Here is a 57,103-nt window from a genome sequence, read left to right on the forward strand (position 1 = left end):
CGAGGTCGGCTCGTCGGCGACGATCACTTCCGGCTGGGCGGCAAGGGCGCGCGCAATATTCACGCGCTGGCGCTGGCCGCCCGAAAGCTCGTGCGGATATTTCGGCGCGACGATATCCGGATCAAGCTTCACGCGTTCGAGCAGTTCACGGACGGTCGCATCGATCTGCTTGCCGCGTATGTCAGGCCGGTGGAGCTTCAGCGGCCGCAGCAGATGATGAGCGATCGTGTGGGCCGGGTTCAGCGAGGCGAATGGATCCTGGAAGATCATCTGTACGGAACGACGATAGCGGGCGATCTCGTCGGCCTTGGCGTTTTCGACGGGGCGGCCCTTGTAGAGGATCTGCCCTGACGTCGGCGTATATTCACGCATCGCCATGCGGGCGCAGGTGGTTTTGCCGCTGCCGGATTCGCCGACAATCGCCAGCGCGCGGCCGGCGTGCAGCGAAAAGGAGATTGCGCGTGCAGCATGAACGGCGGAATCACCGTGGCCGAAGGTCTTGGTGACCTTGTCGAGCGCGAGGATGGCATCGCTCATAGCAGCACGCCTCCGTGAAGCGAGGGGAAGGAGGCCCAGAGTTTCCGGGTGTATTCGTGCTGCGGCGTCTTGTAGATCGCCTCGGCTTCGTTCTGCTCGACAAGCTTGCCCTGGAGCATGATGCCGATGCGGTCGCAGAACTGCACCATCAGCCCGAGATCGTGGGTGATGAAGAGCACCGAGAAGCCGAACTGCTTTCGGAGTTCGTTGATGCGCTGCAGAATTTCGCGCTGCACGACCACATCAAGAGCTGTCGTCGGCTCGTCCATGACGACGAGCTTGGGATCGAGCGCCATGCAGATGGCGATGACGATGCGCTGGCGCATGCCGCCGGAGAATTGATGCGGATAGTTGCGCATGCGGTCGGGCGCGATATCGACGAGCCGCAGCATCTCGGCCGTGCGCTCGCGCGCCTCTGCCTTCGTCATGCCCTTGTGGGTACGCAGCACATCATAGAACTGGTCCTCGATGCGCAACACCGGGTTCAGCGAGTTCATGGCACTCTGGAAGACCATAGCGACTTCTCGCCAGCGGAAGGCGGCAAGCGCCTTCTGGTCCAGGTCCAGAACGTCACGGCCGGCAAGCATGATTCGGCTCTCCTTGCGGATCAGCGCGGGTGGCTTGTGCAGGCGGCTGATGGCAAAGGCGATCGTGCTCTTGCCGCAGCCAGATTCGCCGGCAAGGCCGAAGACTTCGCCAGGGGCGACGTCAAAACTGACGTTATCGACGGCGCGGAAATCCTTCTCTTCGCCGATATAGTCGATCGTGAGGTTTTTGACCGAAAGTAGCGGCTCGTTCACAGGCGGCCCTCCCCGGAGCGGATGAGCAGGGACCAGCGCTTCAGATGATTGCCGGTGCGCAGCCGCGGATTGGCGATCTCATCGACGGCGAAGTTCAGGAGCGACATGCCGATGCCAAGGAAGGCGAGCGCGAAGCAGGGTGTGAGGATATCCCACCAGGCACCGACCGAAAGCGCGGAGGCCTTCTGTGCGTTGTAGAGCATGGTGCCCCAGGAGACGACGCGCGGGTCGCCAAGACCGAGGAATTCAAGTGTCGCTTCGGTGATGATCGCGAAGATGACGCTGCCAATGAAATTGATGCCGACGATGGAAATCACGTTGGGGAAGATCTCGAACGTCATGATGCGCCATTGCGGCTCGCCCATCATCTCCGCCGATTTGACATAATCCTTCTGCTTGACGGAGAGGGTTTCGGCACGTGTCACACGTGCGCCCCAGGCCCAGGATGTGCCGCCCAGGATCAGGGCGATGACAAGTGGGCTCGCCTGGCCGATGAAGGCTGCGAGAACGAGCAGCAACGGCAGGTTGGGCACGACGAGCACCATATTGGTGAAGAAACTGATGACCTCGTCCGTCTTGCCGCCGCGATAGCCGGAGATGATGCCGAGCRCCGTGCCGACAGCGGTGATCAGCAGGCCGGCGCCGAAGCCGACGGCAAGTGAGGTGCGCGCGCCATAGATCATCCGGGCAAAAACGTCCTGGCCGATGCGCGTCGTACCGAGAATATGCTCGGCAGATGGCGCCTGGTGCGGACGACCGGTTCTGGCTGCGGGATCGTACTGCGTCAAAAGCGGTGCGGCGATTGCCACGATGACGATGAAGGCGATGATGGCGAGGCCGATCAGCGCCTTGCGATTGCGGAGCAGGCTTTTCATCTCACGCTCCCTTCAGTCGCGGATCGAGCAGCACATAGCTGACATCGACGATGAAATTGGCGATCAGCATGGTCGCGGTCATGATGAGAAGCTGTCCCTGGATGACGGGATAATCGCGGGCGAGGATCGCCTGATAGAGGATGTTGCCGAGGCCCGGATAATTATAGACGACCTCGGTCACCAGAGAGCCGCCGAGAATTGTGCCGATGGCAATCGCCAGGCTCGAGACGGTCGGCAGCAGCGCATTGCGGGCCGCATACCAGAGCATGACATGTCGGTCGGAGAGGCCCTTGGCGCGAGCCATGACGATATAGTCCTCGCCGAGCAGGTTGATCATGTTGTTGCGCATGGTCACGGTAAAACCGCCGACCAGCACAGTGCAGAGTGTGATCATCGGCAGGATGCCGTGATAGGCGACACTGCCGACATATTGGAAGCTGAAGGCCGGATCGAGCGAGGGATCGGCAGCATAGCCGTTCGGGAACCAGCCAAGCGTGAAGCCGAAGAAGAAGAGCACGATCAGCGAGGTGACGACGGCGGGCACCGATGTCGCGAAGATTGCGCCAATCGAGACGATGACGTCGAATTTGCTGCCGCGCCGCCAGGCTGCGACGATGCCGAGGAAGGTGCCAAGCGCGAAGCTGATGATCGTCGCCGTGCCCATCAGGCCGACAGTCCACACCAGCGCATGGCCGAGAACCGACGTGACCGGCAGCGGGAAATATTTGATCGAACGGCCGAGATCGCCGGTGAAGATGCTGCCGAGGTACGTCAGATATTGCTGCCAGAGCGGCCCGTCGACGAAGCCGAAAGTCAGCTTCAGCGCTTGCAGGCTTTCCGGCGGCAGTTCGGTGCCCGCGCTCGAAAACATGATGCGCACGGGATCGCCCGGCATCAGCCGGGGCAGGAAGAAGTTGATCGTCGCTGCCGCGATGAAGGCCGCCAGGTAAAAGGCAAGGCGGCGTAGCAGAAAGGCCATGGGGACTCCGTCAAAACGGGAGCGGCGCTTGCCGCGCCGCTCCCAGCTTTTCTAATGGCTTACTTGACCGGTTCGAGCGCCAGCAGGTTCAGAAGACGTGCCGGGTTGGTGCGCGAGATGGACGGATTGACGAAGGGGTTTTCCTTGGTCGACCAGCCAGTGAAGCGCTTGGTATTGTACTGATACCAGTTCGGGTTGTTGAACACGGGGATGACAGGCATGTTTTCGGCAACGATGCGCTGAGCCTTGTTCATCGCTTCTTTCTGCTTGTCGAGATCGGCCGTGTGGGTGAACTGGGTGACCAGGTCTTCCACTTCCGGGTTGAACCAGCGCTGTGCGGTGAAGCGGGTCTTGCCCTTGTCCGAAGCACTGAAGGCGCGCTTGTAGGGATAATAGGGCGAGGCCGAAGCCGGCAGGCTGTTGATCGCCGCATCGAACTTTCCGTCGATGAGATCGGAGGTCCAGACGGCTTCTTCCGGGGTCTCGATCTTGGCATCAAGGCCGACTGCCTGCATGCCTTCGATCGCGATATTGACCGTGTCGATCCAGTCCGTCCAGGAGTTCGGAACGATGATCGAGAAGGAGATCTTCGAACCGTCAGGATTGTCACGCAGGCCGTCGCCGTCCTTGTCGACATAGCCGGCTTCGTCGAGCAGCGCTTTGGCGGCATCGGCGTCATAGGCGGCGAACTTGCCGAAGTCGGCCTTGACGGACGGGTCCGCCCAGCTCTTGTAGAGCTCGCCCATCAGGCCCGGGTCTTCGTTCAATGTCGGATAGCCGTAGCCAGCCACATCGATCATCGTCTTGCGGTCAAGCGCCATGGAGACCGCACGGCGGAACTTCACGTCGTTGAAGGCCTTCTTGTTGGCCTCGTTGGACGTTTCGAGATTGAACAGGAAGGCGACCATGCTGCTCGGCGAATACCAGTAGTGATAATGCGCCGGATCCTTCGAGACATAGACATTGTCGATATCGGGAATGAAGGAGACGCCCCAGTCAAGCGTGCCGTCGGCGGTCGCCGTCAGGATCTGGTTATTGTCGGCAAGCTGCGGGAAGCGCATGCAATCGACCTTCAGATGCTCGGCATCCCAGTAGTTCGGGTTGCGGCACTGGTCATAGGTCTGGCCGGTGAAGCGCGGCACTTCGGTCAGCGGACCGCTGCCGACGGGATTTTCGTTGGCGTAGGTGACCGGATCGGCAACATCCTTCCAGACATGCTCGGGCACGATCGGCAGCTGCGACAGTTGTTCGGCGGCAAGCGAGCTTGGATTGGCGAGCGTGAAGCGGACTGTCTGGCCATCGACCGCCTGCACATCGGTGATGAAGGTCCAGATGCTGACGAAATCGAGGGCCGGGAACTTCTTCAGATAGTCATAGGTAAACTTGACGTCGGCCGAGGTTAGCGGCTGGCCGTCCGACCACTTCAGGTTTGGACGCAGCTTGAAATCGATGCTCTTCAGGTCGTCGGAGAGCTTGAAGCTTTCGGCCAGGCGATAGACCGGCTTGTTGCTGTCGAAGCGGTTGAAGATGACCAGTGGCTCATAGATGAAGTCAAGGGTCGACTGACGCGACGAAGTCTGGTTGAACGGGTTGAAGTTGCGCACCCAGGTGGTTGCCGGCTCGATATTGGCCGTGAGGACGGTCTGCGCGACGGCCGAGCCCGATAGCATCGTCAGGGCCGCAGCCGCTAAAAGATATTTCTTCATTACAAATTCCCCTTTTCTTATGAGGTGAAGAATACGCGCGCTGGTCAGGAGACCAGTGCGCTTGCAAACATCGATTCGACTTCCGCACGGGCAGCGCGATAGTCGATTTTGAGAGTGCCGAGGCGGGCCTTGCCGGCGGCGATACGCTTCTGAGCGGCTTCCGTCAGCGGGCGCGCGGCCTTGGCCGCAGCTTCGCTCTCCTTGACGTCGCCATGGCTGTGAAGCGCAATGTCGAAACCGGCATCGAGAACCTGAGCGACGCGCTCTGGCAGAGTGCCCTGCAGCGATTCCATGAAGATGCAGTCGGAGATCAGAACGCCGTCGTAACCCATGTCCTTGCGGATCACGTCATGCATGATCGGCGAGATGGAAGCCGGCAGCTCGGCATCGTAAGCGGAGTAGACGACATGGGCGACCATTGCCCAAGGCGTGTCCTTCAGCGCCGCGAAGGGCTTGAAGTCGGTGGCAACAAGTGTCTCGCGCGAGGCGTCGACAACAGGGCGTTCCTTGTGGGAATCGAGCGTGGCGCGGCCGTGGCCCGGAATATGCTTCATGACCGGCATGTTGCCGGTTTCGAGCAGGCCATCGACCACTTCGCGGCCCAGTGCAGCGATGAAATCCGGATCGGGGCCGAAGGAGCGGGCGCCGATCACCGCGCTCGTTGTTTCGAAAACGAGATCGAGAACCGGCGAGCAGCCGCTCGACAGGCCGAGTTCGGTCATCATCACACCCATGGCCTGGGTGGACAGACGCAGCGCCTTTTTGCCGAGCTCGAAGTCACGGCGCGCAAGCTCGGCGAACTGGCCGAAGCTGCGGAAAAGCGGCCAGGGGCCGGCATCCATGTGCTGCACACGACCGCCTTCCTGGTCGGTAAAGACGGGCGCATCGTCGCGGCCGACGGCCTCGCGGAAACGGTCGATCAGGATCTTTGCCTGCTCCGGATTGCGCAGGTTGCGACGGCCGACGAAGAGGCCGAGCGGATTGGTCTCGCGGAAGAGGGCGAATTCGTCGTCCGAAAGCGTCGGATTGGGAAGGCCGACGAAGAGAGCGAGCGGGGTCGAGGACACTATTTCAATACTCCGGTATCAGATGGTCATTTCGGCTGGCTTCGCAGCATGCCTTCGTAGATGCCCTTGTCGGGGGCGTGAATTTCGACCGCGCCGGCGGTCTTGACGTAGAAATCGACGGGGCCGGCATCGCCGATGAAGGCATAGGCGTGGCCCAGCGTCTTCATGGTCTGCAGGCAGGCGGAAAAGAGGGCGAGGCCAATGCCTTTGCCGCGTGCGGCCGGATCAACGCCAGTCGGGCCGAAGAAGCCGCGGGCGGTCGTGTCATAGCAGGCAAAGCCGAGCAGCTTGCCATCCTCGACGGCGATCAGGCAGGCAACAGGCCGGCGGGAAAAGGCGACACTCACTTCGCTTGCCCAGTTTTCGCTGAAATGTTCGCGCACCCAGGTAGCGACGACATGAAGTTCCGGCGGCAGGGCTGGACGGATCACAATGCCGATGGAGCCGGCCTTCTCTTTCAGTTCGGCGAGCTTCGTGGAATATAAGCTCACAAGCAGGTCCGGCACCCGAATTCCTCCAATTATTCCGTTATTACGGAATGTATCCCTTTTTAATGACATAACTTTCGATATCCGAGCGGCCATGTCAACAGGCTTTTTGGCAGGCAATCCTGGTTCAACTGGGGGTAGGCAAAACAAAACGGCCCGGTTTAACCGGGCCGTTGGACATTATCGGGTCTGTGATCCGGCTCAGAGCCCGGCGTCTTTCCACAGGGCATGGAAATGATGAACCGGTCCATGGCCAGAGCCGACCGCCAGCTCGCCCGCGGCAGCGACTGCTAGCGCAAGATATGTTTTCGCAGTCGAAACAGCCGCTTGCGGCGAAGCACCCTTTGCGAGCTCGGCGGCGAGTGCGCTGGAAAGTGTGCAGCCGGTCCCGTGTGTATTCTTCGTGGGGACGCGTTTCGCCTCGAACCAATGCCGGCCGGAGTCGGTTGCCAATATGTCGGGACTTTCATTGCTCTCGAGATGACCGCCCTTGACCAACACAGCGGCAGGGCCGAGCGCTCGCAGGCGCTTGGCTTGCGAGGCCATCTGCTCGCGGCTTTCGGCAACCTCTTCGTGCAGCAGCGCTGCGGCTTCCGGCAGGTTGGGGGTGAGCAGCGTCGCAAGCGGCAGCAGGTGCTTCGTCAGCGCATCGACAGCCTGCGGGTCGAGGAGTGCCGCTCCGCCCTTGGCGATCATGACAGGATCGACGACGATGGGAATGCCGCGATGAGGCGCCAGCGCCTCGGCAACGGCTTCGGCAATGCCGGCATTGGCGATCATGCCGATCTTGACCGCATCGACGCGCACATCGGCAAAGACCGCCTTGATCTGCTGGGCGACGAAGTGGGGCGGGACAAGATGCACGCCCGTCACCCCTTGCGTATTCTGCGCCGTCAGCGCCGTCAGCGCCGCCATGCCATAGACGCCGCGAGCAGAGAAAGCCTTGAGATCGGCCTGGATGCCGGCGCCACCGGATGGATCGGAGCCGGCGATAGACAGGACGTTGCGGATCATCGGCGGACCTTTCGGATTTCCTCGGCGATGCGGATCGTCGCGGCTCGCGGATCCTGCGTGCCGCAGATCGCCGAGACGACAGCAAGCCCATCGGCTCCGGCCGCGAAGACGGAAGCGACATGCTCGCTCTTCAAGCCGCCGATTGCAACCGTCGGAACGGGGGCGGTTTTCACCAGTCTCGCCAACCCGTCAAAGCCGATCGGCTGCTTGTGGTCTGCCTTGGTGGGTGTCGCAAAGATTGGGCCGATGCCGGCATAGTCGACGATAGCGGGATCGATGGCCGCTGCCAGCGCTTCGCTCTCGGCTGACAGACCAAGGATCATGTCCGGGCCGATCATCGCCCGGGCGACGGCTGGCCCCATATCATCCTGGCCGATATGCAGCCCGTCGGCGCCGATCGCGATGGCTGCCTCGACGTCGTCGTTGATGACGAGCAAAGCGCCGGTATCCTTCAGGATCTCCTTCAGCGCCAGACCGGTCTCGATCATCCTTGCCGTCCCGCCATGCTTGTCACGAAGCTGCACCATCGCGGCGCCGCCGGCAACGGCAAGCCGCGCCGTCTCGACCATGCCGATATCGGCGCAGAGATCGGGATCGAGGACCAGATAGAGGGAAAGATCGAAGCGTTTCATGCGGCGTTGATCCTGACTTTTGCATCGAGCTTTGCTCCATCGAGCGCGGCGAGCTGATCGAGGAACCGCCAGGAGAAGGAGCCGGGGCCGGCAGCATCCTTGGCTGCCTCTTCGCCGGCAACCGCGAAGGTAGAAAGTGCTGCGACAGCGGCTGCGAAAGGATCGGCGGGAATGGTGGCGGCAAAGGCGCCGGTGAGGCAGGTGAGCGAACAGCCGAGCGCAGTCACCTGCGGCATCAACGGCGAGCCGCCTTCAATGCGCAGCGCCTGCGCACCATCGGTCACGAAATCCACCACGCCGGTGACCGCGACGACCGCGCCGTGCCGTTCGGCAAGCAGCCGGGCGGACGCTTCTGCCTGCTCAACCGGGTCGCGGCTGTCGACGCCTTGGCCGCGGCTCTCGCCACCGGCAAGCGCGATGATTTCAGAAGCATTGCCGCGGATGATCGTCGGGCGAAGCGCCAGCAGATCGGCAACTGCCTTGCGGCGGAAGGATGTCGCATAATGGGCAACCGGATCAAGGACCCAAGGTTTGCCGCTCGCGTTTGCAGCCTTTGCCGCCGCATGCATGCCGTCGATCCACTGGGTGGAGAGCGTGCCGATATTGACGGTCAAAGCGCCGGCGATTGCGGCAAACTCGCCGGCTTCTTCGGCGGCGTGGACCATGGCAGGCGATGCACCCGCCGCAAGGACCACATTGGCGGCGATGTTCATGGCCACGTAATTGGTGATGCACTGCACGAGCGGTGGCTTCGCCCGCATCGCCGTCAACAGTGCTCCGGGTGTCTTGTTCTCCATAGTACCCCTTTCAGGCGGGGCAGGCGCGGGAACGATCATGCGATGAAGCAGATGGCGACCCGAGCGACTCCCTCCGCCGGCATTATCCGGTTCAGGTTCGAAGGGTGCTTCTCAGCCCGCTTTCGCAAACGGGCGCCCCTGTCTCTCAACAGCACTCTTTCTTGCAGAGAATGGCGTCGCTGTCATCGGCAAAATGACGATTTTGAGACTGAGGTTTTGCCAATGCGTACCACGGGCCGCCTGAGCGCCCGTGGTGCAATTTTCAGATGCCGGTTTAAGGTCCGGCTGCTCTACTTGATCAACGCAGCGGCGCTGGAAGCAGGGTCGTCGTAAAGTCCTGATACGAAACCGGACGCAGGAACCTGTAGATGGCGAGCGTCCCGACGGAGGTCGATCTGCCATCGGCCGTTGCCGGGTAGGGGCCGCCGTGCACCATGGCGGGCGATACTTCCACGCCGGTTCCGAAGCCGTTGACGAGCAGGCGTCCGGCAAGCATTTCCAGCTTTGGAACGAGGCGCTTGGCGTCCTGTTCGTCTTCGCTCGTAATGTGCAGGGCAACGGTCAGCTGGCCTTCGAGACCGTCGAGGACGCGCTCGAGTTCGGCGAGATCACGGCAGCGCACGATAAGGCCGGCTGCACCGAAGACCTCGTCCTGCAGCTCGTGATGTGCAAGGAATGCAGCAGCTGTCGTCTCGAAGAGAGCGGCCGTGCCTTCGAATTCGCTGCCGGGCTTGCCATTGGCAACGAGCCGGACTTCGGGGTGCTTTTCCAGTCGGGCAACGCCATCACAGAACGCCTTGGCGATGGAGCCTGTGAGCATCGTCTGGGCGCCGACATCGGGCAGAAGCTCCCGCGCCTTGGCAATGAACGTGTCTAGGCCTTCGCTGTCGACGGCGAGAATGAGGCCGGGATTGGTGCAGAACTGCCCGGCACCGAGGACAAGCGAGCTTACGAAAGCCGTTGCAATCTCCGCCGCGCGGGTTTTCAGCGCGTTGGGGAAGAAGATGACCGGGTTGATGCTGCTCATTTCGGCATAGACCGGGATCGGCTGCTTGCGCTCGGAAGAGATCTTCATCAGCGCAGTGCCTCCGCGGCGCGAGCCCGTGAAGCCGACGGCGCGGATTCTGGCATCGGCCACCAGTTTCTGACCGACTTCGAAGCCGGTATCGAAGAGGAGCGCAAACGTGCCGGCATGCAGACCAGCCTTGGCAACGGCTCGCTGAACGGCGCGGCCGACCAGTTCCGATGTGCCCGGGTGAGCGGAATGCGCCTTGACGACGACCGGGCATCCCGCTGCGAGCGCAGATGCCGTGTCACCGCCGGCGACGGAGAAGGCGAGCGGAAAGTTCGATGCGCCGAAAACCGCGACAGGTCCCAGAGGAACGTTGCGCAGGCGCAGGTCAGGCTTCGGAACCGGCTTGCGGGAGGGATCCGCGCCGTCGAAGCGAAGCTCCTGGAAGCGGCCTTCGCGCACCTCTTTCGCAAATAGCCGAAGCTGTCCCATCGTGCGGCCGCGCTCACCCTCGAGACGTCCGCGCGGAAGTCCGGTTTCCGCCATTGCCCGCACGATCAGCTCGTCGCCGATGGCCTCGATCTCGCTGGCGATGGTTTCAAGAAAGGCAGCCCGTGTTTCGAGATCGGTTTCCCGGTAGGAAGCGAAGGCCTCCCATGCAAGCCTGGTCGCCTCTTCGACGTCTTCGGCGGAGGCGCCACCGAAAGAGACGGGCAGCGCCGTCCCCGTGGCTGCTTCGACACCGTAGAGCTCGCCGCGCGTGCCGCGCTTCTCCGATCCCGCGACGAGCAGGCTTCCATTGATAGTCATGACGGATTTCCTTTCAAACAGATTCGAGCGACGTATATAGGCGTTCGTCTTCTCAATTTCACGACATCTTTCCCGATATCGCATCGAAGATGGAGATCTCCGGCAGAGACGTGGTCGCGTCTCGACAAGGGGTGGGCGCGAGCTTGCGGAAAAGCAATCGTATGCCGAAATGCCGCCCCTTTTTTACGCTCATTCTCGCTCGGGATTAATCGAGGGGGCTCCATGAAATACGCATCCGTTGCCTGTGCGGCACTTACCGCAGTACTGCTCTCCACAACCGCATTTGCCCAAACCGGGACGATCAAGTCGATCCGGCTGTCGTCAGGCGGAGTTGCCGAATATGTGCGCAGTCTTAATGTCGGAGAGGACGGCAATGCTGTCATCGACGTGCCGACAGATCAGATGGATGACTTTCTCAAGACCCTCGTCGTATCGGGGCCTGCGCCCGTAAAGGGCCTTTCGACCACCGGCCCAGACATGGTGGACGAAACATTCAAGGTGCTTCCGATCAAGCCGCAGGATCTGGATTCGGCGGCGGATGTGTTACGGTCTCTCAGAGGAGCGCCTGTCTCTGCGAACGGAGTGAAGGGCCGCATCGTCGGAGTGGAGCCTGCGAGCGAGAAGCAACGCGCACGGCTGACCGTGATGCTGGACAGCGGCGCCTTCGACGTTGCCGAGATCGGTGGCGCCATGGCCTACAAGCTCGACGATCCCAAAGACGCCGAGATGATTTCCCGAGCCGCGGAACTGTTGTCGAGTGACGGCGTGCAAGGAAGCCGGGCCGTCACCATCGCGCTCGAAGGCAAGGCGTCGGCGGCCGTAGATATCTCCTATGTCGTGGCCGCCCCGCTCTGGAAGCCGTCCTACAGGATCATTGTTGACGCCAACGGCAAAGCCCGGTTGCAAGCCTGGGCAGTCCTTGAGAATGCCTCCGGCGAGGATTGGCATGGGGTTTCCATTTCTCTGACGTCCGGCAAGCCCGTGACGCTTCGTCAGAGACTGTATGCCAGAGCATGGCCATCACGCTCGGAAGTGGATTTCGCCTATCTGGACCTTGGAGGCGCCAAACGTAGCAAGTTTGGAGGCGCGCTGGCGAACAAGCCGCTGGCCGAGGCTCCTGCTCCAGTTGAGGCGGCTCCAGCCGCTACCATCGGTGCGACTGCCGACGAGGGCGACGTGGTCGCAAACTTCGATCTTCCCGGCGTATACGACCTGAAGAACGGTGAGACGATTTCCGTGCCGATCTTGGATCGCGAGATAAAGGCAGAGTTCGTCGCTCTCTATCGCGATGGTGCGCAACATCCGGATGCAGCCCTCGTGCTCACCAACGACACGGGGACTTCGCTACCGCCGGCGGTGGCGGCAGTCTATGACGACAAAGGGCGTTATGTCGGCGACGCACGCATAGGCAATGTGAAGCCGGGCGGCGTGGAAAAGGCGACGTTTGCCGCCGATCAGAAGATCGAGCAGGAAGTGGCAAGCGCCATATCCAGTTCCTTTCGAACTGTCATCGTAAAGGACGGTTATCTCGAGGCCACACTGGAGCGACGGCTGCGAAAGACCTTCTCCGTCTGGGGCGCTGATGCCGACAGGACGTTTGTCGCGGAAGACCCGGGCATGGCAGGATGGGAACTGGTTAAGTCCGAAGGCGTGGAAGAGACACCGCAAGGTGCGCGGGCAACTGTGATCGTCCTTGCGGGCAAGAAGGTTTCGACGACCATCGAATGGCGCATGGCCGAGAGCGAGACGCAGGCGATTGCCGATATCGATGACACTGTGATCCTGCAATGGCTCGATGAAGGGCCGTCTCCGGAAATCGCCTCGAAACTTCAGGGCCTTGTGACAGCAAGGAAGGCACAAAAGGAAGCGGAGAGGGACTTGGCTACGGTCATGCAGGCAATTGAAGACGCAACGTCGGAATCCTCACGGATTTCAGGCCTGCTTTCCTCTGTCGGTGACACACCGCTCAAGCAGCAGTTCCTTCAGGACTTGACGGAACAGGAGAGGTCGATCAAGGCGTTGCGGGCGCAAAGGGACGAGGCGCGAGATCGGCTTGAAAAGCTTCGCAAGGAGCTCGGGGAAGCAATAGCTCGTCTCTAGATCGGCTTGGCACGAGTTGGGCGCCAATTCCTGCTGCCGCCGACGGCACTATCAGCGTCGGTGAGGCATCGCTTGCGGATCTCAGACCTCGACTTTGCCGTTTTCTTCACCGTCCCAATATTGGATCGAACGTGCCGCAACCTTGATCAAGGCAAGCCCAGGCGTCTGGGTGCCCTCGGGAAACCATCGCTCCAGTCCCTTGACCCAATGTCGCTCGAATTCCGAGACGTCCTCGATGAGTGAAGCGTTACCATCGATCGCGATGAATATGCCCGGTTTGCCGAGCAGATGCGGTGGCGCAGTGAAGGTCAGCTGCACCGCGTTGTCTTTCCGAATGTCGGATATCTTGCGGGTATCCGCATAGGAAAAGAACCAGGAATCTCCGTTATATTCGACGTCGCCATTGTTGCTCATCGGCCGCGTGCTGATCCGGTTCGAGGCTCCACGTGTCGAAAACATGCAGAAATCCAGCTTCTTCAGATGCTTCGACAGCTCTTCTTTTGTCATTGATGCCATGGTGGTTCTCCAATCCAGGTGAAAACAACCGGCGATGATCGAAGTTCCATGGAATATGCGGCCCGCTTGAACGCCCGATGCCATGGGTCCGTACGGCGCCTCTGGCGCCGATACACCGAGTGAAACAGCCGATTCTCGGGATCCAGGAAAACTAAGCTTGCTCACGGAGGCGAGGCCTTGGAGCCAGCATCGCGAAATACTCGCCTTACTTAATCGGGCTGCACAGGCCTGATCGTATCAACCGAGATTTCGCCTTCAATCACACCTCGTACGACATCCGTGCGATTTCGATCGATCTCGACGACCGTGTAAAGCTTGTCGTCGCGAAATGCGCTCGCATGCGTCGTGGTGACATCGTCAGCAGGTGCCGCATCGACTTCCATGAAGTCGAGCTCGCGCCCGGCCGCCACGATCCGGGCATCACCCGCCGTTCTCGCTGCGACCACCACGACGCCGTGGCCCGGCGAATTTTCCCATCTCGGATCATCTGCCGCCGCGATCGGTTCAAGTCGATAGATACCAAGAGGCTCGCCTGCCGGGAGGGTTGAACTTTCCGCCGCCGCGTCCGCGATCTGCGCCTTGCTTTCGACCGAACGCCCAAACGTGTTCGGATTTGTGGCGTTGTTGATCTCGTCGTTTCCTGTTCGTGACACGTTAGACATGTTGTCCTCCATCCGTTGCGAACATAACGATGGCGCGATCCGACTGTTCCGCGATTGACGAAAGGAACTTGTGCCGTCACGAGTTTCTCATTTCATGATCGACCGACAGGCGGACCAATTTGCAAAAACTGCCGGTTGCAGGTTTCACCAGGAGAGTGATTTTTTTCGGGGGCTCATCGGGCCTGCGTGGGCTCCGATGCGATGAGCTGTTCAGCCGGGCGAGTATGGGATGGCTGCGGATCCGCAATGCACAGCCATCCCATTTGAGCAAGCGCTCCCTCGTCGAACGCTTGCAGCCGGCCCCCGCCAGTCACCGAAATGTTAGCAACGCCTAAAGCGTCCCCGCTAGTGCGTGAATGCAACACTTCATGAAAGGTTTCCGGCGAAGTGACGGCGGACCACCGTCACCATTGATCGGCTAGTGGACTCTTTCGCCTCCGGCGGCTCAGAGCGCGGAAAAATGCGCCTTGATCAGTTCGTGATCGGAGATTGCTGCTCCGTCTGCGTCGACGGCAGCAACAGTTACGGCGTCGCTTGCCCAAAGGCCGCGGGTAAACAGCCAGTCGAGGCGAGCAAAAGGAGGCTGTGGCGTTCCGTCGGGGCGCGTGCGCTGCGTGAGCGCGAAATCGTTGGCAGTCTCCCAGTGATAGCCGGCCTCTGCGAGGAGACCGAAAAGCGGTTCGTGCGCTTCGGGTTCACGCGACCCCTCGGGAAGGATATTGGTGTTGAAATCACCCCCCACAACGACGGGCAAGCCATCGGCGAGCTTTTCAACGGCGGCGATCAGCCTCTTTGTCTGCATTGCCCGATCCGCAATGTCGGTCTTGCTTTCCAGATGCACGCTGACTGCAAGGATCGGCCCGAATGCGGTTTCGATTTTGGCCGCGATTGCCATGCGGCCGCCGATCCGACCCTGCCCGTCCTTTGCATCCGTCCACCATGTGCCGCAGTCATCGAGATGGATCAATGCCGCATCAAGCAACGGCAAACGGGAGAGCAGCGCATTGCCGTGGAAGCCGACGGCATTCGTCTCGCCCTTATGCCATTCGCGCTCACGGGAATCGCCGAGACCAAGCTCCACGAACTCCACGCCAAAAGCATAGGACATGCCGAGATCGCGGGCGAGGTCGGCAACAGTGTGCCGGTTGCCGGCGCGCGCCATGCCGAGATCAGCCTCCGTGAGCAACAGGATATCGGCGACGCTCTGGCGGACGAGTTCCACCGAAGGCGCATGATATTTCAGCCGTTCGGCGTTCCAAGCGGCGACGACGAGACCGTTTCCGATGCTGGCTTCGCTGGCAGTCCGTACGACTTCGATCGTCGAAAGCGCCGGCAGGGTCGCTGCAAGCCGGTCATGCTCGGCCTGTGTCAGTTCGGCAGAACGCGCCTCATCGAAGAACGTGGCTGGGGGTACGGCAAGCGCCTCTACGGCGGCCGCAACCAGGTTGCGGTCGCCGCTGGCGAGATCAAGAAAGCTCTTCATCTGCATCAGCTCAGGCGTTAACGGTCACGGCGTTGCTTCTTGCCGGCGCGACGAGCACTTTGCCGGTCTCAGCCGAGTAGAGATGGATCGAATCCTGATCGATCGCAATGCCGATGCGATCGCCGGTCTTCAGCGAGACCGAACCGGTCATGGCGACAGCAAAGGGCAGGCCATCGAAATCGGCATGGACAATCCGGCTGGCGCCCAGTTCTTCGATGAAGTCGGCGGTCGCAACGAGCGCACCCGGCGCATCCGGGGAGACGAGGCGAGCGGCTTCTGCACGCACGCCGAGAACGACGCGCTGGCCGGCAAGCTGCTTGCCGCGCTCAGCTGGAAGCGTCACGGTGCGGCCTTCGTCATAGATGAACACGCCGGTTTCGTTGACGCGGCCTTCCAGCAGGTTCATTGCCGGCGTGCCGACGAAGCCGGCGACGAAGCGGCTTGCGGGATAGTGATAGACCTCTTCCGGCGTGCCGACCTGTTCGACATTGCCGGCATTCATGACGATGATGCGGTCGGCAAGTGTCATGGCCTCGTTCTGGTCGTGTGTCACGAAGATCGAGGTTGCGCCGAGGCGGCGATGCAGGCGGCGGATTTCCGCACGCATGGCGATACGCAGCTTGGCATCGAGGTTCGACAGCGGCTCGTCGAAAAGAAAGACCTTCGGCTCGCGGATCATGGCGCGGCCCATGGCGACGCGCTGGCGCTGACCGCCTGAGAGAGCGGCCGGGCGGCGCTCGAGGAAGGGCTCGAGGCTGAGTGCCTTGGCAACGTCGGCGATCCGGCGGTCACGCTCGGCCTTCGGCACACCGGCGACCTTGAGTGCATAACCGATGTTTTCGGCAACGCTCATGTGCGGATAAAGCGCATAATTCTGGAAGACCATCGCGCAGCCGCGTTCACGTGGCTCGAGTTGGTTGACGACGCGCCCGTCGATGGCGATTTCGCCACCGGTAATTTCTTCCAGGCCGGCGACCATGCGCAGCAGCGTGGACTTGCCGCAGCCGGACGGGCCGAGGATGACGATGAATTCGCCCGACTGGATTTCGAGATCGACGCCATGAACGACGGCGTGCTTGCCATAGTTCTTTTTCACGCCACGGATGGAGATCGGTGCCAAGGTTCTGTTCCTTTCACTTCTCGGTGGAGATAAGGCCGCGCACGAACCAACGCTGCATCAGGATGACGAGGATCAGCGGCGGCGACATGATGATCAATGTTCCGGCCATCGCGACGTTCCAGTCGGGCAGGCCGAATTCGGAGGGAATGAGCGTCTTGAGCTGGGTCACGGCGATGCCGAACTTCGGGTCGGTCGTGATCAGCAGCGGCCAGAGATACTGGTTCCAGGCCCAGACGAACATGATGGTGAAGAGCGCGATCATGTTTGGGCGCGACAGCGGTAGCAACACGTCCCAGAAGAAGCGGACCGGACCGGAGCCGTCCATCTTCGATGCCTCGGCAAGCTCGTCCGGCACCGTCAGGTAGAACTGGCGGTAGAGGAAGGTGCCGGTTGCGGTGGCGACCATCGGCAGCACGAGGCCCGGATAGGAGTTCAGCAGACCCCATTCGAGCTTGATCTGGATGCCGGTGATCTGGGCGACCAGCCAGCTGATGCCGGTTACGTCGAGGATCGTCTGGAACGGCTGGAGCGCGTTGGCGGCGATCGAATAGGTCGGCACGATACGCACTTCGAGCGGCAGCATCAGCGTGATGAAGATGATCCAGAAGATCAGATGGCGGCCGGGGAAGCGGAAATACACGATCGAGAAAGCTGCCATCGCGGAAAGGATGACCTTGCCGGCGCCGACGGTGGCAGCAAAGATGACGCTGTGGAAAAGCTTGTTGCCGAGATCGGCGCGCACCCAAGCGGTCTGCACGTTCTCCCAGAAATGGCTGCTCGGAACCAGCGGCAGCGGCACCCGGTTGACGGTTTCCAGATCAAGCGTCGATGCGACGATGACGATCAGGAAGGGCAGAAGGGCGATCACCATGCCCAATGCCAGCAGCGTGTAGCAGATAAAATTGAAGATTGGCGTGCGTTCGATCATGTTCGCGACCTCACTTGTAATGCACGCGCCGCTCGATGAAGCGGAACTGGACGATGGTAAGGAGCATGACCAGACCCATCAGGATCATGGACTGAGCTGCGGCACCTGAATAATCGAGGCCCTTGAAGCCGTCGAAAAAGATCTTGTAGACCATGAGTTCGGTGGCACGCGCCGGACCACCCTGGGTCATCACGTCGACGATACCGAAGGAATCCTGGAAGCTTTCGGTGATGTTGATGACCAGAAGGAAGAACAGCGTCGGGGTGAGGAGCGGCAGCTGGATATCCCAGATCCGGCGCATCGGTCCGGAACCGTCCATGGCGGCAGCTTCGATCAGCGAGCGTGGAATGCCCTGAAGCGCCGATAGGAAGAATATGAAGTTGTAGCCGATATATTTCCAAGAAAAGGCGACGATGACGGCGATCATCGCATCCTTGCCGTCGAAGGCAGGGTTCCAGAGGCCGGGCCAGACGTGGTTGATGACCGACAGGAGGCCGGCTTCCGGTGCCAGGATGAAGCGGAAGGCAAGGCCGAGAGCGGGAGCGGCAATCGCATAGGGCCAGATGAAGACCGAGCGATAGATCTTGTGGCCGCGCAGTTCACGATCGGTCAGAAGCGCCAGTATGAGCGCCAGGCCCATGGCGATGGCGGTCGAGGCGAAGCCGAAGATCATGCTGCGGGTGATGGAGTCCCAATAGACCGGGTCCGAAAGCAGCTGCTTGAAATTGTCGAAACCGACCCAGGCATTGCCGCCGCCCCATGGCTGCTCGAGCGTGAACGCCCAATACAGCGCCTGCGCACTCGGCCAGTAGAAGAAGACGAAGATCAGCAACAGCATCGGAAATACGAAGAGAATGCCGGTCGTCGTCGAGGAGAAAGTGACGCGCTTTTCCATGAGTGGTCGTTTTCGCCCTGGTTGGGTTCTGGCGCGGACGGCGATCTTGCTGCCGCAGCCGGTAGGATTTACAAAGACGCACCCGGCGCGCCAGAAGCGGGCCGGGTGCGTCTCATATCAGTCGATTAGGGGAGCTGAACGCCCTTGTAGGTCTGCTGGAAGCGACGCAGCAGCTGGTTGCCGCGGTCGGCAGCAGAGTCGAGCGAGGCCTGTACGTCGGCATTGTTGACGAAGATTGCCTGCAGGCCGTTAGCGATTTCGGTACGGACCTGGAGCAGGCCACCGAGACGGATGCCCTTGGCAGCCGTGTCGCCAGCCGGCGAAGCGGTCAGGCTCTGAATGGCAAGTTCGCGACCGGCATAAGGAGCCTTGTCGTAGAAGCCCTGCTTCTTCAGGTACTCGAAGCCCGAGTTACGAACCGGGATGTAGCCGGTAACGGTCGACCAGGTGAGGGCTTCTTCCGGCTTTGCGATAAAGTTGAAGAAGGAAGCGGCAGCCTTGTATTCGGCGTCCGAATGACCCTTCAGAACCCAGAGCGAAGCACCACCAACGTAGGAGCTGTGACGGCTTGCATCGCCATAGGTCGGGAGCATGGAAACGCCCCAGTTCATGCCCTGCTTGGCAGTACGGCCGATGTTGCCATGGTCGCCAACGGAGGTCAGGATGACCTGGCAATCGCCAGCAGCGAAGGCTTCAACGAAGGTCTGGCCAACGGCCTTGTTCTTGATGACAGCTTCCTTGGCGTCGTACCAGCCCTTCAGGTCCTTGACGAAATTGACAAGCATCGGGTTCTTGTTGAACACCAGCTCGGCGTCGAGGCCTTCAAAGCCGTTCTTCTTCGTAGCAATCGGTTCGCCGTTGACGGCTTCGAACTGCTCGATGAACTGCCAGACTTCGTTGTTGGAGATGTCAAAGCCGAGCGGGCAAGCATAACCTGCGTCCTTCAGAGCCTTGAAGTCTTCGCCAGCTTCCTTCCAGGTGGCCGGAGCATGGTCCTTGCCGATCTTGGCGAAGGCGTCCTTGTTCCAGTACAGCAGAGCCGTCGAGGAGTTGAAGGGGAACGAGTACATCTCGCCCTTCGAGGTTGCATAGTAGCCGGCGATGCCGGAGAAGTAGTCGTTCCAGTCAACATTGTAGCCCATGTCCTTCATGAGCTTGTTGGCCGGGTAGTAGGCGCCCGAAAGCATGATGTCGAGCGTGCCGGCATCCGAAACCTGAGCGATGGTCGGCTGCTTGCCGGCGCGGAAAGCGGCGATCGTGTTCTGCAGCGAGGCGTCGTAAGAGCCCTGGCTGGTGCAGACGACTTCGAAGTCGTTCTGCGACTTGTTGAAACGGTCGCACTGTTCCTGAACGCGCGTAGCGATATCGCCAGAGTTGCCGAACCAGAAGTCGATCTTGGTCTTTTCGGCAGCAGCGGCGGGACCAGCAGCAACGAAAGCTGAAGCGAGTAGGGCGCCTACGGCGCCGAGAAGCTTGGCTTGCATGAGAACCCTCGAAAAATAGGACGCGCCCCCTCTTGAGCGCACGCCCTATTAACTGGTTCAATTTGCGGTAACCAATGAAGTTTCTATGACATGAATAGAGTAGAAAGTTTCTGTCACAAAATATTCATGTCCGAATTTTGTGAACTGATCCTCGAACATCGATGCCTTTCGTTTGCCGATTTGGCCGAAGTGATTGTCTATATTTCATTTATATATGAAATATAGCGCAAGAATCGAAAGCTCACTTGTCTATTCAATTCTATTGGCGGTCATTATTATTAGGCCGTTATCAAAAATGGCGAGAAAGCTTGACCGGAAACAACCTGCTATCAGGAGGATTCGACCTCGGAAATAGCTTTGCACAGCTGTGCGTTGAGCTATAAAAATACGACATTTAATATTCTATTTGCGACTTCTTGAGCATTTTGCCTATTTATTGGGCGCTTTCATTGCCGGCCAACCACGTTTCCAAGTTCCGGTGGCTCAGAGTTTCTCGCCGCGCTCGACCGGATTGCGGCCCAGTTATCCGTCATCGGATAGTTTTCCGGCCTCTAGAATGCGTTTTGCGAGTTTCAGATGCGGCAGGTCGAGCATGCGCCCGTCGATCTGGATGACGCCGGTGTCCGGCGAAGCATCGAAGGCGGCTACGACTTCTTCCGCCCAGCTGATCTCAGCTGCGTCCGGCGTGAAGGCTCGGTTGATCGGTTCGACCTGGCTTGGATGGATCGCCATCATTCCCGAGAAACCGTCGCGCCGGGCGCGGGCAGCATAGGTCGCAAGACCGCTGAGATCACGAAAATCGGGATAGACGGTTTCGATGGCGGGAACCGCGGCGGCGTGCGCGCCAAACAGCACCAGAGAGCGGGCGAGCTCATAGGGGGCGGTGTAGCGTCCATCTGCCTCGCGGGCGATAACAGCGCCGATTGCGGCCGGCAGATCTTCCGCGCCCCAGGTCAGCCCGCAGAGATGAGAGGTGACGTCCCGGTAACTGCCGATCTCGAAAATGGCAGCCGGCGTTTCAGTCGCGATCGGCAGGATAGACACCGCGGATGATGACAGGTGGCTTGCGAGCTGGCGCACCGAAGCTGCGCCTTCAGCCTTCGGCAACATGATCGCGAAGGGGCTGATCTCAGCGAGTGCAGCCAGATCGTCTTGGCAGGCAGACGTTGCAAGGGGGTTGATGCGGATCACAAGCGTCGCATCGGCCGCTCGGCGCGTGACGAAGTCGTGCACGGCGTCTCGCGCCCGCGGCTTGTTCTGCGCGGAGACGGAATCTTCCAGATCGAGGATGACGGCATCGGCGCCTGATGCGAGCGCCTTGTCGAAGCGCTCTGGTCTGTCACCGGGCACGAAGAGCAGCGAGCGTAGCCTCATGACGGCTTAACCTGCAGCATGGCCGTCCGCAGGCACTGGCAAACGATCTCGTTTCGCTGATTCAGCGTAATATGCTTGAACGTGACAATCCCGGCATCGGGCCGGGAATTGGAGCGCCGGAGCTCCGTCACCTCCGTTTCCACCCGAAGCGTGTCACCGATGAACACCGGCTTCGGCATCGTCACCTTGTCGTATCCGAGATTGGCGACCAGCGTGCCGAGCGTCGTGTCGCCGACCGAGAGGCCGACGGTGAGCGCGAAGGTGAAGGTGCCATTGACGACGATGCGGCCGAATTCAGTCCCCGCCGCATAATCTGCGTCGAGATGGAGCGGCTGTGGATTATGGGAGAGCGTGGTGAAGAGCAGGTTGTCGGTTTCCGTGGCCGTGCGGCGGATCTCGTGGGAGATCCGGTCGCCGACCGTCCATTCGTCGAAGTAGCGGCCGGCCATCAGTGCTCTTCCTTCATGACGCTGGCGATGAGCTGGTTTTCCGAGACCCGCGTGCCCACGGAGACCGGCAGTTTGCCGACAATGCCGTCAAAGGGCGCGCGCAGCGTATGTTCCATCTTCATCGCCTCCACCGTCAGCAGCCTGTCGCCCTTGGCAACGCGATCGCCTTCCGCGACATCGACGGAAATGACGAGACCCGGCATCGGCGAAAGGATCGCGCCATCGCCGGCGCCCTGATGCGCTTCAACTTCGCTGGCGACGGGAACGCCGATCGGCCAGGCATTGCCGCCATCGAAGAGAACGACGGTATCGCCGAACCTGACGGCATTGGTGTCGAGGCCGGAGCGGACATGCCCCCAATAGAGATGGTCGCCGATGCGGACGCGCGCGCGGCTATCGCCTGTTCCCGCAACACGCAGGCCGGCGAGAGCCGACCAGGGATCGGTGGCTTCCTTCGCTGCCAATGCCGTCGCTGCCCTGTCGATAGCCATCTCGTCTGGCTCCTTCGGCAGCAGGGTTTCTCCGTGACGGTCGAGAAAGCCCGTATCGATCTTTGCCGCTTGGAAATCCGCGTCGATGGCGACGCGCGCGAGCAGACCGGCATTGGATTTTACCGGCCAGATTTCGATGCTTTCGCAGGCCCTGGTGAGTCTCGCGAGGGCTGCGTCACGATTTGGGCCGTGGGCGATGATCTTGGCGATCATCGGATCGTAGAAGGCGGTGATCTCGTTACCCTCCTCGACGCCGCTGTCGACCCGAACATTTTTGGGCAAGCGCAGATGATCGAGATAGCCGATCGAGGGCAGGTAGCCGGCAACAGGGTTTTCGGCGTAAAGGCGAGCCTCGAAGGCCCAGCCGTTCATCAAGATATCGTCTTGTCCCTTCGGCAGCGGCTCGCCGGCGGCGACCTTCAATTGCCAGAGCACCAGATCCTCGCCGGTGATGGCTTCGGTGACAGGGTGCTCCACCTGCAGCCTCGTGTTCATCTCCATGAACCAGATGCGATCCGGGCGCAGGCCCCCCGAGGCATCGGCAATGAATTCGATGGTCCCGGCACCCACATAACTTACCGCCTTCGCCGCCTTGACCGCTGCTTCGCAAATTGAGGCTCGGGTTCCGGCGTCGAGGCCCGGGGCGGGTGCCTCCTCAATCACTTTCTGGTGCCTGCGTTGAAGCGAGCAGTCACGTTCGAAGAGATGGACGCAATTGCCGAAGCGGTCTGCAAAGACCTGTACCTCGATATGGCGCGGATTGGCGATATAGCGCTCGATCAGCACGCGGTCGTCACCGAATGACGAGGCAGCCTCGCGGCGGCAGGAGGCAAGCAGTTCTGCGAAATCTTCCGGTCGGTCGACCCGGCGCATGCCCTTGCCGCCGCCGCCGGCGACGGCTTTGACAAGCACCGGATACCCTGTTGCCATAGCTTCTGCGGCGAGCCGCTCGTCGCTCTGGTCAGAGCCCATATAGCCTGGTGTGACGGGCACGCCGGCGGCCTGCATCAGCTGTTTCGCGGCATCCTTGAGACCCATGGCACGAATTGCGGCGGGTGGGGCACCGACCCAGATGATGCCGGCATTCTCGACGGCTTCGGCGAATTCGGCATTTTCCGACAGGAAGCCGTAGCCGGGATGGATTGCGGCCGCACCTGTTCTGCGGGCGGCCTCCAGTATCCGCTCCTGTGAAAGATAACTCTCACGAGCGGGCGCGGGGCCGATGGCAACAGCCTCGTCCGCTTCTGTCACGAAGGGCAGGTTGGCATCGGCCTCTGAATAAACGGCAATTGTCCGGATGCCGAGTGCCTTTGCCGTACGGATGATCCGGCGGGCGATCTCGCCCCTGTTGGCTATGAGCAGGCTTTCCATCATCGCCACCTCACATCCGAAAGAGGCCGAAACGCGGCCCTTTGAGGATCGGTGCATTCAGGCAGGCGGAAAAGGCAAGGCCCAGCACATCACGCGTCTGGCGGGGATCGATGATGCCGTCGTCCCAGAGACGTGCGGTGGCGTAATATGGATTGCCCTCGGCCTCGTAGCCGGCGCGGATCGGCGCCTTGAAGGCTTCTTCATCTTCGACTGGCCATGTCTCCCCGCGTGCTTCCATCGCATCACGGCGGATGGTGGCAAGTACGGAAGCCGCCTGCTCGCCGCCCATCACGCTGATGCGGCTGTTCGGCCAGGTAAAAAGGAAGCGTGGGCGATAGGCTCGGCCGCACATGCCGTAATTGCCAGCCCCGAAACTACCGCCGATGATGACGGTGACCTTGGGCACCGTGGCTGTGGCAACTGCGGTGACGAGCTTCGCCCCATCCTTCGCAATGCCGCCCGCCTCATAACGTCCGCCGACCATGAAACCTGATATGTTCTGCAAAAACAATAGCGGCACGCGGCGCTGGCAAGCAAGCTCGATGAAATGTGCCCCCTTCAGCGCGCTCTCGGAAAACAGCACGCCATTGTTGGCGATGACGGCGACAGGCAGGCCCCAGATACGGGCAAAACCGCAGATGAGCGTCGTGCCATAGAGCGGCTTGAACTCATGGAACTCGGAGCCATCGACCACCCGGCCGATGACCTCGCGCACGTCATAGGGCGAGCGGACGTCCTCGGGGATGATGCCGTTGAGATCTTCGGGATCGAGCTTGGGTGGGCGAGGGGCCTGGATGTCGATATCGACCGACTTCACGCTGTTGAGACTGGCGACGATATCGCGCACGAGAAGCAGCGCATGCTCGTCGTTTTCGGCGACATGATCGACGACGCCGGAGCGCCGGCCATGGGTCTCGGCGCCGCCGAGCTCCTCGGCCGAAATGATCTCGCCGGTCGCGGCTTTCACCAATGGCGGGCCGGCAAGGAAGATCGTGCCCTGGTTGCGCACGATGACCGTCTCATCGGACATGGCTGGCACATAGGCGCCGCCGGCCGTGCAGCTTCCCATCACGCAGGCAATCTGCGGAATGCCTTCCGCCGACATTTGCGCCTGATTGTAGAAGATCGCCCCGAAATGATCGCGGTCGGGAAAGACCTCGGCCTGATGCGGAAGATTGGCGCCGCCACTGTCGACGAGATAGATGCAGGGCAGCCGGTTCTGCATGGCTATTTCCTGAGCCCGCAGATGTTTCTTCACCGTCATCGGAAAATAGGCGCCGCCCTTCACCGTCGCATCATTGGCGACGATCATCACCTCGCGGCCGGAGACGCGGCCTATCCCGGTGATGATGCCGGCACCCGGGGCTTCATCGCCATACATGCCGTTTGCCGTCAGTGTGCCGATCTCCAGGAACGGGCTGCCGCCGTCGAGCAGCAGCTGGATGCGGTCGCGCGGCAGTAGCTTGCCCTTGCTCGCGTGGCGTTCGCGGGCCGCTTGCGAGCCGCCCTCGCGGGTCTTGGCCGAGCGATCGTAGAGTTCGGCGATCAGTCCCTTGTTCTTGATGCTGTTGGCTTTGAAGGTTTCGCTGTCGCGATCGATCACTGAGGAAATCACCGTCATGATGCGATGAGCTCCCGACCAATCAGATAGCGTCGAATCTCGTTGGTCCCGGCGCCGATATCATAAAGCTTGGCGTCACGCAGAAAGCGCTCGACCGGCCACTCCTTGGTATATCCGGCGCCGCCAAGCGCCTGGATTGCCTCCAGCGAGACCTTTACAGCATTTTCGCTGGCAAAGAGGATGGCGGCTGCCGCATCCGCGCGTGTCGTGCGGCCGGCATCACAGGCACGAGCGACGGAATAGACATAGGCGCGAGACGAATTCAGCGCGACATACATATCGGCGATCTTGCCCTGCATCAGCTGGAAGTCACCGATTGCCTTGCCGAACTGTTTACGCTCCCGCACATAGGGCAATACCACGTCGAGGCAGGCCTGCATGATGCCAAGCGGACCGGCGGCAAGCACGGCACGCTCATAGTCGAGGCCTGACATCAGGATCTTCACACCGTCGCCTTCCCGACCCATCAGAGCCTCCGCGGGCACTTCGCAATCCTGAAAGACAAGCTCTGCCGTATCGCTGCCGCGCATGCCGAGTTTGGAAAGCTTTTTCGAAACGCTGAAGCCGGGCAGACCCTTCTCGATGATGAAAGCTGAAATGCCCTTCGGTCCGGCGGTCGGATCGGTCTTCGCGTAGACGACAAGTACGTCGGCATGAGGTGCATTGGTGATCCAGAACTTGGTCCCGTTAAGGAGGTAGCGATCACCCTTGCGCTCGGCCCTGAGCCGCATGGAAACGACGTCCGAACCGGAACCGGCTTCGGACATGGCAAGCGAGCCGACATGCTCGCCCGAAATCAGCTTCGGCAGATAGCGGTGTTTCTGCTCCGGTGCCGCCCAGCGGCGGATCTGGTTGATACAGAGATTGGAATGAGCGCCGTAACTCAGCCCCACGGAGGCTGATGCACGCGATACTTCCTCCATGGCAACGACATGCTCGAGGTAACCGAGACCAGCACCGCCGAACTCCTCCTCGACAGTGATGCCATGCAGACCGAGCTCCCCCATCTTCGGCCAGAGCTGGCGGGGAAACGTGTTGCTTTCGTCGATCTCCGTGGCGAGCGGAGCAATATTGTCAGCGGCAAAGCGCGCCGTCGCGTCACGGATTGCATCCGCGGTTTCGCCCAACGAAAAATCAAACATGGCATTCCTCCCGCTAAAATATGTAGCGCGGGTTGCGGCCGGTTCAAAGCTCCCCTTCAACGAAGCCTATTCCCATTGCGCCGATTTTGCCTCTTCACGGCGGAAGGCCTCGGGACTCTTGCCTATCCATTTCTTGAAGGCGCGAAAGAAGGCACTAGGTTCGGAATAGCCGAGCTGCACGGCGATTTCGCCGATCGTCTTCTGGGTGTTCATCAGCATGTCGACGGCGAGATCGCGGCGGATATCGTCCTTGATGCCGGCATAGCTCTGGCCCTCGTCGTGCAGGCGGTGTCGCAGTGTCGAGGAGGGCATGTGCATGTCTTTCGCCAGTGTTTGAAAACTCGTCCAGGCGGCGGGAGAGGTCTGGGAGAGGCGGCGGCGCACCGCAGCGGCGATGCCGGCATCATAGCGGTAGCGGACAAGGATGTTGGCCGGGGCGCCGCGCAGGAACTGCTTCAGCGATTGTTCGCTGCGCGAAATCGACAGATCGAGCATGGCGCTATCGAAGCCGAGCCGGCTGATCGGCTGCGAGAAGCGTACCGGGGCGCCGAAGAAGAGCCGGTAGTCGGCACCCTGGCCAGGTTCTGCGCAGCGAAAATCGACGAGCCGGATCGGGATGCGTCGGCCGACCAGCCAGCAGATGATGCCGTGCAGGAGTATCCAGTAAGTGCGGTAGGCGAAGGCCGAGCGCGGTTCGCCGGCGTCGCGCAGCTCGATCTGAGCCAGCCCGTCGCGGACGACGAGCGTGCCGCGCGGATCGTCCAGCACCACATCGAGGAAACGCAAGGCCCGCCGCAGCGCATGGCCGAGGGTGGGCGCGTGCAGCACGCAATGGCAAAGCAGGGTGAAACTGCCGCTGCGCATCGGCCGGGCGCCCATGCCGAAGAATTCGTCGTCGAGTTCGGCGGCGATTGCTAGCCAGAGCGCACCATAGACTTCGGCCGAAACCGGCTGACTGATCTGCTCGGGCAGGCCGAGCCTGGCCAGGATCGGCGCGGTCGGCCTCCCCAGCCTTCGCAGGCTGTCGAGGGCTTCCTCGACAAAGCCTGGCGCAATCATGCGTCGCTCGATTTCAGCCATTGCCGCTCCGCCGCCTGTGGCAAAATTGGCCGCGATAATGCGGCAATTCTGTCATCGCTTGCAATAGGGTGAGGGATTAGAATTCCATTTCAGGTAGACTCTGGAGGGAATGTCTGCTGGGCAAGGAGGAGCGATCCGTGCAGATCAGCGGCGCAAATTTCATCGTTACCGGCGGCGGCTCCGGGCTTGGGGCGGCAACGGCGCGTATGCTCGTCGAAGCTGGCGGTCGCGTGACGATCGCCGATCTCCATCTTGACGCAGGCGAGGCGATTGCCCGCGAACTGGGGCAGGGCGCGCGCTTCATCAGGGCCGATGTGACGGACGAAAAAGACGGCGCTGCCGTCATCGCCGCAGCTGTCGATGCCTTCGGTCCGCTTCGCGGGCTTATCAATTGTGCCGGCGTGGCACCGGCCGAGAAGGTCGTCGGCCGCGATGGGCCGCACCGGCTGGAAAGCTTCGTCCGGACGATCAGCATCAATCTCATCGGCACTTTCAACATGATCAGGCTCGCGGCCGCTGCCATCCAGAACGCAGAGCCGGATGCCGAAGGCGAGCGCGGCGTGATCGTCAACACGGCTTCGGCTGCCGCCTTCGACGGACAGATCGGGCAGGCGGCCTATGCCGCGTCCAAGGGCGGCGTCGCTGCAATGACGCTGCCGATTGCCCGCGAGCTTGCCCGCCATGGTATTCGTACCGTGTCGATTGCGCCCGGCATTTTCGAAACGCCGATGATGGCCGGCATGCCGACCGAGGTGCGCGAAGCACTCGGCAAGAGCGTGCCGTTCCCGCCGCGGCTTGGGCATCCAGCCGAATTTGCCGCGCTGGTGCGCCATATCCTGGAAAACAGCATGCTGAACGGCGAGGTCATTCGCCTCGACGGCGCATTGCGCATGGGCGCGCGCTGAGCGCTAGCCCGAAGGAGGAAACATGACGCTGCAGGATCCCATCGTCATCGTCGCCGCGGCCCGAACGCCGATTGGCAGCTTTCAGGGTGAACTCAAGGATGCCGCCGCCCCCGAACTGGGCGCAGCGGCGATCCGCGCAGCGCTTGAACGCAGCGGTGTTGAGGCTGATGCAATCGAGGAGGTCGTTTTCGGCTGTGTCTTGCCGGCCGGTCAGGGCCAGGCGCCGGCTCGCCAGGCGGCGATCCATGCCGGATTGCCCTTTGCCACGGGCGCCAGCACCGTCAACAAGATGTGCGGCTCCGGCATGAAGGCCGTCATGATGGCGCATGACCTGATTGCCGCCGGCAGCGGTTCTATCGCGGTCGCCGGCGGCATGGAAAGCATGACGAACGCGCCCTATCTCCTTGATCGTGCCCGTGCTGGTTACAGGCTCGGCCATGGGCGGGTCGTGGACCATATGTTCCTCGACGGGCTGGAGGATGCGTATGACAAGGGGCGCTTGATGGGCAGCTTTGCGGAGGATTGCGCCGAAGCCTATCAGTTTACGCGCGAGGCGCAGGACGCCTATGCGGTCACGTCGCTGAGACGAGCGCAGAAAGCGATCGCCGAGGGCCGCTTCGATAAGGAGATCGTGCCGGTAACGGTGAAATCCGGCAGGACCGAGCAGATGGCGAGCGTTGATGAGCAGCCGGGCAAGGCAAAGCCGGACAAAATCCCCACCCTGAAACCTGCTTTTCGCGATGGCGGCACGGTGACGGCCGCCAATTCCAGTTCGATTTCCGATGGTGCCGCCGCGCTTGTTCTGATGCGCCGTTCGGAGGCGGAGCGCCGCGGCCTCAAGCCGCTGGCCACCATCCTCGGCCACGCCACACATTCGCAAGCGCCCAATCTTTTCGCCACGGCGCCGGTCGGTGCCCTGCAGAAGCTCTCGGGCCGCACTGGCCTGCCGCTTTCCGGGGTGGACCTCTTCGAGATCAACGAAGCCTTTGCCGTCGTTGCCATGGCTGCAATGCGTGATCTCGACCTGCCGCATGACAAGGTGAATGTGCATGGCGGCGCCTGCGCGCTCGGCCATCCGATCGGCGCTTCCGGTGCACGCATTCTGGTGACGCTGCTGTCGGCGCTCGAGCGTTACGACCTGAAGCGCGGCATGGCTGCACTTTGCATTGGTGGCGGTGAAGCGACCGCTGTCGCTGTCGAGCGGCATTAGGGGAGGGGCGCGCTGATGATCCTTTCCGAACTTCAGCAGCAGATCCGCGATCTGGCCCGCGACTTCGCTCAGGAAAGGCTGGCGCCGGGAGCGGCGAAGCGCGACCGGGAATCTCTTTTCCCGCGTGAAGAATTGAAGGAAATGGGCGAACTCGGTCTGCTTGGCATGCTGGTGCCGGAAGCCTATGGCGGATCCGACACCGGTGTCATCGCCTATGCCGCAGCACTCGAAGAAATCGCTGCCGGTGACGGACCATGCTCGACCATCATGAGTGTGCATAGCTCGGTCGGCTGCGTGCCGATCCTGAAATTCGGCAATGATGACCAGCGGCAGCGCTTCCTGCCGAAGCTTGCGAGTGGCGAATGGATCGGTGGTTTCGCGCTGACGGAGCCGCAGGCAGGTTCGGATGCTTCGAACCTCAAGACGCGGGCGCGCCGCGATGGCGATCATTATGTGCTCGACGGCGCCAAGCAATTCATCACCTCAGGCAAGAACGGCCAGGTCATCATCGTCTTTGCCGTCACCGATCCCGATGCCGGTAAGAAGGGTATCACCGCCTTCATCGTGCCGACCGATACGCCGGGTTACGAAGTGATCCGCGTCGAGGAAAAACTCGGCCTGCATTCCTCCGACACATGCCAGATCGCCTTCAGCGGGATGCGTATTTCCGACAAGCTTCGGCTTGGCGAAGAGGGCGAGGGCTATCGCATCGCCCTTGCCAATCTCGAGGGTGGACGGATCGGTATTGCGGCGCAGGCCGTCGGCATGGCGAAGGCTGCCTTCGAGGCGGCGCGCGATTATGCCCGCGAACGCAGCGCCTTCGGCAAGCCGATCGTGGAGCATCAAGCCGTCGGATTCCGGCTCGCCGATATGGCGACGCGGATCGAGGCGGCGCGGCAGCTGGTCTTTCACGCGGCCTCACTCCGCGAAGCAGGACTGCCATGCCTGTCGGAAGCATCGATGGCCAAGCTCTTTGCCTCCGAGATGGCCGAGCGCGTCTGCTCAGATGCGATCCAGATTCACGGCGGCTACGGCTATATGGCCGATTATCCGGTGGAGCGCATCTATCGCGACGTGCGCATCTGCCAGATCTATGAGGGTACGAGTGACGTGCAGCGGATGGTAATTGCCCGCAACCTATAACAATAAGGTCCGGCTTCTGGAGGAGAGGAGCGGGGCTACTAAAGGGAGGAAAAAGACCAGATGGTGGAATTCGCTCGTTTGAGCCTGCATGTCCCCGAACCCGCCGTCCGTCCGGGCGGTCATCCCGATTTTTCCAACGTCAACATCGCAAAGGCCGGCTCCGTGCCGCGGCCGGAGGTCGATGTCGCGTCTGAAGACATCCGAGATCTCGCCTATTCTATCATCCGCGTGCTGAATCGCGACGGTGAAGCTGTCGGTCCCTGGGCCGGCTCATCGACCGATGAGGAGTTGCTGACGGGGCTTCGCAATATGATGAAGCTGCGCGCTTTCGATTCCCGTATGCTGATGGCGCAACGGCAGGGCAAGACATCCTTCTATATGCAGCATCTCGGCGAAGAGGCGGTCAGCTGCGCCTTCCGCAAGGCGCTGCAGAAGGGCGACATGAATTTCCCGACCTATCGTCAGGCCGGCCTCTTGATTGCCGACGACTATCCGATGGTCGAGATGATGAACCAGATCTACTCGAACGAGAGCGATCCGCTGCGCGGGCGCCAGCTTCCCATCATGTATTCCTCCAAGGAGCACGGCTTTTTCACCATTTCAGGCAATCTTGCCACGCAATATGTGCAGGCGGTCGGCTGGGCGATGGCCTCGGCGATCAAGAATGACAGCCGCATCGCAGCCGCCTGGATCGGCGATGGCTCGACGGCGGAATCGGATTTCCATTCGGCTTTGGTCTTCGCCTCCACCTACAAGGCGCCTGTCATTCTCAATATCGTCAACAATCAGTGGGCGATCTCCACCTTCCAGGGCATTGCGCGCGGCGGTTCGGGCACTTTTGCGGCCCGCGGTCTCGGCTTCGGCATTCCGGCGCTGCGCGTCGATGGCAATGACTATCTCGCCGTCCATGCCGTCGCTCGCTGGGCGGCGGAGCGGGCGCGTCGCAATCTCGGCCCGACGCTGATCGAATATGTCACCTATCGCGTCGGCGCCCATTCCACGTCCGACGATCCAAGTGCCTATCGCCCGAAGACGGAATCGGAAGCCTGGCCGCTCGGCGACCCCGTCCTGCGCCTGAAGAAGCACCTGATCGTCAGAGGCGTCTGGTCGGAGGAACGCCATACCCAGGCCGAAGCGGAGATCATGGACGAGGTGATCGAGGCGCAGCGCCAGGCGGAGGCGCACGGCACGCTGCATGATGGCGGCAAACCATCGGTGCGCGACATTTTCGAGGGCGTTTATGCCGAAATGCCGCCGCATATTCGCCGCCAGCGGCAGAAGGCGGGGTACTGACATGGCTCGGATGACGATGATCGAGGCGGTGCGCAGCGCCATGGATGTCTCGATGGCACGCGACGACAATGTCGTGGTCTTCGGCGAGGACGTCGGCTATTTCGGCGGCGTCTTCCGCTGTACGCAAGGCCTGCAGGCGAAATACGGCAAGACGCGCTGCTTCGATACGCCGATCAGCGAATCCGGCATCGTCGGCACGGCGATCGGCATGGCAGCCTATGGGCTGAAGCCCTGCGTCGAGATCCAGTTCGCCGATTATATGTATCCGGCATACGACCAGCTTACGCAGGAGGCGGCGCGCATCCGCTATCGCTCCAACGGCGATTTCACCTGCCCGATCGTCGTGCGCATGCCGACCGGCGGCGGCATCTTCGGCGGCCAGACGCATAGTCAAAGTCCCGAGGCACTGTTTACCCATGTCTGCGGCCTGAAGGTGGTCGTGCCCTCCAATCCCTATGATGCCAAGGGCCTTTTGATTGCCGCGATCGAGGATCCTGATCCCGTCATGTTCCTGGAGCCGAAGCGGCTCTATAATGGGCCTTTCGACGGTCATCATGAGCGGCCTGTTACGCCCTGGTCGAAACATGATCTCGGCGAAGTGCCGGAGGATCATTATACGATCCCGATCGGCAAGGCCGAGGTGCGACGCACGGGCTCGGCCGTGACCGTCATCGCCTATGGCACGATGGTGCATGTGGCGCTTGCCGCTGCCGAGGATGCGGGCATTGATGCGGAAGTGATCGATCTCAGGAGTCTCCTGCCGCTCGATCTCGATACGATCGTCAAATCCGTCACCAAGACCGGCCGCTGCGTCGTCGTGCATGAGGCCACATTGACCTCGGGCTTCGGAGCCGAAATCGTATCTTTGGTGCAGGAATATTGCTTCTATCAGCTCGAAGCCCCCGTCGTGCGTGTCGCCGGCTGGGACACGCCCTATCCGCATGCACAGGAATGGGATTATTTCCCTGGACCCGGGCGCGTCGGGCGCGCGCTTGCCGAAGTGATGGAGGCCTGAACCATGGGCGAATTCATCATCAAGATGCCCGATGTCGGCGAAGGTGTCGCCGAGGCGGAACTTGTCGAATGGCATGTGAAGACCGGCGATCCGGTGCGCGAGGATATGGTGATTGCCGCCGTCATGACCGACAAGGCGACCGTCGAAATTCCCTCGCCTGTCAACGGCATCGTAACCTGGCTTGCCGGCGAGGTGGGCGACCGTATCGCGGTGAAGGCGCCGCTCGTGCGGATCGAGACGGCGGCGTCGACCGCAGACGCAGAGCCCACAGCCGTTGCTCAGCCAAAAGCGGCCGAGCCGGTCAAGATTGAAACTCCGAAACCCGTGCCAAAAGCACCAACGCCGGCAGCCGCGCCGGACGAAAAGCCGCTAGCAGCTCCGTCGGTCCGGCTCTTCGCCCGAGAAAGCGGCGTGGATCTCCGGCAGGTGCAGGGCACGGGCCCGGCGGGGCGCATCCTGCGCGAGGATGTCGAGCAGTTCCTGAATCAGGGGGCAGCGCCCGCTCCGGCGCGCGCTGGCCTCGCGAGGAAAACGGCGACCGAGGAGGTCAAATTGACCGGTCTTCGCCGCCGTATTGCCGAAAAGATGGTACTTTCCACCTCACGTATTCCCCACATCACCTATGTGGAAGAGGTGGATATGACCGCCCTCGAAGAGCTGCGCGCCACGATGAATTCCGACCGCAAGGCGGAGCATCCCAAGCTGACGGTTTTGCCCTTCCTCATGCGGGCGCTCGTCAAGGCGATTTCCTATCAGCCCGATGTCAACGCCACATTCGATGACGATGCCGGCATCATCACGCGCCATGGCGCCGTGCATATCGGCATTGCCACACAGACGCCGGCAGGACTTACCGTGCCTGTCGTGCGCCATGCGGAAGCGCGCGGCATCTTCGATTGTGCCCTCGAAATGAACCGGCTGGCGGAAGCAGCGCGCTCGGGTACGGCGACGCGAGACGAGTTGTCGGGTTCGACCATCACCATCAGCTCGCTCGGGGCGCTTGGCGGTATCGTCTCCACACCTGTCATCAACCACCCGGAAGTGGCCATCATTGGCGTCAACAAGATCGCGACGCGACCGGTCTGGGATGGCACGCAGTTCGTGCCGCGCAAGATGATGAACCTTTCCTCCAGCTTCGACCACCGCATCATCGACGGCTGGGATGCGGCGACCTTCGTGCAGCGCATCCGCACGCTGCTCGAAACGCCGGCGCTCATTTTCATCGAAGGCTGAGCCATGAAAGAGATTGTTTGCAAGCTCCTCGTCATCGGCGCCGGTCCCGGTGGTTATGTCTGCGCCATCCGCGCTGGCCAGTTGGGAGTCGATACTGTCATTGTCGAGGCCGGCAAGCCGGGCGGCACCTGCCTGACGGTCGGCTGCATTCCTTCCAAGGCGCTAATCCACGCGGCCGAGGAATTCGATGCCACCCAGCGCATGCTGGCGGGCAAGAACCCGATGGGCATCCGCGTCGAAGGCGCCTGCATTGATCTGACGAAGACGGTCGGCTGGAAAGACGGTATCGTCGGTCGGTTGACGAGCGGCGTCTCCGGCCTGTTGCAGAAGGCGCGCGTGAAGATCGTCCACGGCCGCGCGCATTTTCGCGATGGCAAGACGGTCGAGGTGGAAACGGAGACGGGCCAGCAGATCATCCGCGCCGAGACCGTCGTCATCGCGACCGGCTCCGATCCGGTAGAGCTTCCGAACCTGCCCTTCGGCGGTCGGGTCATCTCTTCCACCGAGGCATTGTCGCTGAGGGAGTTGCCGAAGAACCTTGTCGTGGTCGGCGGCGGTTACATTGGGCTGGAACTCGGGATCGCATTCCAGAAAATGGGATCGCAGGTAACCATCGTCGAAGCAACCCAGCAGGTCCTGCCGCAATATGATGCCGAACTCGTCCGGCCCGTCATGCGCAAGATGACTGAACGCGGCATTCTTCTATTGACCGGTGCAAAGGCGATCGGCCTTTCCGATGCCGGCGAAGGGCTTGTCGTCGAAACGCCCGACAACCGACAGCAGACGCTCGCCGCAGACCGCATTCTCGTCACTGTCGGCCGCCGTCCGAGAACGGCGGGATCGGGGCTCGAAGAACTCGATCTCGACCGCGCCGGCCCCTTCCTCAGGATCGACGATCGCTGCCGCACTTCCATGCGCGGCATCTTTGCCATCGGCGATGTCACAGGTGAACCGATGCTCGCGCATCGGGCGATGGCGCAAGGGGAGATGGTCGCCGAGATCGTTGCCGGAAAGAAGCGGGCCTGGGACAAGCGCTGCATCCCCGCAATCTGCTTCACCGATCCGGAAATCGTCAGCGCCGGCCTGTCGCCGGCAGAGGCGCGTAGCCAGGGATATGAGATCAAAACCGGACAGTTTCCCTTCAGCGCCAATGGCCGCGCCATGACCATGCTCTCCGAAGACGGCTTCGTGCGGGTGGTGGCGCGGGCCGATACCAACCTCGTTCTCGGCCTGCAGGCCGTTGGCGCGGGTGTCTCCGAACTCTCGGCCGCCTTCGCGCTCGCCATCGAAATGGGCGCACGGTTGGAGGATATTGCCGGCACCATCCATGCGCACCCGACCCGCAGTGAGGCCGTGATGGAGGCAGCGCTGAAGGCACTTGGCAACGCGCTTCATATATAGGCTATAGGCGGACTTACCGGGCCTTCTGCTCGACGCCAGTCGAGCGCCGCTCGACAAGCTCTCCGGAAAGGCGGATCGTCGTCGCGGCCCTGAGAAGCGCCGACGTATCACCCTCGATCATTTCGACGACGACGCGTACGATTTCGTCGACGGGTTGGCGGAAAGTGGTGAGATTGTAGTGCGGCCAGCCGGCCATCGGAATGTCGTCGAAACCTGCAACCAAGACATCGTCGGGAACACGGCAGCCGGCCTCCTCCCGGAGTGCATCGATGCCGCCGATCGCCAGAATATCGTTGGCGAAGAAAATGGCGTCGGTGCTTTTCTTCGCGGCGATTTCAAGGGCGGCCGTGCGGCCGGCATGATAGCTGTATTCCCGCCCCTCGATCTGTGCGCTCAGCGTCATGCCGAGCTCGGCAATGCGCGTGACGAAGCCGCTCTGCCGTTCCCGGTTGGTGGTCGTGTGGCTGAGGCCGGCGACATAGGCAACCCTGCGAGCGCCTTGCTTGTGAAAATGATCTGCAATGGCGCGCGCGCCTTCGACATTGTTGCAGGCAACACAGCTGAGGTTCGTCTCTTCGATGACGCGGTTGATCAGGATGGCCGGCCTGCCTTCCGTCGCCCAGCTTAGTGTCGCGCCCGACAGGATCGTCGCGGAAATGACGATAACCGCATCAACATTGTAGCGTCGCAATGCTGAAAGCTGCTCCTCGAGATTGGACCCCTTGGCGATGTTGAAGAGCAGGCTCTGCAGGCCGATGCGCTGCAGTGCGCGGGAGAGTTTTTCGATCAGGCCCGGGTAGAAGGGGTTCTGCATATCGGAGACGACGATGCCGATAATGTTCGTGCGGCTCTTCGAGAGCATGCTGGCGATCGCATTCGGCTGATAGTCGACTTCTGCCGCATATTTCAGAATTCGCTCGCGCAGATCGGCTGCGATGCTTGCGCCTGGTGTGAAGGCACGCGAGACTGCCGATTGGCTGACGCCGAGCATACGCGCGAGCTCTCGGGCCGTAATCGGCTTTGACGGTTCCCCTTGCAAGGATGGCAATCCTTGTTTGCGCATGATCCAATTCCCCGATCGCCGCTCTCTACCTTCTCCTTTCTTCTTGCATTCGGATGCAAGAATTTCAACTACTTCTTATACGCGGCGGATCGCTCGTTCCCTACGAACTCTTTTCGCTTCCGAATATCGGCGCCGGGATGCGTTGCAGCGTCAAGAATCCAGAGAAATAAGGCGTCATTTCACCTTTGAGCGTTTGATACCCACCAGAGAGCACTTTTGCTGATTCCGACATAAAACCTATTCCAATTTCAGTTCAATCGCCGTGTTGCATACGGATGCAAACTGGAAGATGCTTTTGGTAACGACAACACCGGCGCTGAAAACGTCCGTTCTTCGAGGGAATGCCAGTGGGTACGATTATCAAGTCCGTTGAAGCTTTTCAGGTGAAGTGGGAGCCCAACGAGCCGCCGGGCCGCCGCACGGCTTTCGTGCGCGTAACTACGGAAGATGGCATCGTCGGCCATGGTGAAGCTTCGCCGATGATGGGCGGCGAGCACTCGCTTGGCGTCGTCAGGGATTTCGCAGCCTCGCTCGTCGGTGCGGATGCGCTCGACCAGGCGGTCCTCTACGATCGGCTGCTGCACAGATATGTAAAGCTTGGACCCGAAGGCGCTGTCACCGGCGCGCTTGCCGCACTTGATATTGCCCTCTGGGACATCAAGGGCAAGCACTTCAACCAGCCCGTCTACAAGCTGCTTGGCGGCGCCTGGCGCACCGAACTGCCCTTCTATTCGTCGGTCGGCAATAATGCCGGGCGCACCGTCGATGAAACCGTTCGCGTGGTCGAGCAGCGTTGGAAGGCCGAAAAGCCGGCCGCCATCAAGATCCGCTGGGACGGTGACCGCACCCGCCAGGACTATGATATTCCCGGTGACATCGCCAAGGCGAAGGCCGTGCGCAAGCTGGTGGGGGATGATTTCCCGCTCGCGTTCGACGCCAACAACCAATATTCGGTCGGTGGCGCCATCCGCGTCGGCCGCGCGCTCGAAGAGCTTGGTTATGTCTGGTTCGAGGAGCCGGTTCAGCACTATAACGTGCGCGCCATGGGCGAGGTCGCCCAGCGTCTCGACATCACCGTTTCGGCCGCCGAACAGTCCTACACGACCCAGGCCGTTGTCGACATGATCAATGCCGGCGTGCGCATGGTACAGCCTGACATCGTCAAGATGGGCGGCATTACCGGTCTCATGCAGTGTGCCGCGATCTGCTTTGCCCACGGCGTCGAACTCGTTCCGCACCAGACCCAGCCGACGATCGCCCATGTGGCGAACCTGCATGTGCTGGCAACGCTGATGCACAACACCAAGCCCGCCGAATTCTCCGATCCATCGACACGCATGCATGTCGGCTTCGCCAATCCGCCGATCCCGGAAGACGGCAAGTTCAAGGTGCCGGCCGGCCCGGGCCTCGGCCTGATCGTCAACGACGCCGAGCTCGACAAGCGGCGAAGCTGAATATTCTGACACATGGGAGGAAATGACATGAACCTGAGAAGACGCCAGTTTCTGGAATTGAGCGCGGCCACGGCTGCGATGAGCATGCTCGGACCCGCTCTCGCCCGTGCGGCGAACGATCCCGACACTATTCGCATCGGCATTGCCGCCAACGGCCCGCGCACCAGCGATCCGAACTACACAACACAGGGCGGCGATAACTGGGCGACCGAGCAGATGTACGAACAGCTCGTTCGCCCGGATGACGGCACGTTCGCGACGACGCCGGATCAGTACCGGCCCACGCTCGCCACCGAATGGTCGGCCTCGTCGGATGCCAAGACCTGGACCTTCAAACTCCGTCAGGGCGTGCAGTTCCACAAGGGTTTTGGTGAAATGACGTCCGAAGACGTCGTCTTCTCCTTCAAGCGCGCCATGGCCGACGGCACGAACAAGCCGATCCTGTCCAACATCGCCGACGTCGTCGCCACCGGACCCTATGAGGTCGTGATTACGCTGAAGAATTCCGACGTGAACCTGTTGGGTACGTCGATCTTCCTCAACAATACGGCGATCGTTTCCAAGAAGGCCGTTGACCAGATGGGTGCGGAGAAGTTCAAGACCGATGCAGTCGGCACCGGTCCCTACGAACTTACGCGTTTCGACAGCAAGTGGGGCACGGCGCTGAAGCGTCATGAAACCTATTGGGGAGAGAAAGCGAAGGTCGCCAAGGTCGAGTCCGTCTATATCGCCGACACCACGGCGCGCACGCTTGCGCTGCTGGCGGGCGATGTCGACATGATCGAGGCCGTGCGCGCGCCGGGCTGGGTCGATTCCATGCTGCAGCGCGATTCAACACTGCAGTTCGACATGACGTCGCCGGGTTCGTTCAACACGCTGCATATCAACCTGAAGCGCAAGCCTTTCGACAACATCAAGGTGCGTCAGGCGATCATGTATGCTGTCGATCGCCATGCGGTTGCCGAGGCCATGAAGCCGATGGGAGGCTTTACCGCCGACCTTCAGCCGGAATCCTTCCCGGGCGGTTTCAAGACCGAAGAGCTGCCGCCGGAACTTCAGTACAATTACGATCCTGACAAGGCCAAAGCTTTGCTCGCCGAAGCCGGCTTCCCCGATGGTTTCGACTTCGAAAGCAATGTCAGCCAGCGCGAAGACTATGCGTCGATCATGCTGATCGTACAGGAACAGCTGCGTGCCGTCGGCATGCGCATGAACCTGCATATCGGCGACCATACCGCCTATCATGCTGACAACCAGCACGACAAGAACACGCTGGCCCTGCATTCCTCGAGCTATCCGCCGATCCCGACGCAGCTCTATACGCAGCAGCTTTCGACCAAGGCGGAAGTCAAGCCGGATGGTTCCGGCGGCATCAACTACAGCCACTATGGCGTGGTCATCCCGGGGATCGACGATCTGCTCGCCAAAGCGCTGCAGGCGACCGACTACAAGTCCTACGTCGATTACTGCAAGCAGATCGAGCTTCAGGTCCTGCGCGACCTGCCGCTGATCGGCATGTCGACGCTCTCCTTCACGGTTGCCCGCAATGCCCGCCTCGACCTCGGCTACAAGGTGCAGAGCGGTTACGCACGCTGGCGCTTCCACCACGCAACCAAGAAGGCCTGATTTCCAGGTCACAATGAATGCGGGTGAATGACCATGGCTAGATATTTTCTCCTCCGGCTGGCGGATGCCATTCCGACAATCTGGCTGGTGCTCACGCTCGTGTTCATCGCGATGCGGATCCTGCCGGGCGATCCGGCGATTGCGGCTCTGGGAGACATGGCTCTCCCGGAGCAGCTTGCAGCCTTCCGCCACCAAATGGGGCTCGATGTGCCGCTCTGGCAGCAGTACATCAACTTCCTTCGCGGCGTGCTCAGCCTCGATTTCGGCCAGTCCTACATGAATGGCGAACCGGTGCTGAACCTGATCGCCGCCAATCTGCCCTATACGATCGAACTCACCGTTGTGGCGATGATCATTGGCGTCGGTGCCGGCGTGCCCTTCGGCGTAGTGGCGGCAACCCATCGTGACAGGTTGCCGGATTCCGGCATGCGCGTCTTTGCCCTTCTCGGTTATGCCATTCCGGATTTCTATCTCGGCGCGCTTCTCTTGATTGGCTTTGCATTGAACCTCGGTTGGTTCCCGATCAACGGGGGCGGCGATGGGTTCATGGATCGCATGTACCATATCGTGCTGCCGGCCCTGACGCTCGCACTTGTCAAGGCGGCCTTCATCGGCCGGCTGTCGCGGACTGCGCTTCTGGAAACGCTCGGCAAAGACTATGTCCGCACCGCCCGCGCCAAGGGTGCCCGCGAACCTCGCGTCATCTATCGTCACGGTCTGCGCAATGCGCTTCTGCCGCTCTCGACCGGCATGGGCCTCAGCCTGCTTGCCACGCTGTCCGGTTCGGTCGCCGTAGAGCTGGTCTTCAACAGGCCCGGCCTCGGGCGCATGCTCATCCAGGCGATCAACGAGCGTGACTATGGCGTCATTCAGGGCGGCGTCGTTGTCTTCGCGCTTCTCGTCCTTTTGATCAATCTGGTGATGGATCTCCTCTACATCGTCATCGATCCTCGCATCCGGGTGAAATAATGAGCATCATCACTCAAACGCCTGGGTCTGCTCTACAGACCTCCGAGCAGCCTCTGCTGGCACCAGCACCTGGTTTGCTGTCGCTCTTGTCGAAAACGCTGTTGCACCGGCCCTCGACCCTTTTCGCGCTGGTGATTGCACTCGTCTTCTTCGTGATCGCAGTCTTCGCACCGGTGCTGGCGCCCTATGATCCGCTCGCCCAGAGCATCCTCTCGATCAACAAGGCGCCCTCGGCCGCACACTGGCTCGGCACGGACCAGTTTGGGCGCGACGTTCTCTCGCGCATGATCCACGGTTCGCGCAATTCGCTGCTCTTCGGCCTGATCTCGCCGGCGCTCGCTGCGCTGCTCGGTACCGCACTTGGCGTAACAGCCGGGTATTTCGGGGGCCTGATCGATCGTATCATCAGCCGGTTCATCGATTTGCTGCTCGCCTTCCCGGAACTGCTGCTCGCGATCATTATCGCAGCCGTCCTCGGTGGCGCCTTCTGGAACATCATCGCCGTCATTACTGTCGCGTTCATTCCCGGCTTTGCCCGTGTCGCTCGTGCCTCGACCCTGTCGGTCAAGCAGGAGCCGTATGTGGAAGCGGCAATCGCCGTCGGCGTGCGCACGCCCGTTATCATCTTCCGCCATATCATTCCGAATATCGCAGCCCCCATCGTCGTACTGATGACGCTTTGGGTCGCGTCAGCCATCCGCCTTGAGGCCTCGCTCAGCTTCCTCGGCATCGGTACCCGCGCCCCCAATCCAAGCTGGGGCAATATCATCCGCGATGGTCTTAACAATCTCTTCGGCTCGCCCTGGCCGATCATTGCCGCCGGTTTTGCCATCACCTGCGTCGTGCTGTCCTTCAACCTGATCGGCGACGCGGTGCGCGACATGCTGGATCCGGAGACGAGCCAATGACATCAAAAACGCAGTCTCCGTTGCTCAAGGTCGATAATCTCGCCGTCGAATTCGGCCCGAAGGATTCCCCGATCCGTGTCGTGAATGGCGTCTCCTTCGAGGTCGAGGCCGGGGGTTCGGTCGGCATCGTCGGTGAATCCGGATCGGGCAAGTCGATCACCTCGCTGTCGATCATGGGGCTGATCCCGAATCCGCCCGGCCGCATTGCACAGGGTCGTATCGAGCTTGAAGGCGTCAACCTTCTCGATCTGCCGAAGACGAAATTGCCGGAGATCCGCGGTCGCGATATCGCCATGATCTTTCAGGAGCCGATGAGTTCTCTGAACCCGGTCATGACGATCGGCGACCAGATCGGCGAGGCGATCAAGCTGCATGAGAGGATGAGCCGCGAACAGCGCCGCGCCCGCATCATCGAACTTCTGAAACTCGTCGGCATCCCCAATCCGGAAGGCCGCCTCGATGCCTATCCGCATCAGTTCTCTGGCGGCATGCGCCAGCGCGTGATGATCGCCATGGCGGTTGCCTGCAATCCGAAACTCTTGATCGCAGACGAGCCGACAACGGCACTCGACGTCACCATCCAGGCCCAGGTGCTCGACCTGATGGCGAAGGTGCGCAAGACGTTGAACACCGCCGTGCTTTTGATCTCGCACGATCTCGGCGTCATCGCCGAAGTCTGCGATCGCGTCATCGTCATGTATGCCGGACGAGTGGTCGAGGACGCCGATGTCCGCTCGATCTTCAGGAACCCGAGCCATCCCTATACGCAGGGACTGCTCAAATCGATCCCGCGGCTCGATGACGATCAGAAGCGTCTCTACCAGATCCCCGGCTCGGTGCCGACCGCGGGCTCGGTGAAGCAGGGCTGTCCCTTCTACGCCCGCTGTGGGAACCGGACCGACAGATGCGCGGCCGAAATGCCGCCCATGTTCACCATATCAGAAAGCCATAAGGCGGCCTGCTGGGTCACCGCCGGAGCAACAGCATGACAGAGATGAACAGCACCGACGACCTGTTGATCGTCCGCAACCTCGGCAAGACCTTTTCCGATGCTGGCGGCCTGTCTTTCACGAGTTCCTCCTCCGGCGGCGTACGCGCCGTCGACGGAGCCTCCTTTTCCGTCAAGCCGGGCGAGACGCTGGCGCTGGTCGGTGAATCCGGCTGCGGCAAGTCCACGCTTGGCCGCCTTCTGCTGCGGCTGATCCAGCCGAGCGATGGTGAAGTGCTGTTCGAAGGGCGCGATATCACATCGCTGAGTGCGGCCGAGATGCGCATGATGCGCGCCAGGATGCAGATGGTCTTCCAGGATCCCTACGGCTCGCTCAGCCCGCGTCGTTCGATCGCTCAGATCATCTCCGAGCCGTTGGAAGTCTTCGGTTTGGCGAAATCCTCGAGGGAACGGCGTGACCGCGTCGCCGAACTGCTGACGCAGGTCGGCCTGTCCCCGAGCTTCATGGACCGTTATCCGCGCCAGTTCTCCGGCGGCCAGCGCCAGCGCATCGGCATCGCGCGTGCCATATCGGTCAATCCGAAATTCATCGTCGCCGACGAGCCGGTCTCTGCGCTTGATGTCTCCGTGCAGGCGCAGATCGTCAATCTGCTGCAGGATTTGCAGGTCGAACGAAAGCTCTCCTATCTCTTCATCGCCCATGACCTGGCGGTCGTACGCCACATCGCCGATCGCGTGGCGGTGATGTATCTCGGCAGGATCGTGGAGATCGGGCCGAAGAAGTCGATCTATTCCATGCCGCAGCATCCCTATACGCAGGCACTGCTGTCGGCCGCGCCCGAGCCAGATCCGGATCGCAAGGCAAACCGTATCGTGCTGCAGGGCGACGTGCCGAGCCCGTCCCGCGTCCCGTCGGGATGCAGCTTCCACACGCGCTGTCCTATCGCAAGGGACATCTGCAAGGTCGAGCGTCCGGGCTTGCGCGAAGTATCGCCGAACCAGTTCTCAGCCTGCCATTTCGCCGCGCCCAATCCACTGACGCACGCAGGGTGAAGTTATCGGCCTTCAGTGCACCAGGCCCGCCGGTGCATCTTCGATTGTTGCTTCGACTGGCAGGTTTATGCCGCTCTCGGAGAGATCCTGAAGCAACGCGCCAAGCGCGAGATCGAGGCAATAGACGGAGAACTCGGCATTGAGTTCCCGGGCGCTCTGCCGGGCGTAGGAAACGAGCCGTGCAAGCGATGCGATATCCCGAAGCCTTTGATCCTTCTCGGCACTCCCGATTTCGATGATGTCTTCCATTGCCGCTAATCTCCCAGCCGTGTTGGAGGGAGTTCTAGCGGATGTGGTCAAGGAAAGCGCGTGACACGGGCGTGACACCATTCTGGATGGCGTATCGGGAGGCGGCAACTCGGTCGAGTCAGACCGGCGGAGCTAGAAGCCTGCCTTCAGCAAAGCCTCACGATACTGTTCCTTCTGCCACGCCTCCTTGAAGGGCACGAGGCTCAGCCACCTGTCGACGTCGAAATCGGGATTGGTCTCGCGTGCCTTGCGCATGTAGAGGCGCGCATTTTTCATGTCGCCCAGCATTGCCCAGCAGGCTGCAGCGAGCCGGTCGGCCGGTGTGCGATCATCCATTCTGCCGATCGCATCCAGCGCTTCCTTATAGCGGAAGAGGGCAAAATTCGCGCCGGCCTCAGTCCAGAGATAATCTGTGGGGCTTAGCGGATTGAGCGAGATCGCCCGCTCGATCTTGGCGAGCCCATCGGCAGGGCGCGAGGCATGCACCAGCGTATCGGCATAACTCGCGATGCCGTCGGCATAATGGGGGCTCAGCTCTTCGGCGACTTTCAGCGCCACCACGCTTTCATCGAGATCGTTCAGATAAAGTTTGGCGATTCCGAGCTGGCGGAAGCCGGACGCGAGCGACGGGTCGGCGACGATCGCCCTGTTCGCATAATCTTCCGCAAGCCGGATCAACTCGCCATCGCCGCGCGCCGTCAGCAGCCATTCCATCAGGAAGGTATGCGCAAGGCCTGCGAGCGCCGGCGAGAAATGCGCGCTGTGCTGGACGGCGTCGCGGAACGCTTTGCGGGCGCGCCGGACATCCGGCAGGGAAAACCGCTTCATGTCCCGGAAACCCAGGAGATAGCTGTGATAGGCGGCCGGATTGTCTTCGAAAGCGCCGCGCACGGTCTCGTTCTGGCGGATCTGTCGGGAGAGCTCCTTGGCGATGCGTCGTGCGATCTCCCGCCGGTCAGCCATAAGGTCGTATTTCTCGAGGCTGAAGCGCTCGGCCCAGATGACCTCGTCGTTGGCGGCATAGACGAGCTGGACGAACAGAGACGGCGTGCCGCCGCCCGCTGTCAACCGGGTGTCGAGAACATAGGAGATCGAATGGCGCAGGATCATGCCCGCCCGGTCGGCATGGCGGGCGATTTGTGCGGCGGTATGGGGCGCGACGACCGAGACGTTGCTGAGGGCGCAAAGGCCGATGGTCACGTCCTCGATCAGCGCTTCAGAAAGCATCGGCCCAGGCCCGGTTTCAGCGGCCTCGACCGGCGGCAACAGGGCGAGCCGGGGCAGGGGCGCGGATTTCAGGATGATGCCGCTTTCCACCGACGGCGCAGCCGCCAGCGTCGCCGGCCTGCTGGCGTCGAAAATCTTGCGCACTTCCTTCAGGGCCTGCAGATCAAGGCCGATGTCGAGCGAATGTTGTAGATCGTGGCTGCGGCTCTCAAATAGCTGCCTGGCGTTTTCCAGATGTCCCTCGGCCTCGTAGGCTTGCAGGAGGATATGGCGGATGTTTTCGTCATCAGGCGCATCGCGGAAGATCCTGAGCGCAGCCTCCTTGATGAGGCCGATATCGGCTCGCGAGCGCGCTTCCGGCAAGGCTCGCTTCACTGCGTCGACGAGGATTGCCATATGCCGGTTGCGCTCGCTCGATACCCATTCTCTTATGCTGGCGCTTTGATCTGCGAGTCCGGCGAGGAAATCCGTTTGCAACAGGGATACGAGCCTTCGCAGCACATCGAGCGGGCCGGCCGAGGATTGGGTATCAAGTTCGGAGCGATCTGCGACGAAGACCTCCCGTCTGATCCTGACACCGGTCGCGGTAAAGATCAGCAGCTCCGCGCCGATTTCCGCTTGCCTCGCCTGGACGCGCGAGATCATCTTGCGCAAATTCGCCATGATATCGGGATTGTCGGTGCTATCCCACAGGAAGCGGGCGAGTGTGCCGCGCGGACATTCTCTGTCAGGTCTGTCGAGCAGGTAACAAAGCGTCAACAGGCCTTTTTCGGGGAAGAATACAGGCTCTCCCGCCGCGTCCAGCAGTCGTAATGTACCGAATGACTCGAGCCGGAAGGACATGGGACGGTATCGTCTGCTTTCACTCTCTGCGGGTATCCGGCTCGTCCATTCGCGGCGCGTTCAGCGAAATGTCGCTGTTTTCGGACTGCGCCATCGCTTTGACCAGCGAGATGATCGTCTCGCGGATACGCCGGTCCTCGATTTTCATGAACGCCCTGTTGAGGACGAGACCTTCCTTCGACCGCAGAAATTCTGTGACCGGATCGACAGGAGCAGACAAATCGAGGCCGGCAAGGCTCGGCGCTTCCAAATCATCCTGCTCGAAAAAGAAAGCGGGCGAGGTGCGCAGCACTTCGGCGATCCTCTGCAGGCGGCTGGCGCCGATGCGATTGATGCCTTTCTCGTATTTCTGCACCTGTTGGAAGGTAACGCCGATCTGTTCGGCAAGCCGTTCCTGGCTCATGCCGAGAAGCTGCCTGCGCCTGCGCATGCGCATGCCGACATAGGTATCAATCGCGTTCGGTGTCTTGACGTTCATGGCCTACCTTCTGTCTCTTTCGTATTTTAATCCATTGACTTGTAGACGGCATCGCTGCGCTTTTCCACGGTTTGTTTTTGACAGCATATGATGGCCGATCTTAGTCGGCTCTGCTTTCTCCGACCCTTCGATGATCAAGGGTCCTCCTGGGAGATCAATTTTCATCTAAATCGCTAGAAAATTGGTATTCCATTCCGCGCTTGCCTTATCGGAAACCTTTATCACCTCTCCTGAACAACTCGAATTTCAAATGAGGGAACGCAATGCTTTCGAAATCTTTCGCCGGCCTCTTCGCCGGTGCGATCCTGGCAGCCTTCATCGGAGCACCGGCACAGGCCGATGCTGTAAAGATCGGCAGCAAGAATTTCACCGAACAGTTCGTCGTCGCCGAGATCTACGCCCAGGCGCTTGAAAAGGCCGGCGTCGAGGTCGAGCGCCACCTCAACCTCGGTGCCACGCTTGTGGCCCACACGGCATTGACGAACGGTGACATCGATCTCTACCCGGAATATACCGGCACGGCGCTTGCCGCGGTCGTCAAGGGTGACCTGTCGGGCTCCGCCGACAAGATCTATTCGGACGTCAAGGATTACTACGAAAAGAACCTCAAGCTCACGCTCCTTCAGCCGACGCAGATCAACAACGGCTATGCGATCATCACGCTTCCGGAAACAGCCGAGAAGTACAAGCTGAAGACGCTGACCGACCTCGGTCCAGCCTCCAAGAGCTTGACCTTTGGTGCAGAGGGCGGCTTTGGCGAGCGCAAGGACGGCTTGCCGGGGCTGAAGCAGACCTACGGCATCGAGTTCAAGGAATTCAAGATCTTTGCCAAGCTCGGCATCCGCTACAGCGCGCTGACGAGCAAGGATCTCGACGTCTCCTACGGCTTTGCGACGGATTGGCAGATTTCCGACAACAAGCTGGTGGTGCTTGATGACGACAAGCATCTCTTCCCGCCCTATTACCTCGTCCCGGTCGTGCGACAGGATGCTCTCGCCAAGAACCCGAAGATCGCCGAGGTTCTGAACAAGGTCAGCCCGCTCCTCAACAATGAGACCATGCGCGAACTCAACGCCAAGGTCGATCGCGACAAGGAAGAGCCGGCCGATGTCGCCGCTGAATTCCTGAAGGCCAAGGGCATCTGATCGAGAGCGGCTCCAAAGTTTCGCTTTCCCTGAAGAAAAAATGCGGCGAAGCTTGCAGCTTCGCCGCTTTGTCGTGACCGTGCGGACAGGATTTCTCGCCTTTGAACTGGGCACCCAAACATATTCCGGAAATCGCGCTTGCCGTCTGGCAGCACCTGGTGCTGTCGATTTCATCCGTGCTGATCGGCCTTGCGATCGCGCTCGTACTCGGCATCGTCTGCGCCCGCCGGCCGAGACTCTATGCCTTTGCGCTGACGGTGACGAATATCATCTTCGTCATTCCGAGCCTGGCGCTCTTTGCGCTTTTGATCCCTTTCGTTGGTCTCGGCATGGAACCAGCGCTGATCGGGCTTTCCTCCTATTGCCTGCTGATCCTTTTGCGCAACGTCGTCACCGGCATCCGCGGCGTCCCAACTGACATACTCGATGCGGCCGACGGGATGGGTTATGGGCCTTGGCAGCGCCTCTTCCGCATCGAACTGCCGCTTGCCCTGCCGCTTATCGTTTCCGGGGCCCGGATCGCGCTCGTCACTGTCATCGGCATCGCGACGGTCGCTGCCTTCATCGACGGCGGAGGTCTCGGCACCATCATCCTGATAGGCATCGATCAGGAATACCCGGAAAAGATCCTCGTCGGCGGCATTCTGACTGCTCTGCTGGCCATCATCTTCGATTTCATTCTCACCCGGGCCGAGCAGGCCCTGGTGCGCTGGCAGTGAGGGCATGCCGATGCTGAGCACCGCCTTTTTCTGGATCGTCGATCATCAGGACGAATTCTTCCGCGCGCTCGGCCAGCATCTCCTGATGTCCGGCGTGTCGCTTGCGCTTGCGCTTGCCATTGGGCTGCCGCTTTCGATCCTCATCGTCAATTACGGTCGCTTTGCCTTTGGCGTCATCAACATCGTCAACGGCCTCAGAACCATCCCGAGTCTTGCGATCCTGGCGATCATGCTGCCGCTTCTCGGTATCGGCATCCTGCCATCGATCGTAGCGCTGACCGTGCTTGCCCTGCCGCCGGTCCTGCTCAATGCCTATGTCGGGTTGCGCGATGTCGATGCCGATGCGGTGGAGGCGGCGATCGGCATGGGCATGAACAGAGGTCAGGTCCTGCGCAAGATCCGCATTCCACTCGCAGCCCCTGCGATGTTTGCCGGCGCGCGCACCGCAGCTGTCCAGGTGCTGGCTGGAGCGACACTCGCCCCTTTCATCGGTGGCGGCGGGCTCGGCGATTTTATCGCCACCGGCATCGGCATGATGGATATGTCGCGGCTCATCGTCGGCGCCGTGCCGATCGCGATCTTGGCACTCGCCACCGAATTCATCCTCGGCCGCGCCGAGAAGCACCTGTTTGCAGAAAGAACCGCCGCATGATCCGTATGGAAAATGTCACCAAGCGTTACGGTGAAAGTGCAGCACCTTCGGTGGATCACCTGACGCTCGATGTGCCCGAGGGCTCGACGGTTGCGCTGATCGGCCCGTCAGGCTGCGGCAAGACAACGACGATGCGCATGATCAACCGGCTGATCGAACCGACGGAAGGGCGCATCTTCGTCAATGGCGAAGACGTGACAAAAGCCGATCCGGTCAAGCTTCGCCGCCATATCGGTTACGTCATCCAGAATGTCGGCCTCTTTCCGCACATGACGATCGCCGAAAATATCGCTGCGGTGCCGAACCTGCTCGGCTGGGACCAGCCGCGGATCGCCAAGCGCACGGATGAACTTCTCGATCTCGTCGGTCTCGATCCGAAGGAAATGCTGAAGCGCTATCCGCGCCAGCTTTCCGGCGGCCAGCGCCAGCGCATCGGCGTGGCGCGCGCCCTTGCCGCCGATCCCGCGGTCCTGTTGATGGACGAGCCCTTCGGCGCCATCGACCCGATCGCCAGAACACGCCTGCAGGACGAATTCAGGCAAATTTTGAAACGCGTGCGCAAGACGGTAGTGCTGGTCACTCACGATCTCGATGAGGCAATTCGCCTCGGCGACCGGATCGCCATCATGCGTGCCGGCAAGATCGTGCAATATGATGCGCCGGATGCGATCCTTTCCCATCCTGCCGACGATTTTGTTGCGAATTTCGTGGGTATCGATCGCGCAATCAAGCGGCTCAGCCTGTTTTCTGTTGCCGACGCGATGCGGCCTGGTGTTCCCTCTTCACCCGCGGCCAGTGTTGCCGCGAGTGCCAATCTGCGCGATGCGCTGTCGCTGATGGTCGCCGCCAACAGTGACGTGCTGTCGGTGGTCGATGGCGGTGGCATCGTTACCGGGCAACTGACGCGCGACGCGATCTTCTCGATCTGAGTGCAGGAGTTTCTGATGCATCTCGGTTTTTCCCTCACACCCTTCGGCCATCATCCCGCAGCCTGGCGCGATGCCGGAACGCTCGAACATCTCGGTTTTGATGCGCTGCTTTCCCAGGCTGTCGAAGCGGAGGAGGCCGGTTTCGATTTCGTCCTGCTTTCGGACCGGCTCGGCACCAGGCCGATCGAGGACCTCTCGCCGGTCGCCACGCCCTTCGAGCCGACGACACTGGTCGCAGCCCTTGCGACCCGGGCGCGCCGGATCGGCTTCCTGGCAGCTGCCGCAAGCAGTCAGCATGAGCCCTATAATCTCGCCCGACGCTTCGCCTCGCTGGACCAGATCAGCGGCGGACGGACAGGCTGGGTAGCCCTTCCCGTTTCCGGCGAATTCGAACGCGACCAGGAATATCTCGGCCTTGTGAGCGCGCTTTGGGACAGCTGGGATGACGATGCCTTCATCTACGACAAGGCCGAGGGTCGGTTTTTCGAGCCAGCCAAGATGCATGTGCTCAACCACAGGGGCGAGCATTTTGCGGTGCGCGGTCCGCTGAATGTCAATCGCTCACCGCAGGGCAAACCGATCATCGCCCAGCTTCTGAGTGGAGATAACAAAGCATTGGCGGCGCAAAGTGCCGAAGTCGTCCTGCTTCAAGATCGGACGCCGGGAAGTACAAACGAGACGGCGGTCGACTTCGTGGGCCTGCTTGAAAAGGCGGGCCGCCGACGGCAGGACGTGCGGATACTGGCCAATGTTGTGCCAGTTGTCGCCGAAACTCCCGAAGCGGCGCAGGCGGCAAGCGATGCGCTCCGGTTTGGTGAGGCCGACCGGCTTAGCCAACCGCTTTCCGCGTCGCGTCTGGTGGGTACGCCAGCCGAGATCGCCGAATCCCTACGGGGATGGCTCGCCCTCGGGCAGATCGACGGTTTCACGATACTGCCCCCGACCGTCGCGATAGGGGATTTGTTCCTGACGAAGGTGGTTCCGGAGTTGCGCCACCTCGGATTGATCAAGGCGAATGCAGGTAAGACCTTGCGCGATCGTCTTGGTCTTGCCCGTCCGGCTCATCCGGCGGCAGCATTGGAGCAAGCACAATGAGCAGCGATCGCAAGATGAGACTTGGCGCCTTCCTGATGGCGGGCGGGCATCACATCGCGGCATGGCGACATCCTCAAGCCCATGCTCAAGCCGGTGTCGATATCGATCATTTCATCGAGCTGGCCCGCATCGCCGAGCGGGGCAAATTCGACATGCTCTTTGTCGAGGATGCCGCCGCCATCCGAGAGCGCAATCCGGAAATGGCAAGCCAGGCAGCGCGCTCGACGGCATTCGAGCCGCTGAGCCTGCTTGCAGCTCTTGCCGTCAACACCAGTCATATCGGCCTCGTGGCAACGGCGTCGACAACCTATAACGAGCCCTACGGCCTTGCCCGCACCTTCGCCTCGCTCGATCAGCTAAGCGGCGGCAGGGCAGGCTGGAACCTCGTCACCTCGGCAAGCGAACTCGAGGCGGAGAATTTTGCGAGCAGTGGCCTTCGCCCGCATTCCGAGCGCTACGAGCGGGCCGAGGAATTTGCCGATGCAGCACTCGCGCTTTGGGATGGCGTCGAGGACGGAGCCTATTTTCCTGGGGGCGGGGCTCAGTTTGCCGATCGTGCGAGGCTTCATCCCTTGCATCGCCGCGGCAAGCATTTCACCGTCGAAGGCCTGCTCGAAAGCCCACGCTCGGCCCAGGGCCGGCCGATCATGGTGCAGGCGGGCGCATCCGATGTCGGCAAGGAACTTGCGGCCCGAACCGCAGATGTCGTGTTTGCCGCCTCGCAGACGCTTGCCGAAGCACAGACCTATTATGCCGATGTGAAGTCGCGGCTCGCCAAATACGGGCGCAAGCCCGACGATATCAAGATCATGCCCGGCATATCGCCGATCGTCGGCGCCACTGAAGACGAAGCGAAGGCGAAATACCGGGCCCTGCAGGAACTCATCCCCGACGCCGTCGGTGTCGCCCTTCTTGCAAGCTACCTCAGCATCCAGGATCTATCGGCCTATCCGCTCGATGGTCCGCTGCCCGACATGCCGCAGACCAACCTCATCCAGAGCCGCCAGCAGCTGATCATTGATCTCGGAAGGCGCGAAAACCTGTCGATCCGCGAACTTGCCCGCCATTTCGCCGGCGCGCGCGGCCATTGGCAGGTCGCAGGAACACCGGCGCAGATCGCCGATGCGATGGAAGAACGCTTCAGTGAAGGCGCCGCCGACGGCTTCAATGTCATGGCCCCGCTCTTCCCCTCGGGGCTTGAGGAATTCGTAGCCCATGTCGTGCCGGAACTGCGTCGCCGCGGCCTTTTCCGCGAAGACTACGAGGGCCGGACGCTTCGCCAGAACCTCGGCCTCGACGCGCTGATCAAACGATAAACGAGATGACAATGGATCCGATCTATATCGACTATCTGAATGCCTTCGACATCGAGGCGCTCGACCTGTCCAATGATGAAATCCTGGCGGCGATCGAAACTTCGCTCGCCGCTCAGGGCAGGGGCCAGACGGTGATCGAGCCGCGTGTCCATCTCGAGCCGGATGCAAGCTTTCACGGCCATTTCAACGTCTTGCGTGGCTATGTGGCGCCGCTCGGCCTTGCCGGAGTGAAAGTGGTCGGTGACTATGTCGACAACTACAAGCTCGGTTATCCCTCCGAATTCGGCGTGCTCAACCTCTTCGACCCGCGCACCGGCGTGCCGAAGGCGATCCTTGATGCAACCGTCATCACCGACATGCGCACCGGCGCCGTCACCGCGCTCGGCGCCCGGCATCTCGCCCGGAAGGGTTCGAAGGTCCTCGGTCACATCGGCGCGCGCGGCACGGCTTACTGGAATGTCCGCCTGCTCGATCATCTCTTCGATTTTGACGAGATCCGCGTACATTCGCGTCGGCCCGAAAGTCGTGATGCCTTCGGCGCGAAGCTGGAGGCCGATCTCGGCAAGAAAATCACCGTAGTCGACAACTGGCGCGACTGCGTCGAGGGGGCAGATATCGTCGTCGAGGCATCGCGGCTATCGCAGCCCGAGCCCCTCCTGAAGACGGAGTGGATCAAGAAAGGTGCCTTCGTCGTGCCTTATGGCACGATGAGCGCCGTGGAGCTGTCGCTGACCGACATCATGGCCAAGCTCGTCGTCGACGACTGGGGTCAGTGCAAGACCGGCAAATTCGGCTCGCTGCGCGCCCATGTCGAGACCGGCCGGCTTTCCGAGCAGACGTTGCATGCCGAACTGGGACAGGTCGTCGCCGGCCTGAAGCCGGGCCGCGAGAGTGAGGACGAGACTATCCTGCTGTGGCATCGCGGCCTGTCGCTCAGCGACATTGCTCTTGGCCACGCGCTGCTTTCCAAGGCGCGCTCGGCCGGTATCGGTCAAAGGCTGCGTTTCGCATGACCGGGATCCTGCTGACCGGCTCCGGCATCACCATTGCCGACATAGAGGCGATCGCCCGTCGCGATGCCACCGTCGAGGTTTCCGGCGCGGTCCGTGACCAGTTGATAGCCGCGCGGCGCATCCTGGAAGGTGCTGCAGCTTCCGGCCAGCAGATCTACGGCATGAACACCGGGCTCGGTGCCAATCTGAAGACAGCTGTGACCGGCGATTTCGAGGCCTTTCAACTGCAGCTGATCCGCGGCCGCGGCATGGCGGTCGGTGAAGCTCTGCCGCGCGATGCGACCCGTGCTGTCATCGCCGCCAGGCTCTCGATGCTGGCAGTCGGAGGATCCGGTATTTCACTGCCCGTGTTCGAGGCGCTGCTTGCCATGCTGAACGCCGGTGTTCATCCGGTCATGCCCTCGATTGGTTCGATCGGTGCGGGTGATCTCGTGTTGCTCTCCGCCATGGCCCGCGCCCTGATCGGCGAAGGGAAAGCCGAGTATCGCGGCATCGTCTACCCGGCGATTGAAGCGCTTGAGCTTGCGGGCCTTGCCCCAGCGAGCCTGCAACCGAAGGACGGGATATCGCTTCTCAATGCTTCAGCCGTGTCTGCTGGCCGTGGCGCGCTCGTCCTGTACGATGCCAAAGAACTACTCGATGCCCAGCGCCGGGCGGCTGCCTTGAGTTTTGAGGGCCTTGCTGGCAATCCGCTCATCCTGTCACCTGCGATCCAACGCGCCCGGCCGGCAGCGGGCCAGGCAGACGAGGCCAACCGGTTGCTGCAGATGCTTGAGGGCTCGACGCTTTTCGAGGCGAACGCCGCCATACAGGATCCGCTGAGCCTGCGTTGCGTTGCACCCATCCACGGCGCACTTGTCGATGCGCTCTTGAGGGCGGTCGAAGCCGTCGAGATCGAGCTCAATGCCGCGGCCGATAATCCCGTCGTTCTCTTGGAAGAGCAACAGGTGCTGTCATCAGGCAATTTCCAGACGCCCGCACTTTCGCTTGCCTTCGAGACACTGGGCCTTGCGATCGCTCAGGCGGCTGCGGCATCGGCTGCGCGCTTCATTCAGCTGACGGGCTCGGGTCGCAATGGCCTGCCGCGCTATCTTTCGCCGATTGGCGGTCCATCGGCCGGGTTCGTGCCGATGCAGAAGACGGTCGCGGCGTTGATGGCCGATATCAGGCACAAGGCCAATCCTGTCATGCTCGACATCCTTGCGGTATCGGAAGGCGTCGAGGATCATGCAACGCAATCCTCCCTTGCCGTGCGCAAACTGGGCGAGATGCTGGAACTGTGGCGCGTGCTCATCGCCTGCGAAATGCTCGCAGCCGCTCAGGCGGTCGACCAGCGCCCCGGACACCGTTGCGGCGTGGGGACGGCAGGAACGCATGCGTTCGTTCGAGGCATCGCACCGGTCATGACGGAGGATCGTTCGCTCGGCGAAGATGTGGCCATCCTTGCCTCCCGTCTGCTCGACGAGCACCACGGCGGGTGAAAAGCATGCGTCTCGCCAGTCTTGCAATGTACGCTACGCCGCAGCCGCTTGCGGATGCAAAAGCTGAACTCTGGTCGTTCCTGCGGTACTATCTTGGGCAGGCCGGGCTTTCGGATCCGCCGGAAAACCTCGATGCGACGATCCCCTACGACGAGGCCTGGCTGCATGAGGACCTGCTCTTTTCCCAGACCTGTGGTTATCCCTATGTGAAGCGATTGCGCGGCAGGGTGCGTCTCGTGGCGACACCGGTTTATTCCCATCCCGGCTGCGACGGACCTTTGATGCGCAGCTTCATTGTCGTGCGCCGAGCTTCCACCTTCGTTTCAGTGCAGGACCTGCGCGGTGCGACGGCCGCGATCAATAGTCCCGACAGCAATTCCGGGGCAAATCTGCTTCGCGCCGCCGTCGCCCCTCTTGCCCGCAATGGCCGCTTCTTCGGTGGCACGGTCGAGACCGGCAGCCATGGCGGCAGCATCGATGCTGTGTCGAGTGGGCAGGCGGAATGCGCTGCAATCGACTGCATCACCTTTGCCAATCTCCTGCGTTTTACGCTTGCTCGCGTCGCAGGCATCCGCGTTCTTGCCGAGACGCCCGCAACGCCCGGCTTACCCTTCATTACAGGAGCAAAGGGTTCAGATGCGGATGTGGCACTGCTACGCGAAGCGCTGGTCGCTGCAATCGCGGAGCCATCGCTTTCCGGTGCACGCGATACTCTCGGTCTTGTTGATGTAGCGATGCTCACAGATGCCGACTACGAACCGATTCTGTCTCTTGCCCGAGGTGCGCTTGGCACCGGCTACAGGGACTGGATCGATTGAAGCCTCCGGGGGCGTCAATTCATAAGATCATTCTCGCTTCCGCCTTCGCGAAATGCTCTGCGGTCGACGCGCGCTCGGCTCTTTCCTGGATCTCATCTGCTGACGGGACGAGCACTTTTTTCCGGCTCGATATCCGGCGTGCCTGCTGCCAGCGTCTGGCCGTGAAATTCCTTGAGCAGGGAAACAACGTCATCGATCTCATGCGCGACACGCGCAGCGTCCCAACCGAGCGCTTTCGCGGCGATGCCGGCAATGTCCGTCAAACCTCCATAGGTCACATGACCTTCGATCGCGATCGTCGTGCGCCGCAACACGATATCGGAGAGATGGACCACAAGCTCGTTGCGCGCGATCCAGTCGATCTCGCGAAAACTGTAGTGTGTAGCTCCCGATAACCGCCGCTCGTCAGGATGATCGGAAGGGAACATCGCTACCGCCTCGGCCGTCGTTCCATAGCGGTTCAGAAGTTGTTCCGCGCGCGCGGCCGGGATGCTTGCAGCTGTGGCGATCCTGTCGATAAAGCCCCGTCTCGCCTGCGCATCGGCCGGGAAAGCCTTTCCGCCGCCGATCGCAAGATAGCGGGTCGATTGCTTGCGCGAACGCCCGAGCCGGGTCAGGACACTGTCGGCAACCTCCTCGGCAAAACCGCGAAATGTCGTCCACTTGCCGCCGACCAGCGACATGATGGCAAAAGGCCGCTTGCCATCCGCTTCGATGACCGGTGCCGAATGGTCTCGGCTGATCAGGCCGGGCGCTGTTCCGTCGGAGGCGGGAAGCGGCCGGATGCCGCTATAGGTGTAGACGATCTGGTCGCGATCGAAGCGCAGCGTCGGCAGCAGCGATCTGAGGCTCTGCAGGAAGTAATCGATCTCGGGTTCTTCGCAGCGTACGGCGTCGGGATCTCGGCTCGGGATATCCGTCGAGCCGACGAGCGCAAGCCCGAGATAGCCGTAGACCAGGCAGATACGGCCGTCATCGGCTTCGAAATAGATCATATGACCGTTGAGACTGCGCACCAGTTCGGGATGATCAATCAGGATATGCGAGCCCTTGGTGCCGCCGATCAGCCGCGAAGGCGCGCCGAGCGCCTCGTTGACATGATCGATCCACGGGCCTGCCGCGTTCACGACGAGCTTCGGCCGCACCATGAATTCAGTACCATCCTCCCGTTGAAAGCTCAGACGGCCTTCCGAGGAAGCAGTCAGCGTCACGAAATTTGCTGCGACACATTGCGGGTTGGCTTCCAGCCCATCCTTGACGAGTTCGTAGACGAGACGTTCCGGTCGGCTGATTTTTGCGTCGTAGTAAATGCCGCCGGCGACAATCGCCGGCGTCACATGCGGCATTTCCCGTCTGGCCTTGTTTTTCAGGATCAGCCGGTGGCGTGGCATCACGCGATCGCGTGAGCCGAAAAAATCGTAAAGGGAAAGCCCGATCTTGATGAGCACGGCGCCGCGGCTGCGTGGGGCCGTCTTGGAGCCGG

At 61.2% G+C, this 57,103-nt stretch carries 52 protein-coding genes and 1 riboswitch (2 of these 53 only partly in view); of the genes, 23 read left to right on the top strand and 29 right to left on the bottom strand.

Annotated elements, in window-relative coordinates; all coding sequences use genetic code 11:
- From AC1DF8_RS09895 to AC1DF8_RS09945, 11 genes are all read right to left on the bottom strand, one after another.
- Positions 1–537: the 5' portion of an ABC transporter ATP-binding protein gene (locus AC1DF8_RS09895; RefSeq protein ID WP_112971757.1), read on the bottom strand. The gene continues 363 nt to the left of window position 1, outside the view; 537 of the gene's 900 nt are visible here — the first part of the coding sequence; the start codon lies at positions 535–537; its stop codon lies beyond the left edge, outside the window.
- Positions 534–1,337 (bottom strand): ABC transporter ATP-binding protein, encoded by an 804-nt coding sequence (locus AC1DF8_RS09900; protein WP_113209618.1) that lies wholly within the window; start codon positions 1,335–1,337, stop codon positions 534–536. The genes AC1DF8_RS09895 and AC1DF8_RS09900 overlap by 4 nt, the downstream gene beginning before the upstream one ends.
- Positions 1,334–2,212 carry an ABC transporter permease gene (locus AC1DF8_RS09905; RefSeq protein WP_478153227.1) on the bottom strand — a complete coding sequence of 293 codons (879 nt, stop codon included), beginning with the start codon at positions 2,210–2,212 and terminating at the stop codon, positions 1,334–1,336. Before AC1DF8_RS09905 ends, AC1DF8_RS09900 begins: the two co-directional genes overlap by 4 nt.
- 1 nt (position 2,213) lies before the next feature.
- Complete coding sequence (locus AC1DF8_RS09910; RefSeq protein ID WP_478153229.1) at positions 2,214–3,191, bottom strand: ABC transporter permease; 978 nt, start codon at positions 3,189–3,191, stop codon at positions 2,214–2,216.
- 59 nt (positions 3,192–3,250) lie between these two features.
- Entirely contained in the window at positions 3,251–4,897 is a 1,647-nt protein-coding gene (locus tag AC1DF8_RS09915; RefSeq protein ID WP_183849903.1) for an ABC transporter substrate-binding protein, read from the bottom strand.
- Positions 4,898–4,941: 44 nt separating this feature from the next.
- On the bottom strand, positions 4,942–5,964 hold the full coding sequence (locus AC1DF8_RS09920; protein ID WP_478153231.1) for a glycoside hydrolase family 3 N-terminal domain-containing protein: 1,023 nt from the start codon (positions 5,962–5,964) through the stop codon (positions 4,942–4,944).
- A 26-nt stretch (positions 5,965–5,990) separates the two neighbouring features.
- Positions 5,991–6,470 (bottom strand): GNAT family N-acetyltransferase, encoded by a 480-nt coding sequence (locus AC1DF8_RS09925; protein ID WP_478153234.1) that lies wholly within the window; start codon positions 6,468–6,470, stop codon positions 5,991–5,993.
- A gap of 183 nt (positions 6,471–6,653) precedes the next feature.
- On the bottom strand, positions 6,654–7,466 hold the full coding sequence (thiD, locus tag AC1DF8_RS09930; protein ID WP_478153236.1) for a bifunctional hydroxymethylpyrimidine kinase/phosphomethylpyrimidine kinase: 813 nt from the start codon (positions 7,464–7,466) through the stop codon (positions 6,654–6,656).
- Entirely contained in the window at positions 7,463–8,098 is a 636-nt protein-coding gene (gene thiE / locus AC1DF8_RS09935; protein WP_478153238.1) for a thiamine phosphate synthase, read from the bottom strand. The genes thiD and thiE overlap by 4 nt, the downstream gene beginning before the upstream one ends.
- Positions 8,095–8,895, bottom strand: coding sequence for a hydroxyethylthiazole kinase (gene thiM, locus AC1DF8_RS09940; protein WP_478153240.1), 801 nt, complete (start codon positions 8,893–8,895; stop codon positions 8,095–8,097). The genes thiE and thiM overlap by 4 nt, the downstream gene beginning before the upstream one ends.
- Positions 8,896–8,946: 51 nt before the next feature.
- Positions 8,947–9,045: riboswitch (TPP riboswitch) on the bottom strand.
- Positions 9,046–9,193: 148 nt separating this feature from the next.
- Positions 9,194–10,717 (bottom strand): aldehyde dehydrogenase (NADP(+)), encoded by a 1,524-nt coding sequence (locus AC1DF8_RS09945; protein ID WP_478153242.1) that lies wholly within the window; start codon positions 10,715–10,717, stop codon positions 9,194–9,196.
- 222 nt (positions 10,718–10,939) lie between these two features.
- Here AC1DF8_RS09945 and AC1DF8_RS09950 point away from each other — a divergent pair, with 222 nt between their 5' ends.
- A complete protein-coding gene (locus tag AC1DF8_RS09950; protein ID WP_478153244.1) occupies positions 10,940–12,817 on the top strand; it encodes a DUF4139 domain-containing protein in 1,878 nt (625 codons plus the stop codon).
- A gap of 81 nt (positions 12,818–12,898) precedes the next feature.
- On the opposite strand, the gene AC1DF8_RS09955 is transcribed toward AC1DF8_RS09950, so the two are convergent.
- From AC1DF8_RS09955 to AC1DF8_RS10015, 13 genes are all read right to left on the bottom strand, one after another.
- Complete coding sequence (locus AC1DF8_RS09955; RefSeq protein ID WP_113213076.1) at positions 12,899–13,333, bottom strand: pyridoxamine 5'-phosphate oxidase family protein; 435 nt, start codon at positions 13,331–13,333, stop codon at positions 12,899–12,901.
- Positions 13,334–13,542: 209 nt separating this feature from the next.
- Complete coding sequence (locus AC1DF8_RS09960) at positions 13,543–13,995, bottom strand: hypothetical protein (protein WP_246781723.1); 453 nt, start codon at positions 13,993–13,995, stop codon at positions 13,543–13,545.
- A gap of 445 nt (positions 13,996–14,440) precedes the next feature.
- Positions 14,441–15,478 carry an endonuclease/exonuclease/phosphatase family protein gene (locus AC1DF8_RS09965; protein ID WP_113014678.1) on the bottom strand — a complete coding sequence of 346 codons (1,038 nt, stop codon included), beginning with the start codon at positions 15,476–15,478 and terminating at the stop codon, positions 14,441–14,443.
- Between the two features lie 10 nt (positions 15,479–15,488).
- The gene (gene ugpC, locus AC1DF8_RS09970; RefSeq protein WP_113014587.1) at positions 15,489–16,598 is read right to left on the bottom strand and encodes a sn-glycerol-3-phosphate ABC transporter ATP-binding protein UgpC; all 1,110 of its coding nucleotides are present in this window, start codon (positions 16,596–16,598) and stop codon (positions 15,489–15,491) included.
- A 13-nt stretch (positions 16,599–16,611) separates the two neighbouring features.
- On the bottom strand, positions 16,612–17,526 hold the full coding sequence (locus tag AC1DF8_RS09975; protein WP_112971746.1) for an ABC transporter permease subunit: 915 nt from the start codon (positions 17,524–17,526) through the stop codon (positions 16,612–16,614).
- 10 nt (positions 17,527–17,536) lie between these two features.
- Positions 17,537–18,421: a carbohydrate ABC transporter permease gene (locus AC1DF8_RS09980; protein WP_112971745.1), complete on the bottom strand. Its 885-nt coding sequence runs from the start codon at positions 18,419–18,421 to the stop codon at positions 17,537–17,539.
- Positions 18,422–18,546: 125 nt separating this feature from the next.
- Positions 18,547–19,905 carry an extracellular solute-binding protein gene (locus AC1DF8_RS09985; protein ID WP_112546426.1) on the bottom strand — a complete coding sequence of 453 codons (1,359 nt, stop codon included), beginning with the start codon at positions 19,903–19,905 and terminating at the stop codon, positions 18,547–18,549.
- A 522-nt stretch (positions 19,906–20,427) separates the two neighbouring features.
- Positions 20,428–21,279, bottom strand: coding sequence for an HpcH/HpaI aldolase/citrate lyase family protein (locus AC1DF8_RS09990; protein ID WP_113014586.1), 852 nt, complete (start codon positions 21,277–21,279; stop codon positions 20,428–20,430).
- Positions 21,276–21,728: a MaoC family dehydratase gene (locus AC1DF8_RS09995; protein WP_113014585.1), complete on the bottom strand. Its 453-nt coding sequence runs from the start codon at positions 21,726–21,728 to the stop codon at positions 21,276–21,278. Before AC1DF8_RS09995 ends, AC1DF8_RS09990 begins: the two co-directional genes overlap by 4 nt.
- A complete protein-coding gene (locus tag AC1DF8_RS10000; RefSeq protein WP_478153249.1) occupies positions 21,728–23,593 on the bottom strand; it encodes an acetyl/propionyl/methylcrotonyl-CoA carboxylase subunit alpha in 1,866 nt (621 codons plus the stop codon). Before AC1DF8_RS10000 ends, AC1DF8_RS09995 begins: the two co-directional genes overlap by 1 nt.
- A gap of 7 nt (positions 23,594–23,600) precedes the next feature.
- Positions 23,601–25,211, bottom strand: coding sequence for a carboxyl transferase domain-containing protein (locus tag AC1DF8_RS10005; RefSeq protein WP_113202749.1), 1,611 nt, complete (start codon positions 25,209–25,211; stop codon positions 23,601–23,603).
- On the bottom strand, positions 25,208–26,353 hold the full coding sequence (locus AC1DF8_RS10010; protein WP_478153251.1) for an isovaleryl-CoA dehydrogenase: 1,146 nt from the start codon (positions 26,351–26,353) through the stop codon (positions 25,208–25,210). The genes AC1DF8_RS10005 and AC1DF8_RS10010 overlap by 4 nt, the downstream gene beginning before the upstream one ends.
- Before the next feature lie 66 nt (positions 26,354–26,419).
- Entirely contained in the window at positions 26,420–27,433 is a 1,014-nt protein-coding gene (locus AC1DF8_RS10015) for an AraC family transcriptional regulator (RefSeq protein ID WP_478153253.1), read from the bottom strand.
- A gap of 137 nt (positions 27,434–27,570) precedes the next feature.
- Between AC1DF8_RS10015 and AC1DF8_RS10020 the strand changes: the two genes are divergently transcribed.
- Genes AC1DF8_RS10020 through lpdA form a run of 7 tightly spaced genes read left to right on the top strand, consistent with a single transcriptional unit; the run spans position 27,571 to position 35,633 of the window.
- Positions 27,571–28,338, top strand: coding sequence for a 3-hydroxyacyl-CoA dehydrogenase (locus AC1DF8_RS10020; RefSeq protein WP_478153255.1), 768 nt, complete (start codon positions 27,571–27,573; stop codon positions 28,336–28,338).
- A gap of 22 nt (positions 28,339–28,360) precedes the next feature.
- Positions 28,361–29,548, top strand: a complete 1,188-nt coding sequence (locus tag AC1DF8_RS10025; protein ID WP_478153257.1) for an acetyl-CoA C-acyltransferase — start codon at positions 28,361–28,363, stop codon at positions 29,546–29,548.
- A gap of 15 nt (positions 29,549–29,563) precedes the next feature.
- Positions 29,564–30,691: an acyl-CoA dehydrogenase family protein gene (locus AC1DF8_RS10030; RefSeq protein ID WP_478153259.1), complete on the top strand. Its 1,128-nt coding sequence runs from the start codon at positions 29,564–29,566 to the stop codon at positions 30,689–30,691.
- Between the two features lie 60 nt (positions 30,692–30,751).
- Entirely contained in the window at positions 30,752–31,984 is a 1,233-nt protein-coding gene (locus AC1DF8_RS10035) for a 3-methyl-2-oxobutanoate dehydrogenase (2-methylpropanoyl-transferring) subunit alpha (protein WP_112971734.1), read from the top strand.
- Between the two features lies 1 nt (position 31,985).
- A complete protein-coding gene (locus AC1DF8_RS10040; RefSeq protein ID WP_112546437.1) occupies positions 31,986–32,999 on the top strand; it encodes an alpha-ketoacid dehydrogenase subunit beta in 1,014 nt (337 codons plus the stop codon).
- 3 nt (positions 33,000–33,002) lie between these two features.
- Positions 33,003–34,232 (top strand): dihydrolipoamide acetyltransferase family protein, encoded by a 1,230-nt coding sequence (locus AC1DF8_RS10045; RefSeq protein WP_478153262.1) that lies wholly within the window; start codon positions 33,003–33,005, stop codon positions 34,230–34,232.
- Between the two features lie 3 nt (positions 34,233–34,235).
- Positions 34,236–35,633: a dihydrolipoyl dehydrogenase gene (gene lpdA, locus AC1DF8_RS10050; protein ID WP_478153264.1), complete on the top strand. Its 1,398-nt coding sequence runs from the start codon at positions 34,236–34,238 to the stop codon at positions 35,631–35,633.
- A 13-nt stretch (positions 35,634–35,646) separates the two neighbouring features.
- Here lpdA and AC1DF8_RS10055 read toward each other — a convergent pair whose 3' ends face one another.
- Positions 35,647–36,696 carry a LacI family DNA-binding transcriptional regulator gene (locus AC1DF8_RS10055; RefSeq protein WP_113213065.1) on the bottom strand — a complete coding sequence of 350 codons (1,050 nt, stop codon included), beginning with the start codon at positions 36,694–36,696 and terminating at the stop codon, positions 35,647–35,649.
- Positions 36,697–37,043: 347 nt separating this feature from the next.
- Between AC1DF8_RS10055 and AC1DF8_RS10060 the strand changes: the two genes are divergently transcribed.
- Genes AC1DF8_RS10060 through AC1DF8_RS10085 form a run of 6 tightly spaced genes read left to right on the top strand, consistent with a single transcriptional unit; the run spans position 37,044 to position 43,655 of the window.
- The gene (locus tag AC1DF8_RS10060; protein WP_478153266.1) at positions 37,044–38,150 is read left to right on the top strand and encodes a mandelate racemase/muconate lactonizing enzyme family protein; all 1,107 of its coding nucleotides are present in this window, start codon (positions 37,044–37,046) and stop codon (positions 38,148–38,150) included.
- A 27-nt stretch (positions 38,151–38,177) separates the two neighbouring features.
- Positions 38,178–39,776: an ABC transporter substrate-binding protein gene (locus tag AC1DF8_RS10065; protein WP_162738588.1), complete on the top strand. Its 1,599-nt coding sequence runs from the start codon at positions 38,178–38,180 to the stop codon at positions 39,774–39,776.
- A 33-nt stretch (positions 39,777–39,809) separates the two neighbouring features.
- A complete protein-coding gene (locus AC1DF8_RS10070; RefSeq protein WP_113115794.1) occupies positions 39,810–40,745 on the top strand; it encodes an ABC transporter permease in 936 nt (311 codons plus the stop codon).
- Positions 40,745–41,653 carry an ABC transporter permease gene (locus AC1DF8_RS10075; protein WP_478153269.1) on the top strand — a complete coding sequence of 303 codons (909 nt, stop codon included), beginning with the start codon at positions 40,745–40,747 and terminating at the stop codon, positions 41,651–41,653. Before AC1DF8_RS10070 ends, AC1DF8_RS10075 begins: the two co-directional genes overlap by 1 nt.
- The gene (locus AC1DF8_RS10080; protein WP_478153271.1) at positions 41,650–42,642 is read left to right on the top strand and encodes an ABC transporter ATP-binding protein; all 993 of its coding nucleotides are present in this window, start codon (positions 41,650–41,652) and stop codon (positions 42,640–42,642) included. The genes AC1DF8_RS10075 and AC1DF8_RS10080 overlap by 4 nt, the downstream gene beginning before the upstream one ends.
- Positions 42,639–43,655: an ABC transporter ATP-binding protein gene (locus AC1DF8_RS10085; protein WP_478153273.1), complete on the top strand. Its 1,017-nt coding sequence runs from the start codon at positions 42,639–42,641 to the stop codon at positions 43,653–43,655. The genes AC1DF8_RS10080 and AC1DF8_RS10085 overlap by 4 nt, the downstream gene beginning before the upstream one ends.
- Positions 43,656–43,667: 12 nt before the next feature.
- Here the strand turns inward: AC1DF8_RS10085 and AC1DF8_RS10090 are convergent, their stop codons facing one another.
- The 3 genes from AC1DF8_RS10090 to AC1DF8_RS10100 form a co-directional block, all read right to left on the bottom strand.
- Positions 43,668–43,904, bottom strand: a complete 237-nt coding sequence (locus tag AC1DF8_RS10090) for a hypothetical protein (RefSeq protein ID WP_113115763.1) — start codon at positions 43,902–43,904, stop codon at positions 43,668–43,670.
- A gap of 132 nt (positions 43,905–44,036) precedes the next feature.
- Complete coding sequence (locus AC1DF8_RS10095; RefSeq protein WP_113202213.1) at positions 44,037–45,974, bottom strand: SARP family transcriptional regulator; 1,938 nt, start codon at positions 45,972–45,974, stop codon at positions 44,037–44,039.
- Positions 45,975–45,993: 19 nt separating this feature from the next.
- Entirely contained in the window at positions 45,994–46,452 is a 459-nt protein-coding gene (locus tag AC1DF8_RS10100; RefSeq protein WP_112546448.1) for a helix-turn-helix domain-containing protein, read from the bottom strand.
- 263 nt (positions 46,453–46,715) lie between these two features.
- Between AC1DF8_RS10100 and AC1DF8_RS10105 the strand changes: the two genes are divergently transcribed.
- The 9 genes from AC1DF8_RS10105 to AC1DF8_RS10145 all read left to right on the top strand — a co-directional run bounded on the left by AC1DF8_RS10105 (position 46,716) and on the right by AC1DF8_RS10145 (position 55,620).
- Entirely contained in the window at positions 46,716–47,597 is an 882-nt protein-coding gene (locus tag AC1DF8_RS10105; RefSeq protein WP_478153276.1) for a glycine betaine ABC transporter substrate-binding protein, read from the top strand.
- 101 nt (positions 47,598–47,698) lie between these two features.
- Positions 47,699–48,316 (top strand): ABC transporter permease, encoded by a 618-nt coding sequence (locus tag AC1DF8_RS10110; RefSeq protein WP_478153278.1) that lies wholly within the window; start codon positions 47,699–47,701, stop codon positions 48,314–48,316.
- A gap of 10 nt (positions 48,317–48,326) precedes the next feature.
- Positions 48,327–48,968, top strand: a complete 642-nt coding sequence (locus AC1DF8_RS10115; protein ID WP_478153280.1) for an ABC transporter permease — start codon at positions 48,327–48,329, stop codon at positions 48,966–48,968.
- Positions 48,965–49,897 (top strand): ABC transporter ATP-binding protein, encoded by a 933-nt coding sequence (locus tag AC1DF8_RS10120; RefSeq protein ID WP_113212944.1) that lies wholly within the window; start codon positions 48,965–48,967, stop codon positions 49,895–49,897. Before AC1DF8_RS10115 ends, AC1DF8_RS10120 begins: the two co-directional genes overlap by 4 nt.
- 15 nt (positions 49,898–49,912) lie before the next feature.
- Complete coding sequence (locus AC1DF8_RS10125) at positions 49,913–50,992, top strand: LLM class flavin-dependent oxidoreductase (protein WP_113212943.1); 1,080 nt, start codon at positions 49,913–49,915, stop codon at positions 50,990–50,992.
- Positions 50,989–52,308, top strand: a complete 1,320-nt coding sequence (locus AC1DF8_RS10130; RefSeq protein WP_478153283.1) for an LLM class flavin-dependent oxidoreductase — start codon at positions 50,989–50,991, stop codon at positions 52,306–52,308. The genes AC1DF8_RS10125 and AC1DF8_RS10130 overlap by 4 nt, the downstream gene beginning before the upstream one ends.
- A gap of 11 nt (positions 52,309–52,319) precedes the next feature.
- Positions 52,320–53,321 (top strand): ornithine cyclodeaminase family protein, encoded by a 1,002-nt coding sequence (locus AC1DF8_RS10135; RefSeq protein ID WP_113115768.1) that lies wholly within the window; start codon positions 52,320–52,322, stop codon positions 53,319–53,321.
- On the top strand, positions 53,318–54,802 hold the full coding sequence (locus AC1DF8_RS10140) for an HAL/PAL/TAL family ammonia-lyase (RefSeq protein WP_478153285.1): 1,485 nt from the start codon (positions 53,318–53,320) through the stop codon (positions 54,800–54,802). The genes AC1DF8_RS10135 and AC1DF8_RS10140 overlap by 4 nt, the downstream gene beginning before the upstream one ends.
- A gap of 5 nt (positions 54,803–54,807) precedes the next feature.
- Positions 54,808–55,620, top strand: a complete 813-nt coding sequence (locus AC1DF8_RS10145) for a phosphate/phosphite/phosphonate ABC transporter substrate-binding protein (RefSeq protein ID WP_478153287.1) — start codon at positions 54,808–54,810, stop codon at positions 55,618–55,620.
- Positions 55,621–55,712: 92 nt separating this feature from the next.
- Here the strand turns inward: AC1DF8_RS10145 and AC1DF8_RS10150 are convergent, their stop codons facing one another.
- Positions 55,713–57,103, bottom strand: the 3' portion of a protein-coding gene (locus AC1DF8_RS10150) for a glycerol-3-phosphate dehydrogenase/oxidase (RefSeq protein WP_478153289.1). 355 nt of this gene lie beyond the right edge of the window; only the last 1,391 of its 1,746 coding nucleotides appear in the window; its start codon lies beyond the right edge, outside the window — the gene reads right to left on this strand; the stop codon is at positions 55,713–55,715.

The sequence above is a fragment of the Rhizobium sp. 05N49 genome (genome assembly GCF_056396805.1).

Bases quoted from the DNA above. Each gene is read 5' to 3' on its own strand.
- AC1DF8_RS09910 (WP_478153229.1), bottom strand. From the start codon at position 3,191: ATGGCCTTTCTGCTACGCCGCCTTGCCTTTTACCTGGCGGCCTTCATC.
- AC1DF8_RS09915 (WP_183849903.1), bottom strand. From the start codon at position 4,897: ATGAAGAAATATCTTTTAGCGGCTGCGGCCCTGACGATGCTATCGGGC.
- thiD (WP_478153236.1), bottom strand. From the start codon at position 7,466: ATGATCCGCAACGTCCTGTCTATCGCCGGCTCCGATCCATCCGGTGGC.
- thiE (WP_478153238.1), bottom strand. From the start codon at position 8,098: ATGAAACGCTTCGATCTTTCCCTCTATCTGGTCCTCGATCCCGATCTC.
- thiM (WP_478153240.1), bottom strand. From the start codon at position 8,895: ATGGAGAACAAGACACCCGGAGCACTGTTGACGGCGATGCGGGCGAAG.
- AC1DF8_RS09945 (WP_478153242.1), bottom strand. From the start codon at position 10,717: ATGACTATCAATGGAAGCCTGCTCGTCGCGGGATCGGAGAAGCGCGGC.
- AC1DF8_RS09950 (WP_478153244.1), top strand. From the start codon at position 10,940: ATGAAATACGCATCCGTTGCCTGTGCGGCACTTACCGCAGTACTGCTC.
- AC1DF8_RS09955 (WP_113213076.1), bottom strand. From the start codon at position 13,333: ATGGCATCAATGACAAAAGAAGAGCTGTCGAAGCATCTGAAGAAGCTG.
- AC1DF8_RS09960 (WP_246781723.1), bottom strand. From the start codon at position 13,995: ATGTCTAACGTGTCACGAACAGGAAACGACGAGATCAACAACGCCACA.
- AC1DF8_RS09965 (WP_113014678.1), bottom strand. From the start codon at position 15,478: ATGAAGAGCTTTCTTGATCTCGCCAGCGGCGACCGCAACCTGGTTGCG.
- AC1DF8_RS09975 (WP_112971746.1), bottom strand. From the start codon at position 17,526: ATGATCGAACGCACGCCAATCTTCAATTTTATCTGCTACACGCTGCTG.
- AC1DF8_RS09980 (WP_112971745.1), bottom strand. From the start codon at position 18,421: ATGGAAAAGCGCGTCACTTTCTCCTCGACGACGACCGGCATTCTCTTC.
- AC1DF8_RS09985 (WP_112546426.1), bottom strand. From the start codon at position 19,905: ATGCAAGCCAAGCTTCTCGGCGCCGTAGGCGCCCTACTCGCTTCAGCT.
- AC1DF8_RS09990 (WP_113014586.1), bottom strand. From the start codon at position 21,279: ATGAGGCTACGCTCGCTGCTCTTCGTGCCCGGTGACAGACCAGAGCGC.
- AC1DF8_RS09995 (WP_113014585.1), bottom strand. From the start codon at position 21,728: ATGGCCGGCCGCTACTTCGACGAATGGACGGTCGGCGACCGGATCTCC.
- AC1DF8_RS10000 (WP_478153249.1), bottom strand. From the start codon at position 23,593: ATGATGGAAAGCCTGCTCATAGCCAACAGGGGCGAGATCGCCCGCCGG.
- AC1DF8_RS10005 (WP_113202749.1), bottom strand. From the start codon at position 25,211: ATGACGGTGATTTCCTCAGTGATCGATCGCGACAGCGAAACCTTCAAA.
- AC1DF8_RS10010 (WP_478153251.1), bottom strand. From the start codon at position 26,353: ATGTTTGATTTTTCGTTGGGCGAAACCGCGGATGCAATCCGTGACGCG.
- AC1DF8_RS10015 (WP_478153253.1), bottom strand. From the start codon at position 27,433: ATGGCTGAAATCGAGCGACGCATGATTGCGCCAGGCTTTGTCGAGGAA.
- AC1DF8_RS10025 (WP_478153257.1), top strand. From the start codon at position 28,361: ATGACGCTGCAGGATCCCATCGTCATCGTCGCCGCGGCCCGAACGCCG.
- AC1DF8_RS10030 (WP_478153259.1), top strand. From the start codon at position 29,564: ATGATCCTTTCCGAACTTCAGCAGCAGATCCGCGATCTGGCCCGCGAC.
- AC1DF8_RS10035 (WP_112971734.1), top strand. From the start codon at position 30,752: ATGGTGGAATTCGCTCGTTTGAGCCTGCATGTCCCCGAACCCGCCGTC.
- AC1DF8_RS10040 (WP_112546437.1), top strand. From the start codon at position 31,986: ATGGCTCGGATGACGATGATCGAGGCGGTGCGCAGCGCCATGGATGTC.
- AC1DF8_RS10045 (WP_478153262.1), top strand. From the start codon at position 33,003: ATGGGCGAATTCATCATCAAGATGCCCGATGTCGGCGAAGGTGTCGCC.
- lpdA (WP_478153264.1), top strand. From the start codon at position 34,236: ATGAAAGAGATTGTTTGCAAGCTCCTCGTCATCGGCGCCGGTCCCGGT.
- AC1DF8_RS10055 (WP_113213065.1), bottom strand. From the start codon at position 36,696: ATGCGCAAACAAGGATTGCCATCCTTGCAAGGGGAACCGTCAAAGCCG.
- AC1DF8_RS10065 (WP_162738588.1), top strand. From the start codon at position 38,178: ATGAACCTGAGAAGACGCCAGTTTCTGGAATTGAGCGCGGCCACGGCT.
- AC1DF8_RS10070 (WP_113115794.1), top strand. From the start codon at position 39,810: ATGGCTAGATATTTTCTCCTCCGGCTGGCGGATGCCATTCCGACAATC.
- AC1DF8_RS10075 (WP_478153269.1), top strand. From the start codon at position 40,745: ATGAGCATCATCACTCAAACGCCTGGGTCTGCTCTACAGACCTCCGAG.
- AC1DF8_RS10080 (WP_478153271.1), top strand. From the start codon at position 41,650: ATGACATCAAAAACGCAGTCTCCGTTGCTCAAGGTCGATAATCTCGCC.
- AC1DF8_RS10085 (WP_478153273.1), top strand. From the start codon at position 42,639: ATGACAGAGATGAACAGCACCGACGACCTGTTGATCGTCCGCAACCTC.
- AC1DF8_RS10090 (WP_113115763.1), bottom strand. From the start codon at position 43,904: ATGGAAGACATCATCGAAATCGGGAGTGCCGAGAAGGATCAAAGGCTT.
- AC1DF8_RS10095 (WP_113202213.1), bottom strand. From the start codon at position 45,974: ATGTCCTTCCGGCTCGAGTCATTCGGTACATTACGACTGCTGGACGCG.
- AC1DF8_RS10100 (WP_112546448.1), bottom strand. From the start codon at position 46,452: ATGAACGTCAAGACACCGAACGCGATTGATACCTATGTCGGCATGCGC.
- AC1DF8_RS10105 (WP_478153276.1), top strand. From the start codon at position 46,716: ATGCTTTCGAAATCTTTCGCCGGCCTCTTCGCCGGTGCGATCCTGGCA.
- AC1DF8_RS10115 (WP_478153280.1), top strand. From the start codon at position 48,327: ATGCTGAGCACCGCCTTTTTCTGGATCGTCGATCATCAGGACGAATTC.
- AC1DF8_RS10120 (WP_113212944.1), top strand. From the start codon at position 48,965: ATGATCCGTATGGAAAATGTCACCAAGCGTTACGGTGAAAGTGCAGCA.
- AC1DF8_RS10125 (WP_113212943.1), top strand. From the start codon at position 49,913: ATGCATCTCGGTTTTTCCCTCACACCCTTCGGCCATCATCCCGCAGCC.
- AC1DF8_RS10130 (WP_478153283.1), top strand. From the start codon at position 50,989: ATGAGCAGCGATCGCAAGATGAGACTTGGCGCCTTCCTGATGGCGGGC.
- AC1DF8_RS10135 (WP_113115768.1), top strand. From the start codon at position 52,320: ATGGATCCGATCTATATCGACTATCTGAATGCCTTCGACATCGAGGCG.
- AC1DF8_RS10140 (WP_478153285.1), top strand. From the start codon at position 53,318: ATGACCGGGATCCTGCTGACCGGCTCCGGCATCACCATTGCCGACATA.
- AC1DF8_RS10145 (WP_478153287.1), top strand. From the start codon at position 54,808: ATGCGTCTCGCCAGTCTTGCAATGTACGCTACGCCGCAGCCGCTTGCG.